We start from the raw sequence: 51733 nt of genomic DNA, 5'->3' as shown, positions 1-51733 counted from the left end.
AACAATCGACCCCGCAAAACGCTCGGCGGCATCACACCCGCTCAAGCCATGCAACGACTATTGTCAGAGCCAGAAAAGCCCATCGTTGCGACGACCGGTTGAATCCGCCAACCCTCTACGGGACCGTGCAGGACCGTTGCATTGACACGCGTGATTGACAATAGTGTCTGCCACACAGTAACGTGAGCGATATGACCGACCCCGTATCTCTCGACACCCACCTGCAGGAGGTACGCCGGGGAACAGTGGTGCTCGCCTGCCTGCAGATTCTTCACACACCGGGCTATGGCTACAAGCTCCTCGAGGAACTCGCCCAGCGCGGTTTCACAACCGATGCCAACACGCTCTATCCGCTGTTACGCCGGCTCGAAAAGCAGGGCTACCTCAACAGCGAATGGAATACCGAAGAGGCCAGGCCACGCAAGTTCTACCGCACCTCAAATTCAGGCACCCTTCTCGCCACGATCCTCACCGCCGAATGGCGATCGCTGACTTCTGCGATCGCGTCCCTCACCGCATCGGAGAACTGAGATGACCGCCACACTCACCCAGCGCTACATCACCGCGACGACCAAAAACCTCGGCACGGCATCAGACGCTGACGTTCGGGCCGAGCTCGAAGGCTCCATCGCCGACGCAATCGACGCTCGCGTCGAACAGGGCGTGAAACGAGTGGATGCTGAACGTGCGGTGTTGACAGAGCTCGGCGACCCCGCGCTCCTGGCCGCTGGCTACGCCGACCGGCCACTGCATCTGATCGGCCCACGGCACTACCTCACCTGGGCGAGGCTTCTCAAGATACTTCTCGCAACAGTTCCGCTCGTCACGTTCATTGGCGTCGCACTGATCGAATCCTTCTCGAACGATTCCATCGGCGAGATCATCGCCGCCGGGATCACCATGGGCCTCTCCGTCGCAGTGCACGTCACGTTCTGGCTAACCCTCCTCTTCGCCGTCCTCGAGCGCATCGGCACTACCTCCAGAGGTCATTGGAATGTGGATCGCCTGCCGGATTATCCACGTAGTCATGTCAACCGCGGAGACTCCGTTGCTTCGCTCATTGGCCTCACCATCTTGGCGGGAGCGATGTTCTGGGATGGCTTCGCAGGCTTCGCGCGGCTGGATGCCGAACCGGTCTCGATCCTCAACCCCGACCTGTGGCCCTGGGCGATCAGCGTCCTGTTCACTTTGATAGCAGCACGAGCGGCGCTGTCGGTCAGAATCCTTATCGTCGGCCGGTGGACCACCAGCATGGCGATTCTGAATACCACGTTGGCTATCCTGTTCATGAGTGTCATCGCCACGCTCCTGGGACGGGGCGAGCTGATCAATCAGGAATTGGTTCTGGGCGTCATCGATGCCGGCGCGAGTACGGACATTGTGCGAGTCATTGCTCTGATAGCCGGACTTGCGGCTGTCGGCTTCGCGAGCTGGAGTATCGCCATCGGTTGGCGTGGGACGGCCAACACGACCAACCGCTAACCAGCCACCGATCCGCCGGATCATCCGCTACTTTCAATGATGCGCCACGATCGAGCAGCGGAAACACGATGCCGGACGAGGGGCGACTACAGGCCGTATGAGGAACCCTCTACGGGATTCTTAATCGTGGCTTCTGGGGCACGATTGACTAGTTCTGCGTCGCGGGTTTTTTACGCGTCGACCTCAGTGAGGAGAACGCGCTGCTCTTGCTGGGTGAGGCCAGATCGGCGTTCCCGGTCGAGTCCACGGCCCCGTTCGTCCGCCAGCACGTCCTCGAGCGTGTCCTGCAGGGCTCGCTCGGTTCCGCCCGCTGCGACAAAGCGGCTGCGGCTGCGCTGAGCGAAGGCGAAGTCGCTGCGGGGAAGCCACAACGGAAGGGACCGCGGGCCAGCCCAGTAATTGACACTGTGCGCAGTTAGCCAGTCGTCCTCGGCCGCGATGAGTTCGCCCGTGTGGCCTGCGACCCGGGCGGCGGCCAGCAGAACCGTGGAGAGTTCATGTTCGCTCCCGACGGCGTTGTAGACGCCGGTCAGGCCGCGCTGTCCCGCACTGATGAGCCATCCGGCAAGGTCCCGAACGTCGATGAACTGCACGTACCGATCCTCGGCATTCGGTACGAGAACGGCTTCCTCGGGAGCCGCGGCGAGCCTGGATACCCAATAGCCGAACCGATCGCTTTTGTCGCCTGGCCCCACGATCAGGCCCGGTCTCGCAATAAGAAGACGATCACCCACCGCCTCCGCCGTGGCGCGCTCGGCGGCGACTTTCGCGTGCGCGTAATCATCGAGGTCGGACGGCTCAACGAGGACGGCGTCCTCGTCGGCACCCGGTTCAGCATTGCTCGCATACACGGAGACGGAGGAGACCAAGGTCCAATGCGCCGTGCTGCCGGCCAAAGCCCCGAGCGCTCCGGCGACGAGGTCCGCGTCATCGCTGAGCTCAATGATTTCGTCCCAAGCTTCACCAGAGACAAGGATCGTAGGATCCAGGTGATCGCCGGTCGGAGCGGACAAACGTCACGCCGGGTGGGACTGCTCCAGATTCACCGCGCGCAAGGCACGTCACGTCCTGGCCTTGAACCGCCAACTGCTCGGCTATCTCTCGACCAAGCCAGGCGGTTCCTCCGAGAATGAGTGTGCGAGTCATAGCGCCAGTCAATCGTACAACCGAGATGAATCGATGCCTGATTCGCTCTGAGCGAGGGACCTATTAACGAGGATCATCGCAGAGGTGGCAATCATACTGCGATCCCGCGGTCGCCCGTAAGAGCACCATAGAGAACGGTTAGTACATTTCAAAATTAGGTTGTCCCGCGCAGGTCACAAGAACCACGCTGCTGAAAAACACCATCTCTTGGCAATAGCGCGCTCATTGCGCTAGGGACCATCGACCCCTGGAATGCCGCTGTATGAATGAAGTCCGTTGAAGAAGAGGTTTACTATCGTGAAGTTGAATAGAACGGTACTGAAGCCTATGATCGCAAGCCACGCCGTCCGGGTACCACGCCAGCCCCGGGTTGCTCGGGCATGGATATATCCGGCGAACACGACCCAGACGATAAACGTCCACACTTCCTTCGTGTCCCAACCCCAGTAGCGGCCCCAAGCCTGCTCGGCCCAGATTGAGCCGGCCATGAGGGTAAAGGTCCAGAACATAAAGCCGATGATGATCACCCCGTAGGCACGGGATTCGAGCTTTTCAGCAGTAGGGAGCGTGTCGAGGAAGTGGGCACGTTCCCGCCTTCCCGTCGCGCGTCGCGCCTGGAGTACCTGCATGATCGAGAGGCCAGCGCCGACGGCGAAAAACGCGGTGCCGAGTGAAGCGACAAAGACGTGAATGACCAACCAAGCTGATTGCAAGGGCACCGCAAGTGGAACGACGTCCACATAAAAGTTGACCGTCGCTAACCCGAGCAGGATCGCGACGATACCGGTAATAAAGGCACCCAAGAATTGAAGGTCGCGCTTGAAGTTCAAGAGGAGAAACATCCCGGTCATGATGCCGGTGCCGACTAAGGCGAACTCGAACATGTTCGACCACGGCACGTAGCCGTTCGCGATACCACGAAGAACTGTACTGGTGACGTGCAACATCCATGCGATGACGGTGAGGGCGATTGCGACGCGGCCGAACCGCGTACCGCGTCGGTCCGGGAGAGTGGGGATGTCAATTCGCTCGCGTACGGCGGTGCCGGGGACGGTCCCGCTTGCGCCGGCAAAGACCGGCGGGACATCGCGCTCGGACGAAGTAAGGCTGTCGCGGTGCGCCGTCACATCCTGCGCGGCGAGGGCGCGAGCGGATCGGGCCGAAAGGTCGATAGTGAAGGCGACAAATGCGAGCACATAGACGGCGATTGCGGAATAGGTTGCGACGAGCGAAAGGGTCGCAAGCGGATCGGTCATCATGGCTATAACCATACGTCGCTCCATCGGCAGGCCCAGAATCCGGGCGGCAGAAACTGGGCTATCAAACTCGTCAGCCACGACCCGATCATATTCAGTCACCGAGCGCCCTGCCCGTAGGACATGATCCACCGAGCGATGTCGGCAGGCGAAATGAGTGACGCACATTGAGCAGAGTCAAGCGACGAAGTGCGCCATCGAGGAATAGCCGCACAGAACATCACGACCAACCAATCTGGTGGCGGACACGGCTGGGTTATGCGTCTCACCGCATCTAAGTTGAGCAATCTGGATATAAAATGTCTAGATTGCTAGGCTCAACATCATGCAACTCCCTAAGGGCGTCGAGTGGGCCGCACACTGCCTCGTCGTGTTGGAGCGATTGGGTGAAAGTCACCCCGTCCCAACTTCGACTTTGGCTGAGGTCTACGGCCTCTCTCCGACGTACTTGAATAAGCACCTTCAGGCTCTGTCACGGCACGGCTTGCTGATATCCACTCCCGGATCCACAGGAGGATTCTCACTCTCACGGCCCGCCGCTGAAATCACCCTCGCTGATGTCGTGGAGGCACTCGACGGAGATAGAACACTATTCCGCTGCACGGAAATCCGGTGCGACGGGCTGTTCCAAGACCGCTCCGCCGAAATCCGGGCGAGCGGAGCGTGTCGCATCGCTGCTGCCATGTGGCAGGCCGAGCAAGCCTGGCGAGAGAGTTTGGCAACCGTGTCAATCAATGATCTCGCCGGTGGCATTGACGCGCTCAGCGGCCAGAATCTAAACGAATTCGTTGGAAATAAGAACAGGAAAGCTGGTCAAGACATATGAAAATCGCAGTTTTAGGAGCTACCGGAACGGCCGGCACGCGCACGGTGAATCTGTTTGCGAAGAAGAAAATTTCCGTGGTGGCAGTATCGCGTTCAACCGGCGTCAATCTCATCACCGGTGAGGGACTGAGCGAAGCTCTGCGCGGGGTTGATGTGGTGATCGACGTCACCAATGCCTTCCCGCAGGACGAGACGATGGGACTGCATGAGGCGCTCACCTCAGCGACCCGGAACGTCGTGGAAAATTGCGTCGCACAAGGAGTGGGCCACCTAGTGTTCCTATCCATCGCCGGAGTAGAAGACACCATCTTTGACGATTTCGCCTACTACGCGGCAAAGCGTGCGCAAGAGGAAATCGTGAACGAGAGCCCCATTCGCTCAACCATCGTGAAGTCCACACAGTGGCATGAATTCGCGACAAATCCATCAGCAGTCACCTTCCTGGACGGTGAAGTCCTCGTCGAGGACTGGCTCATTCAGCCAGTTGCCGCAGACACCGTCGCCGAGGTTCTCGTAGAGACTGCCCTCAACCATCCGGGCTGCCTGGTCAAAACCATCACCGGGCCCGAGAAGGTCCGACTTCCTGAACTCACCTCCCGCATCCTCGCCCGGCGTGGGGACCCCCGGAAAGTCCGGGTAATGCCTCCCGTGATGGACGTACTCTCTGAGGGCGTACTGCTTGCTCCCGCCCACGCGACGGTAATAGGACCCGACATCCTCTCCTGGTTAGCGTCACTACCTGCGAAAGTGTGAGAGCGCCGGCTCCACGAAAACCTCTGACCACACCCGCTGGCCCGTTGACCTAAATCAACAGGGCGCCGGGCGCAGCTTCTCGCCCCGAGAAGAGCACGCAAACGCTGCAGGGGCAAGCCAGACTGATGATCGCCTAGGCGCGCCGTTCGTGTCGACGGGGCTTAAGGCGCTCTGGAGCGTCGCAAGCTTCAACGAAGTCGCAGGTGAATTCCCCTTCGTAGCCGAACAGGAATCCAAAGACACGGTTTCGCACGTCGAGTCTGACTCGGTAGACGCCAGCTGCGTCGTCGTAGGATTCGTGCAGTTCTGCCCGACCGCTGAACAGCATGGGAAACCGGAACGCGACGGGGCCCTCGTAGAAGCGTTGAGCGCCCGAGCGCAACCGGAGTGACCCGTCCGGTTGGACTGACAGGTCAAGGTCGACTGCCAGATGCTGGTGCGTACCCAAATAATCCAGGACTTTGCCGCCGCTGAGGACCATAGTCGCGTCGAACCGGCTGGGCCGGTCGCGAACCTGGTACTCACGCACGAACGTTACGGTTTCGCGCCCGTAGGGGTCGAGGTAGGGGTAGTTCCAGATCGTGAACGGTACGTTTGTGCCGAGATCGGGAATGAGGATATTGCGAATCTTCCCGAGGCGCAGAAATGGAATCGTCCACCATGGCCCTCGGCTGATCCGCAGCATCGTGCCGCGGCCGATGCACGCGTAGCCGGCGTCCAGACCGACTCCGAATCGTCGTTGCAACATCGGATGCAACCGGTCGAAGTCAGCGCCAAGGGCTTCGTGGAAGAGTGACGTCACGGTGCGTCCAGCGTGAACAGGGATGTGGGGGCCAGAGCCATGGCGTTGCCGCGTCTGGGTGTCCGCCGGCATCGGGCAGCCTGCGGCCGGCCCGGGCGCCAGAACGCGAGGACAGACCCGATCGTCCACCGCTCTGGCAGCGTTCCGGTTTCGGCCCAGATTCGTAGGCGGTCAAAGCTCCACGCGGTCATCCATCCGATAATGCGCCGCATGACCAGCCGGTCGATCAGCCGGCCCCACCCCGGCTCATAGTCAAAGCCGGTTATGAACGTCGTCCCCTGAGACGTGGGAATGTACCGCCAGTAGCCTCGTCCTGCTCGGAGCGGCGAAAGGCGGTCATCCGTCGTAAAACGCAGCGCCGACGTCAGTGTTCCGTCCGGCCGCTGCTTCTCTCCGAGCGAGGTACCCGTCCCCCTAATCGTATGAAAGAGCAGCCGGCGCTGGTAGATAAATCGGCTGCCACCAGTCGGAAGCGTCGCGATCGGGCTGATAGAGCTAAAACGCAGATCCCATCGTGGATGCTGATCGGGGTCCTGAGTTAGCTGCCACACACGGTCAACATCGGCTTTGATCTCGATCTCCACATAGATCGCCGTCTCGCCCATGAACCCAGCATGCCTCATCGACGAAAATTGCCCGAATCGCGAGCCGCGACAAAAAACGATCCTCATAGATCGTCCTCGAACGGTGAAACGTCGCCCAGTGAGCCAGCGAAAGCCGATATCCACGGCCTTCGACCCGTCCCGCAACAGGAACCTCTTACGGGACGCCCGCTCCGGTCTGCCCGCTCAGCTGCCGCTGCAGCGTAGCCGCGGTCGGTCTCGATATCAGCCAGCATCGTCTCAACACATCAACGCCCTAACCTTGGTTGATGCTTGTACACGAAATTGGCTCGGGAACGCCGTTAGTACTACTCCACGGATTCGGGGTCGATCATCGGATCTTGCTGCCCTTGGAGCCCACTCTCGAGCATGCTGGCGGATGGCGGCGCATCTACATCGATCTGCCGGGCGCGACCGGATCGCCGGACGACTTCGTAAGCAGTACCCAAGAAATTGCCGCGGCGGCGATGGCCGAGGTGCGGTCTCGCGTTGGCGCTGAGTCATTCGCAATCCTCGGAAACTCTTTTGGCGCAATGATTGCCCGCTACATCGCACACGAGCTTCGATCACAGGTTCTCGGACTGGCGACATTGGCGGGCGTCTTCGTCCCCCAATACGACGACCGGACGGTACCGGCCCGCGTCGTGCTCCACCAAGACCCCCGGGTGGTGCCAATCCTCGGTGACGCACTCGATGACTACCGCACGATGGCTGTGGTTGAGTCGCCGCATAGCGCCCAAGCGTTCTTGGAGTACGTGCTGCCCGGCGTCCGGGGTGCCCACCAATCTGCTCTCGAACGCGTTGCCGAGAGCTACGCACTTACTCAGCATCCTGAGGACGTCCATCCCACACCTTTTCTGCAACCATCGCTCCACGTCACGGGCCGACAAGATCAGGTTGTTGGATACCGCGATGCCTGGAGCCGGATTGAGCACTACCCGCGCGCGACATTCGTGACACTCGATGGCGCGGGCCACAATGTCCATCTCGAACAACCCGAGGTCTGTGCCGTGCTCGTGAATGACTGGTTAGGGCGAGTTCGACTGTCCGTTTAGGGGAACGCTCACTCGACAGTCACACGTACAGCGTCCGTCTGGGCCAAACTGTGGAGTTCTTCTGTGATGCGCGTCCGCAGTGGCGAATGCTGCTTTCCGAGAGCGGTCGCCGGGTTGCGCCAGCTCTCGAGGTCGTAAAGCCAAACCGGCCGCCAGACAAGTTCGGACGCCTCCCATTCGTAGCGTGGCCAGATGTGCGCATGCACGAACGCGTCCGCATTGCCGAGGATGTCGATATTCACGCGACGGAAAGCTGGATCGGTGGCCCGGCATGCGCGTTCAACCGCCGTGGCCAAGAGATCAACATCCGCGAGAAATTGCACCCGTTCCTGTCGCGGCATCTCAGCCAACGCCTTCGCGTTCGGGTCCTTTCCCAAAAGCACGCAGTAGCCGGGGAGAAACTGAACGTCTCCGATGACCGCGTATCCGCTTTGCAACTCGGCCAACACTGTCGGGTTCTCGCCGCGCGCGGCTGAACCGATTCGATCTTCACGCCAATCCATAGCAATTGACACTAGCCGACGGTGATGAGCACAGACTTGCACCAACCGCAGATCGCTGAAGCGGACGCCCGCAAGCCGGACGGTGACCGGGACACCCGAACCATCACGGAGCGCCGAAGACGTTCCGCATGATCTCCGGGAGCCCGATTCCCGTATGCCCCGCCCGAGAAAATGCCCGGTGAAGGGAGGCTAAACGGTACGCTCACCCGAGCTTCTAGCCGGCGGCAATCGAGCTTTTCGCCCGCCGGCTGCGTAGAAACGCCCGCGCACCGCGCCGTGCCGGGTCGGCGTATTTCGGCGTCGCCTACTACCCGAGCAGCGCCCGGTCGTCGAGCGAGGCGCCCTTGATCTTCGCGAACTCGGCTAGCAAGTCCGGCACGGTCATGGTGGCCTTGCGTTCGGAGTCGACGTCGAGAATGATCTGGCCCTCGTGCATCATGATGAGCCGGTTGCCGAGGCGTAGCGCCTGTTCCATGTTGTGCGTGACCATGAGGGTGGTCAGATGATGTTTCTCGACAATGCTCTGGGTGAGAGTCGTGACCAGTTCGGCCCGCTGCGGATCGAGGGCTGCTGTGTGCTCGTCGAGGAGCAGAATGCGCGGCTGGGTGAAGCTTGCCATGAGCAGCGACAGCGCCTGGCGCTGGCCGCCGGAGAGCAGTCCGACCCGAGCCTTGAGCCGGTTTTCTAGGCCGAGTTCGAGCGAGAGGAGTTCCTCGCGAAAGAATGCGCGGCGCTTGTGCGTGACGCCCCAGGACAGTCCGCGCCGCTGGCCGCGGCGCAGCGCGAGCGCGAGGTTCTGCTCGATGCTGAGGTCGGGCGCGGTGCCAGCCATCGGGTCCTGGAACACGCGGCCGACGTAGGCGGCGCGCGCGTAGTCCGGCATCCGCTTAACCGAACTGCCGTCGATCGACAGGTCGCCGGAATCGATCGGTAGCTTGCCGCTGATCATGTTGAGCAGGGTGGATTTGCCGGCGCCGTTGCTTCCGATGACGGTGACGAAATCGCCCGTGTTTAGCTGCAGCGACACGTCGTTGAGGGCGACGCGTTCGTTGACCGTTCCGGGAAAGAAGGTCTTGGTGATGTTCTCGATGAGCAGCATGAGACTCCTAGTTGGCTTTGACGGCGGCGTTGCTGCGCATCTGGCGCAGCGAGGGGACGCGCTTCAGGAACCCCCAGCGCGGCAGCAGCAGCGCGGCGACGACGAGCAGCGCCGAGATGAGCTTCATGTCGTTCGGGTTGAGGCCGGCACCGAGGGCGAAGAAGATCACCAGGCGGTAGATGACGGCGCCGCCGATGACGGCGAGCGAGGCGAGGAAGATGGTGCGACGCCCGAAGACGGCCTGGCCGACGATGACCGAGGCGAGCCCGACCAGAATGAGGCCGATGCCCATGCTCACGTCGGCGAAGCCCTGGTACTGCGCGATGAGCGCGCCGCACAGGGCGACGAGTCCGTTGGAGATGGCGAGGGTGAGAATCGTCGTGCGGTGCGTGTTGACGCCAAGGCTGCGGATCATCTGCTCGTTATTGCCGGTGGCCTGAATGGACAGGCCGAGGTCGGTGCTGAGAAACCAGTCGATGGCGAATTTGATGACGAGGGCGGCGACGGCAAAGATCAGGATGCTCCAGGCCCCGCCGAGCAGACCGGCGTCACGCAGCGGGGTCATCAGGGTGTCTTCGCGCAACAGGGGAAGGTTGGATTTGCCCATGATGCGCAGGTTGATCGACCACAGGGCGATCATCGTGAGGATGCCGGCGAGCAGGCCGTCGATGCGGCCCTTGGTGTAGAGCACTCCGGTGACCAGACCGGCCACCGCTCCCGACGCCGCCCCGGCGAGGGTGGCGAGGGGAGCCGGCACGCCGTTGATGATGAGTGACGCGGCTACCGCGGCCCCGGTGGTGAAACTTCCGTCGACCGTGAGGTCGGGAAAGTTGAGGATTCGAAACGTCAGGTAGACACCCAACGCCATGATTCCGTAGAGCAGGCCGAGTTCGAGAGCCGCATTCATCTGGTTATTCCTTTAGTAGGGGAGCGGCGGCTATTCGATGATTCGGTCGGCCTTGGCGATGACCTCCTCGGAGAGGGTCACTCCCATGCGCTTCGCGGCGGCCGGGTTGAGGATGAACTCAATTGTGTCGAGGGTCTCGACCGGCATGTCGGCGGGGTTTTCGCCGTCTTCAAGGATGCGAATCGCCATCTGGCCGGTCTGGTAGCCGAGGTCGGTGTAGTTGATGCCGTAGGTCGCGATGGCGCCACGCTCGACCTGGCCGTTTTCGGCACCGAACAGCGGAACCTGATTCGCCTCGGAGTACTGAATGACGGCCTCGAGGCCCTCGGTGACGCGGTTGTCGGTGGGGATGTAGATGGCGTCGACGTCTCCGAGCGACTCGGTGGCCTGGGCAACCTCACTCGAGTTGGTGACGGTGGCTTCCTTGATGGTCAGGCCGAGGTCGTCGGCCGCTTCCTTGGCCAGCTCAACCTGCACATCGGAGTTGACCTCGCCAGAGCTGTAGATGATGCCGACCGACTTGGCGTCGGGCAGAATTTCCTGGATCAGTTCGAGCTGCTCCTTGACCGGGTTAAGGTCACTGGTGCCGGTGATGTTGCTGCCCGGCTTCTCCCAGCTCTCCACGAGTCCGGCTTCCTCCGGCTCAGTGACGGCGGTGAACAGCACCGGGATATCAATGATCGACTGCGCGGCGGCCTGCGCTGTGGGGGTGGCGATGGCGAGCACGAGGTCGACCTTGTCGGCGGCGAACTTCGCAGCGATGGTGCTCGCAGTCGCCTGCTCGCCCTGAGCGTTCTGCTCGTCGAACTTGATGTCGGTGCCGTCGACATACCCGGCGTCCGCGAAAGCCTTCTTGAATCCCTCCCGGGCGTCATCGAGAGCCTGGTGTTGCACGATCTGGCTGATGCCGATCGTGATCATCTCGTCTGAAGCGGATGCTGCCGGCTCGCTGGCTGCGCATCCGCTCAGTGCGAGGGCGCCCGCGGCGACCAGGGCGAGGGCTGACAAAGACTTGGTGTGCTTCATGCTGGGAAATTCTCCTTTGAATTCTTCTGACAAACGGTTGGTGCGGTGCGCGTGGAAAACAATGTTCTCGTGCGGCCGAACGATAGGCGGGCTAGACGGTGGCGGGTGCGAGCGCGGCCGCGGCGGCGACCAGGAACCGATCGTTCTGCTCGGCTGTGCCGATTGTCACGCGCAGTCCCTCGCCGGGAAACGCTCTGGCCAGGATGCCCGCATGAACGAACATGGCGTTCACCCGATCGGTGCCTTCGCCGGTGCGCAGCCAGACGAAGTTTCCCTGCGAGTCGGTCACGGGCCATCCGCTGGCCCGAAGCGCCATCAGCACCCGGGTGCGTTCGGCGACGATCTCGTCGATGCGCACCGTGAGCTCGGCTTCGGCGTCGAGGGAGGCCAGGGCGGCGCGCTGGGCGATGGCGGTCACGCCGAATGGCAGGGCCACGCGGCGCAGGTTGGCGGCAACCTCGGTCGGCGCGATGGCGTAGCCGATGCGCAGACCGGCCAGACCATAAGCCTTGGAGAAGGTGTGCAGCACGGCCACGTTGGGGTAGCGGCGAAAGAAGTCGATGCCGACGGCGGAGGACGCGTCGCGGTTGAAGTGCACGTAAGCCTCATCGACGACGACCAGCACGTTCTCGGGCACCCGGGCCAAAAAAGCCTGCAGTTCATCCGCGGTGACGAAGGCGCCGGTGGGGTTATTGGGGTTGCAGACCAGGATGAGCCGGGTTTGCGCCGTGATGGCGTCGGCCATGCCGTCGAGGTCGTGCCGCTCATCCGCGGTGAGGGCGACCGCAACGGGCGTTGCTCCGGCGACCCGCACCAGAATCGGGTACGCCTCGAATGACCGCCAGGCGAAGATGACCTCGTCGCCGGCCCCGGCGCTCGCGTGGATGATTTGGGAAAGCACCTCGACCGAGCCGGCGCCGAAGGCCACGTTTTCGGCCGGTACGTCGAACCGCGCCGCGATTCGGTCGGTGACCTCGGTCACGGCCATGCTCGGGTACAGATGAATCTCCCCGAGAGCGGATGCGATGGCCTCGGTCACCGAGGCAAGAGGCGGGAATGGGTTCTCGTTCGACGACAGCTTGAATGCTCCCGAATCGCCCGCTGCGGCGCCCTGCTTGTAGGCGGGCAGCCTACTGATGGCTTCGCGTTGGTGCACCATAATCTCTTAACCTCACTCGTGAACCGTGTTCCAGATACGCTCGGCGAGTACAGCGTCGGCGATGACGGGATGCTTTTGAGCGTAGTGATCGCGGAGAAGTTTGACAATTCGACCAGTAGCTACGACACAAACTGCTCTATCTGATTGGTGCTGAGCCGACTTTGCCGAACAAATTGCTTAGTCCACAAATATTTGATGTCCTATTTTGGCGACCTGGCCCGGGGTACTAAACTTGAGCCAGTTAGGCTCAACTTTAGAGGAGACAGCGATGCAAGCCGGTCAGCGACCACCGCAGCAAGATGCCAAGACGGCCCTCGAACTGTATGGGGTGAACCTCACCGACATCGCCCGCAGCGGCAAGCTCGACCCGGTGATCGGGCGTGACGCCGAAATTCGCCGGATCAGTCAGGTGCTCACCCGGCGCACCAAGAACAACCCCGTGCTGATCGGGGAACCCGGCGTCGGCAAGACGGCCGTGGTCGAGGGGCTGGCCCAGCGGATCGTGGCCGGGGACGTCGCCGACTCACTCAAAGACAAGCAACTGGTCTCACTCGATCTGGCTGCCCTCGTGGCCGGCGCCAAGTATCGCGGCGAGTTCGAGGAACGGCTCAAGGCCGTACTCAAGCAGATCAACGACGCCGACGGGCAGATCATCACCTTTGTCGACGAACTGCACACCCTTATGGGTGCTGGTGGCGGTGAAGGCTCCGTGGCGGCCAGCAATATGCTCAAGCCCATGCTTGCCCGTGGTGAGCTGCGCCTGATCGGCGCCACGACCCTCAACGAGTATCGCGAATTCATCGAAAAGGATGCCGCGCTCGAGCGCCGCTTTCAGCCGGTGCTGGTCGACGAGCCGTCGGTCGAAGACACCGTCGCCATTCTGCGGGGGCTCAAGGAACGCTATGAAGCCCACCACAAGGTGACGATCGCCGATTCTGCCCTCGTGGCCGCGGCATCCCTCTCGAATCGCTACATCACCGCCCGCCAGCTGCCCGACAAGGCCATCGACCTCATCGACGAGGCCGCGAGCCGGCTGCGCATGGAGATCGACTCGTCGCCGGTGGAGATCGACGAACTGCGGCGGAGCGTCGATCGGCTCAAGCTCGAAGAGCTCGCTCTCAAAAAGGAGAAGGACGACGCCTCGAAGGCACGGCTGGTGAAGCTGCGCAGCGATCTGGTGGAGCGCCAGGCCACCCTGAAGGAGCTGCAGGCGCGCTGGGACGGCGAGCGGGCCTCGCTGAACCGGGTTGGCGAGCTGCGCGAACGGCTCGACGCCGCCCGCATTGAATCTGACCGGGCGCAGCGTGAGGGCGACCTCGAGAAGGCGTCACGGCTGCTCTACGGCGACATTCCGGTTATGGAGCGGGCGCTCGCCGACGCCGAAAAGGAGGAGTCCGTTGGCCCGCGCATGGTCAATGACCAGGTCACGAGCGAGGATATCGCCGCAGTGGTCGCCGCCTGGACCGGCATTCCGGTCGGTCGCCTGTTGCAGGGCGAGACCGACAAGCTGCTGAATCTCGAAAATGAGCTCGGCCACCGCCTGATCGGCCAGAAGCGTGCCGTGCGAGCGGTCGCCGACGCGGTGCGGCGTTCGCGCGCCGGCATTTCCGACCCCGACCGGCCGACCGGATCGTTTTTGTTTCTCGGCCCCACCGGTGTTGGCAAGACCGAGTTGGCCAAGGCGCTCGCCGAGTTTCTGTTCGACGATGAAAAAGCCATGGTGCGCATCGACATGAGCGAGTACGGCGAGAAGTTCTCGGTGTCGCGCCTGGTCGGAGCGCCTCCGGGCTATATCGGCTATGAGCAGGGCGGCCAGCTGACCGAGGCCGTGCGGCGTCGTCCATACTCGGTGATTTTGTTCGATGAGGTAGAGAAGGCACACCCCGAGGTGTTCGACGTGCTGCTGCAGGTGCTCGACGACGGCCGACTCACCGATGGCCAGGGACGCACGGTGGATTTTCGTAACACCATTTTGGTGCTCACCTCGAACCTCGGTTCGCAATTTCTGGTCGACCAGAGCCTCTCGGCGGAGCAGAAGGAAGAGGCCGTGCAGGCGCTCGTGCGTCAGTCCTTCAAGCCCGAGTTCGTCAACCGACTCGACGACATAGTGGTGTTCTCCTCGCTCACCACCGACGAGCTCGGCGAGATCGTTGAGCTCGACGTTGATCGACTGCAGAAGCGTCTGGCCGAGCGGCGGCTTGAGCTGGCTGTGACACCGGATGCCCGCCGCTGGCTGGCCGAGCGTGGTTACGACCCGATCTACGGCGCGCGTCCACTGCGGCGCCTAATGCAGCGTGAGATCGACGACCGCCTGGCCCGGGCGCTGCTCGCCGGCGACATTCGTGACGGTGACACGGTACTCGTGGCGCTCGCCGCCGATGGCGACGCGCTCACCGTGGCATCCGCTCCGTCGCTCGCAGCAAAAATGTGACCCGAAAGGGGGTGGGTTCACGCTAGTCGGGTTAGCCTTTACCAATGAAAGCAACCGTGATTTATGGCGAACGAGATATTCGCCTCGAAGAAGTTCCTGACCCTGTGCTGTCGACCGGTGGCGACGCCATCGTTCGGGTGGTCGCGGCCTGCGTCTGCGGGTCTGACCTGTGGCCCTACCGCGGTGTGACCGACACCAAGGAGCCACACCGCATTGGCCACGAGTTTGTGGGCATCGTCGAAGAAATTGGGCCGGACGTTTCCACCGTCAAGGTAGGTGACTTCGTTATTGCGCCGTTCTACGACTGCGACAATACCTGCGTCAACTGCCGCAATGGCGTGAGCTTTTCCTGCCTCCACGTTGTGCCGTGGGGCGCGAACGACGACATGGGCGGCTTCGCCGACGGCGCCCAGGGCGAGCGGGTGCGCGTTCCTCATGCTGATGGTTCGCTCGTAGCGACGCCCGAGGTTCCGGACGACGCCCTGATTCCGGGACTGTTGACCCTCTCCGACGTGATGGGCACCGGACACCACGCGGCGATTTCGGCTGGCGTCACTGCCGGAAGCACCGTCGTTGTCGTCGGCGACGGAGCCGTTGGGCTCTGCGCTATCCTCGCGAGCAAGCGCCTCGGCGCGAGCCGCATCGTGGCAATGTCCCGTCACGCCGACCGCCAGGCCGTGGCCCGCGAATTCGGCGCGACGGACATCATCGAACAACGTGGTGATGAGGGTGTTGCCGCAGTGCAGGCACTGTTTGACGGAATCGGCGCCGACTTTGTGCTCGAGTGCGTCGGCACCAAGGAATCAATGGATCAGGCCATCCGGTCAACCCGACCCGGTGGGATGGTCGGCTACGTCGGCGTGCCCAACGGCGGTGCCGAACTGCCCATTCGCTCGCTCTTTGGACGCAACGTCGGCGTGAACGGCGGTGTGGCATCCGTTCGCGGCTATATCGAGGAGCTGCTGCCCGAGGTTCTTTCGGGCCAGATCAACCCCGGCCGCGTCTTCGACCTGGAGCTGCCCCTAGCCGAGGTCGCCGAAGCCTACGCCGCGATGGATGAACGTCGAGCCATCAAGGTGTTGCTCCGCCCGTAACTATCTCGTGAGAGCCGAAAAAGTGCCGCTTTGGATGTCTCGAAGCGGCACTTTTTACGCTCTCGCGAGCAGGCGAGACCTAGTCGTTCGCGAGGAGCAGCTCTGCGAGGGGCTTGCGGGTGCGGGGGGCGATTTCGCGCTCGCGCAGCTCCGGGGTGAGGTCGCTCGGCTTGCCGAGCACGCCGATCGCCGTGACCGAGACGACGGCCTGATCGTCGGTGAGGTTGAATGCCGCGGCGATGGCGGCGGCGTCGAATCCGCCCATCTGGTGCGTGTGCAGGCCCTCGTGCTGGGCCTGGATGGTGAGGTGTGCGACGGCCTGGCCGAGGTCGTACCGGGCCCACGGGTTTTCGCGGGTCTCATCAATCGACAGCTTGGCGACGTTCGCGATGAGAACGGATGCCGTGTCGGCCCACGCCTGGTTGAACCCCTTGAGGGCATCGTTGATCTTGGCGAAACTCACCGAACCGCGGCGCGCCACGATAAACCGGGCGGGCTGCAAGTTGCTCGCCGACGGTGCCCAGCGCGCGGCTTCGAGCACGGTGGTGAGGGTGGCTTCGTCGATGAGCGCGTTCTTGTCGTACGCGCGGGGGCTCCAACGCTCGGCCAGAACGTCGATGAGCGGCGACTCCGTGTCGGCGCGACGGTTGGTTTCAGCAATGAGGGGCATCGGAGCATCCTTTGATCGAGGGAGGTACGGGCTACGCTAACCCCACCTCTGTAACACTTCGGAGTGCGTACTATTCCTTCTGAGGCTTCATTACGTGACATGACGAAAACCCGGAGGGAGCACCGTGACGAGACGGGCGAGCGCGCGTTCCGCCGAAGTGCTGGCAGTGGCAACCGCGTTGCTGGTGTCCCTGACCGGCTGCAGCGCCTTCTTTCCGACGGACGTGACGCCAACGGCATCCGTTTCAAGTCCGGAGCCGGTTGCCTGCAGTGAGCACGATGCGCAACTGACCTGGTATCCGCTGCAGGATGCGGAGCCGGCGGCGCTCGGCTACCGGGCACTGAACGTAGCCCCAGGCGGGGTGCAGACACCCGTTGATACTGACTTCGACTACGCACCCACTATGACCAGCGACGTTCTTCTGGCTACGGCGTACCACGAACCTCAGTGGCTCGACTTTCTAGTGGGCGAATTCGGCCGTACCGGCCAGGTGGGTGCGTACAGCGGTGACCTGGGTGATTTCTTTGATTCTGCGAAACCGTCCGATCCCCAGATCGGTGTGTACATCATGGGGTTTCAGACCGGTCAAGTCAATGTTCCCTTCGACCTCACCTGTGCCGGTGAGGAGGTTGGCGCCGGCCTGCTGACCACGAGTGCAAGCCCGTTGATCAGCACCATGGTGTTCTGTGGCGAGGAAACCAGTGCGCCCGCCATCGACAAGGACTATCTCGCGCAACTCCGCTCGTACTGCTCTGCGAGTTAGCTGCGCAGCTTATTTTCCCTGCAGGCGGTTGCGCACCTCGCGGCGCAGCACCTTGCCGAGCAGGCTGCGCGGCAGGTCGTCGACCTCCACGATGCGGCGCGGCACCTTGTAGGACGACAGCCGGGTGCGGCAGTACTCGCGCACCGCGGAAACGTCGAGTTCGACACCTGGCCGCAGCACTACGACCGCCACGACGTCTTCGCCGCCGTTCGGGCTCGGCAGCCCGACCGCGGCCGCGTCCGTGATGTCGGGATGCGAGAGCAGGGTCTCTTCGACCTCGGACGGCGACACATTGAAACCGCCGGTAATGATGAGTTCCTTCAGGCGGTCGACGATGGTGATGAAGCCGTCAGCGGAGACCCGCACGATGTCACCGGTGCGCAGCCAGCCGCCGGGCAGCAGCACCTCGGCGCTCTCGCTCGGGCGATCCCAATAGCCGGAGAAGACCTGGGGGCCGGCTACGAGCAGCTCGCCCTCCTCGTCGAAGCCGCGCTCGATCGTGGGGTTCTCCGGATCGACCACGCGAATATCGGTGCTCGGAAAGGGCACACCGACCGTTCCGGGGCGTCGGCTCGGGCCGATCGGGTTGCCGGCGACGATCGGTGACGCCTCGGTCATGCCGTAACCCTCGACCAGCAGTCCGCCGGTGGCCGTCTCCCAGCGTTCCACAATGGACACCGGCAGGTTCATCGCACCCGAAATAGCAAAGCGGATGCCCGCGAGGCTCACCTTTTTCTTCGCCGCGGCCGTGACTAAGCGATCGTAGATCGGTGGTACCGCTGGCAGAAAGGTGGGCGGTGCGTGCTTGGCCGCGTCGAGCACGAGCTTCTCGTCGAACTTCGGAAACAGCACGAGACGGGCGCCGATGCTCATCGCGAACGTGAGGCAGAGAGTGAGGCCGTAGGCGTGGAACATCGGCAGAACACCGTAAACGGTCTCATCGCCGGGGCGGAGACCTGCCACCCAGGCGGAACCCTGCGCGGCATTTGCGCGCAGGTTGTAATGGCTCAGGATGGCGCCCTTCGGAGCACCGGTCGTGCCGCTCGTGTACTGCAGCACGGCCGTATCCGTGAGCACAGGCCGCTGGTGTGACGGATGCAGTTTGCGAGCACCCACGATCGACTCCCAGCTGATCGCGCCCTTTCCGGGCCCGGCGGTGAGCGAAGCGCGGGCGTCCTGCGCCTTCTTGATCGGCAGTTTGAGGGCCAGCCGTTTCGAGAACGGCATGGCACGCGTGAGGTCGACGGTGACGACATCCGCTACGCCCATGTCTTTGGGAAACGTGCGCACCGACTCATAGACCTTGTCCCAGACGATCGCAACGCGCGCGCCGTGGTCTTCGAACTGATGGCGCAGTTCTCGGTCGGTGTAGAGCGGATTGTGCTCGACCACGATGGCACCGAGGCGCAGCACGGCGTAAAAGGCGACGACGTGCTGCGGACAGTTCGGCAACACGAGGGCAACGCGGTCGCCCGGGCTCACGCCAAGTTTGCGCAGGCCGTTCGCGGCGCGAGAGATCTGCTCACCGAGCTCGGCGTAGGTGGTGCTGGAGCCGAAGAAATCCAGTGCGACGGCCGGCGCAAACCGCTTCGCCGAGGTCTCCATCATGTCGGTGAGGGTTTCGGTGGTCTCGGCGATCGTGTCGGGAACACCGGGCGCGTACGAGGCCAGCCACGGCTGGTGCTTGAAGGTCACGACAACTCCCGGGTGATCGCGGCCACGAACGTGTCGATGTCGTCCTCGGTGGTGTCGAAGCCGCACATCCAGCGCACCTCGTTCTTGGTGGCGTCCCAGTCATAGAAGCGAAAGGATTCGCGCAGCCGGTCGGCGACGCCGGCGGGCAGAGTGGCGAAAATGGCGTTTGCCTGGGTGGCCTGGTTGAAGGCCAGCCCGGTAATGGTTCCCTGGGCGAGCCCGGTCTCGAGCGCACCGCGCAGCCGAGCGGCCATGGCGTTCGAGTGGGAGGCGTTGCGCAGCCACAGATCGCCGTCGAGCAGCGCGATGAGTTGCGCGGAGATGAAACGCATCTTGCTGGAGAGCTGCATGTTCGACTTGCGAAGAAATTTCAGACCGGTGGATGCCGCCGGGTTCAATACCACGATGCACTCACCGAGCATCATGCCGTTCTTGGTGCCGCCAAAGCTGAGCACGTCGACGCCGGCATCGCGTGTGAAGGCGCGCAGCGGCACCCCGAGGCTCGCCGCCGCGTTGGAGATGCGAGCACCGTCCATGTGCAGCGTCATGCCTTTGGAGTGGGCGTGATCGGCGATCGCGCGCACCTCGTCAACCGTGTACGCGGTGCCAAGCTCGGTGGTCTGGGTGATTGCCACGACGAGCGGCTGGGCGCGGTGCTCATCGCCCCAACCCCAGGCCTCCTGGTCGATGAGTTCCGGGGTGAGCTTGCCGTCGGAGGTGATCACCGGAAGCAGTTTGAACCCGCCGACGTGTTCGGGCGCGCCGCCCTCGTCGTTGTGGATGTGCGCGGTGGCCGCGCAGATCACGGCGCCCCAGCGTGGCAGCATCGACTGCAGCCCGGTGACGTTGGCGCCGGTGCCGTTGAACACCGGAAAAGCTTCGATGCCCGCGCCGAACTGTCGGGCGAAGACCTCCTGCAGCCGGGCCGTATAGACGTCTTCGCCGTAGGCGATCTGGTGAGCACCGTTGGCCTGGGCCATTGCTTCCAGGATTTCCGGATGGATTCCGGAGTAGTTGTCGGAGGCAAAACCGCGGGAGGACAGATCATGGAGTTGGGTCACTCGTCCATCCTCCCGCATTCGGCTGGCCGTCGCCCACGGTCTTACTTGTGCAGGGCCTCGCGCAGCGAGACGCGGGCGCCCATTCGCAGCAGGGCGTTGGAGTAGATGCGCGACCCGATCAGAATCACCACCATCGTCGACAGGGCCAGCACGATCAGTGAGAGCACGGGCTCCCACCATTCGGCGTCACCGAGGAAGATGCGCACCGGCATGCCAACCGGGGCCGAGAACGGCACGTACGACATGATTGCCAACACGAGCGGGTTGTCGTTAAAGAAGACCACCATGAAATAGGGGATCATGACGAGGAACAGCACCGGTGAGGTCGCCGAGCCCACGTCTTCCTGCCGGGAAACCATCGACGCCGTTGCCGCATAGAGCGCGGCCAGCAGCACGAATCCGAAGGCGAAGAACACGGCGAACCAGACGATGGCCGGGCCGACATCGGCCAGGAGCACCCGTTGCCCCGTCACCGCCAGGCCGATCGATACCAGCAGGCCGATAGACACGATCTGTCCGAACGCCATGAGGCTGTTGCCGAGCACCTTGCCGGCCAGCAGTGCCCGCACCGAGATGGTCGACATGAGAATCTCGACGATGCGGGTCTGCTTCTCTTCGACCACACTCTGGGCGATGGTGGCGCCGAAGGTGGTCGCCGACATGAGAAAGATGATGCCAAAGCCGATGGCAACGAGGTAGGCGAGAAAACCGTCTTGCGAGGCCGGCTCGAGAATTTTTACATCGGGGCTCACACTCAGCGTGCCGAGAACATCGATCGGCGCCGAATCCAGGGCGATCACCGTGATACCGAGCAGCGAATCGGCGCTGTCCGATGGCACAACGGCCGCGTCGACGGTGCCGTCGCGCACGAGTGCTTCGGCGTCTGTGACGGTGTCGGATTCGACGATATCGAAGGCTTCGGTTTGTTCGACGACGCTGATGGCCGTGCCTACCACGGCGACCTTGGTCAGGCTTTCATTCTGGCTGACCAGACTGCCGACGATGACCGACGCCACGGAGATGAGTAGCAGAATGCCGGTCGCGATGAGAAAGGACTTGCTGCGGAGGCGTGCCGTGATCTCGCGGTTGGAAACCAGCCAGACGCTCTGGGCGAAGGTGGGTGCGGTGTGCACCGGGCGTGTGGTGCTCACGCGATGACCTCCTTGAAGATGGTGGCGAGTGACGGTCTTTGCTGACTGAAAGTATGGACTGCGCCGAGCGTGATCGCGTGGTGCAGAACGGCCTGGCTGGCGGCATCCGTTTCGGCTTCAAAAACGGCGAAGTCGCCGTCGAAGTCGATCACGGTGATGCCCGGCTCTGACCGGATCCAGCCGGTGTCACCCGCCGTGCGAATCTCGAATCGGGGGCTGCTGTGCTGCTCGCGCAGGGCCTCGCGGGAGCCGTTCGCGCGAATTTCGCCGTCGGCGATGATGACGAGGTCGTCGCAGAGCCGTTCGACAATATCGAGCTGGTGCGAGGAAAACAGCACGGGCGTGCCCTGGGCGGCGTAGCCGGCGAGCACGCTCATCACGACCTCCACCGCCAGGGGGTCGAGGCCAGAGAATGGCTCATCGAGCACGAGAAACTCGGGGTCGTGTACGAGCGCGGCGGCGATCTGGGCGCGTTGCTGGTTGCCGAGTGAGAGCGACTCGACGGTGTCGCCGGCGCGCGCGCCGAGACCGAGACGCTCGAGCAGATCATCGGTGTTGCGGCGAGCGGATGCCGGTGACAGCCCGTGCAGGCGGGCCAGGTAGACCAGCTGCTCGGCGACTTTCATCTTGGGGTAAAGGCCGCGTTCCTCTGGCATGTAGCCGAACCTGCGGCGGTCGTTCGCGGTTACTGGCGTGCCGTCGATGAGAACGGTGCCCGTATCGGGCGAGAGCACACCGAGAATGATGCGCATCGTCGTGGTCTTACCGGCGCCGTTCGCGCCGACGAAGCCGGTCATGCGGCCGTCCCCGACAGTGAAACTCACGTCGGTGAGTACCTCTCTCGTGCCATAGCTCTTGGTGACTCCCCTGATGTCGAGCATGCGCGCCCTTTCGTTGTGCGTGCCTTCACGGTAGCGCGGGACAGCGGGCTGCCACATCCGCCTGGCGGGTGAACCGGTCTCCGCCTGGCGGAGGAGCTACGCTTTGAGCGCGCCGCCGGGCACGATGACGCCGTGCTCGTAGGCGTAGACGACGGCTTGAATGCGGTCGCGCAGGCCTAGCTTCATCAGCACCTTGGACACGTGCGATTTCACCGTGGCCTCACCGAGAAAGAGCTGCGTGGCAATTTCAGCGTTGGCCAGCCCCTGGGCGAGCAGCGCAAACACCTCGGACTCACGTTCGGTCAGCTCGTGCAGTGCTTTGGGCGGGTTAGCGGCCAAAACGGATGCCCCGCCCGGGTTCACGCACCGCTCAATTACACGCCGGGTGACGTCGGGAGCCAGCAGGGCGTCACCACGGGCCAGCACCTGCACGGCCTCGATCAGCGCCTCGGGTGTGGAGTTCTTCAGGATGAACCCGCTGGCACCGTGCTGCAGCGCGGCAAAGAGGTAGTCCTCGCGGTCGAAGGTCGTGAGCATGAGTACGCCGGCGTGGATCGACGGGTCGTCGACGATGGACCGGGTGGCGGTGAGTCCGTCGACGCCGGGCATCTGCACGTCCATGCAGATGACGTCGGGGTGGAGGGTGCGGGCCAGGTCGAGGGCTGCGGCGCCGTCGGCGGCCTCACCGACGACGTGGATGCCAGGCTCGGAGTGCAGAATGATGCGGAACCCGGCGCGCACCAGCGCCTGGTCGTCGACGAGGAGCACGCGGATTCCGGTCGGGTCGCTCATACCGTCTCTCGTTTCATGAGGGGAAACCGAGCACGCACGAGGTAACCGCCGCGTGGCCGACCACCGAGGTGCAGTTCGCCGCCGACAGCAGAGACCCGTTCGCGCATGCCGCGCTGGCCGAGCCCGGTCGTGTGGCCGGTGGCCTCCCGGGAACCGCCGCCCGGCGGGACCGCAGCGAATTGCCGTCGGGGGCCGACTCCGTCGTCGGTTATCTCGAGCTCGACGGCATCCGTTTCGTAGCGCAGCCGCAACTCGGTGCTGACGCCGGGGCCGGCGTGTTTGCGGGTGTTGGTCAGGGCTTCCTGGGCGATGCGATAGATGCTCAGGCCGATGGTCGCAGGAATCGCCCGTTCGTCGCCGACGATCGACAGGCGCACGGGAATGCCGGCGATGCGGCTTTCGTCGGCGAGCTCATCGAGTTGGGCGATGCCGCGGGTGCTGCTGCTCTGGCTGGTCGGTTCAGCGCCCTGGGCGTCGTCACCGCGCAGTGCGCCGAGCATGGTGTGCAGCTCGTCAACGGCGCTGCGTGCGCTTTGTTCGATGATGGTCAGCGCGTCGGCGGCCTGCCGCGGATCGCTGGAGAGGATGCGGCGGGCAGCGCCGGCCTGCACGCCCATGACCGACACGTGGTGGGCGACGACGTCGTGCAACTCGCGGGCGATGCGCACGCGTTCCAGTGTGATCGCCTGGGCGGCATTGCGTTCCCGCTCGGCGGCGAGCTCGGCTGTACTGTTCTCCAGTGCGGCGTTATTGCGGGCGGAGTTCCACGCGGATTCCCCAAAATACCAGGCCGCACCGAAGTAGACCAGGTTGATGAAGACCTGCAACACCCCGAATGCCGCGTAGGGCGAGAAGAAGCCGTCGCGCGAGAGCTCGGGCATCATGGTCATCTGGTTGGCCTGCACCATGATCTGCGCGAACAGCCAGATGAACATGCCGGCAACGATCGCGACCCGCACCCACTTGGCGGCAACGCGGTGGCGGCTCCAGGCTCCGACCGAATAAATGGCAATGTAGAGGCAGATATTGGAGAAAAGCATGTCGCTCGCCTCGAGCATTGTGCCAGCGGTGAAGACCACGGATGCCGTTATGGCCACAATTTCGGGCCACCGACGACGTAGCGCGAGCGGCAGGCTGATGAGCGCTACCCAGAGCGCCACTTGCCAGACTGGCGCTTCGGTGAAGACGCCGGCGCTGCGAGTGAGTGAGACGCTTAGGGCGGTAGCGCCGGCCAGAACCAGCGCAACCCACAGGTCTTTTCGCAGGCTCGGCCCGACGGGGCTGGGCCGCTGCCACTCGTAGCTGAGGTGGGAGTCGGTGGAGCTCATGACTACACGCTAGCGGGGTCCTCCGACACCAGCACAACCCGACTGCCGTTGGCGGATGCCGCCGTCTCGTCCCACAGCCCCGTCACGCGGGTAGCCAGCTCGGTTTCGAGCCCGTCGAGCGACCGCACGACGAAAATCACCGCCGCGGCACTGTCCCCGGCTTTCGCAAAACCCGCTCCGACCGCGCGCACCCACGTTTCGGCCGCGGACTTCGCCGCCGCATAATTCGCGCCGCCAGCAGCTGGCCGGTCCACGGACACGCTCGACACAATCGCGAGGCGTCCGGCCGATGACGCAAGCAGGTCGGCGTTGAAGGCCCGGGTGGTGTTGCGCAGGGTGGCGACGACGTGAGAGTGCAGAAAGTCCCAGTCCTCGTCGGTCTGGCCGGCGAGCCCGCCTCCGCCGCGCCATCCGCCTACCAGATGAATCAAGCCATCGATGGGGCCGGTCGCTGAGGCCAGCGCGGTCACCGCGTCGAAGTCAGTGAGATCACACTCGTAGAGCGCCGCCTTCGGTGCTGCGGCGAGCACCGACTGGAGGCGTTTGAGGTTGGAGCCGACGGCGACGACTCGCGCGCCGGCACCCGCTAGTGAAGCGGCTACGGCCAGACCGGCCGTGCTGGTCGCACCGGCGATCAGCACGGTGCGACCAGCAACGGCCGGACTGGCATTCACTAGTCGACCGCGCTGCCGGTGATACCGGCCGTGGACTCGATGACCGTGCGCATCTTCTTCTCGAGCGCCTCGAAGAACATCGACAGCGGGAATTCGTCGTCGAGAACCTGATCGGTGTAGCCCTTCGGCGCTCCGGCGAGCACCTCGAGCGGCAGCCCGCGGGCCCAGGTGGACGCCGGGTTCGGGGTGAGGGTCTTCGAGATCATCTCGTAGGCCGCGAGCCAGTGTGCCTTCTTCGGTCGGTCGATCGACGCCCAGTACAGCTCGTCGATCTGCGCTCCGAGAGCGATGACCACCTCGGGCACGGCGTCCCAGTCAAAGCTGAGGCGGGTGTCGGTCCAGTGCAGCACGCCATGCTGGTGCATCCAGGCGAACAATAGCTGACCGCCGAGGCCGTCATAGTTGCGCACCCGGTTGCCGGTGATCGCGAACCGAAAGATGCGGTCGAAGATGACCGCGTACTGCACCAGTTTCGCGTGCCGACGCGCCTCGGGGCTCGCCAGCTCACTGCCTTCAATCGTGACCGATTCGCGAAAAGCGGTCAGGTCGCAGCGCAACTCCTCGAGCGAATAGAGAAAGAACGGCATGCGCTGCTTGATCATGAACGGGTCGAACGGCAGGTCTCCGCGCATGTGCGTGCGGTCGTGGATGAGGTCCCACATCACGAAGGTCTCTTCGGTCAGGTGCTGGTCGCCCAGTAGCGCGGCGGCCTCGGTGGGCAGCTCGAGCCGGGTGATGTCGGCCGCCGCGCGCACGACTCGGCGAAAACGGGCGGCTTCGCGGTCGGCGAAGATCGCCCCCCAGGTGAACGTGGGAATCTCGCGCATCGCGACCGTCTCGGGGAATAGCACGGCCGAGTTGGTGTCGTAACCCGGGGTGAAATCGAGAAAACGAATCGGTACGAACAGCTTGTTCGTGTAGCCGGCTTCGAGTTCGCCGATGAATTCCGGCCAGATGACCTCGATCAGAACGGCTTCGACCAAGCGATTGGCGCTGCCGTTTTGCGTGTACATCGGAAACACCACGAGGTGGCGCAGTCCGTTCACGCGGTGCTGCTGCGGCTGGAAGGCCATCAGGGAGTCGTAGAAGTCGGGCACGCCGAATCCGTCCGACGCCCAGCGGTCGAAGTCCACGACCAGAGCCGTCAGATACGCGGCGTCGTGTGCGAACTGCGGCGCGAGGTCGTTGAGGGCCGCGGTGATGCGCGAAACGGAAGCCTCAGCATCCGCGTGCCGTTCGGCGTCCGTAATCGACCCGTCCTGCGACTGCACAGCCTGCAGTGAGGTCGCCGCTGCCTTGAGGCTGAGCCAGGAGGGGTGCTGCGCGAGGCCGTCTTCGAGAACCTCGGGCTCTCCGACCAGAGCGTTAGCTACGTGTGTTTTTTCAACAGATATCGACATGGGAACCTCCGATTCGAATGAGTGCCGCGGTCGCGGCGGGCGTGCCACTACAGAGTATCGGGCGATGCACGGCGTTTTCTTGCGATTTCTCGCAACGAATCCTCGCTCAAGGGGCGTAATGGCGCTTGAATTCGCCGTGACGTGTCGAGCGGCGAGCTGAGGAGACGACAGCATGCGATTGCGACCAGTAATCAGCGCAACGGGTCAGTTCCCGAGCGCGCACACGAACACTACGCCAGCCTAAGGTTTCCACAAGGCCGCCACGGCATTCTTCATCGTGAACTCATCTCGACGCACCACTCCGGAGTGATTATGACGACACGTAGGGAAGTACTGCAGTTGGGCGCAGTGGGCGCCGCCGGCGCGATGAGCGCCCTTGGCATGGCCAGGATGTCGGACCCGGTCCCCACCCCGAGTCTGTTGGCGCCCGCGAACATGCCGGTCCCGTACCGGGGCGTGTTCCGCCGCCCGCCCGAGCTGGTGCCGTACGCCACGGGCTTCGATGATGGCGACCCGGCTCGGCCATTCGCCAAATTCGCCCTCACCGAGAAGCTGGCGCAGGCCCGGATCCTTCCGGGGCTCTCCACCACCCTGGCGGGGTACAACGGTGTTTTCCCCGGCCCGACCATTCGGGTGCGACAGGGCACCCGAACCGAGGTACGCATCCGCAACGCCTTGCCGGCAACAGGGCTCCTGCACCCGTCGGCGTTCAACACCGTCACCCATATGCACGGCTCGGCGTCGCTGCCCCAGTACGACGGGTACGCCAACGACTTCACGGCTCCGGGCAAAGTCAAGAACTACCAGTACCCCAATTGGCAGTCGGCGCGCACGCTCTGGTACCACGACCACAACCACCTGGTCACGAGCCAGAATGTGTACTCAGGGCTCGCGGGTTTTTACCCAATGTCGGACCAGTACGAGCAGGCGCAGCTGCCTCAGGGCGAGTTCGACGTGCCGCTGATGATCTCGGACGCAATGTTCAACGCCGATGGCTCCCTGGGATTTAACGACAACGGCCACGCGGGTCTGTGGGGTGACGTGATCATGGTCAACGGGGTGCCGTGGCCGACGATGAAGGTCAAGCCGCGCATCTACCGCTTTCGAGTTCTCGTGGCCTCGATCACACGCTCCTATCGACCCATGCTGTCCACCGGTGACCCGTTCTACGTCGTCGGCACCGACGGCGGCATGACGCCCAAGGTGGAGGCGGTGCAGTCCTGGCGACAGGGCACGGCGGAGCGCTACGAGATCCTGATCGACTTTCGCAAGTACAAGGTTGGCCAGATGATCGAGATGCGCAACCTGAGCAACAAGAACAACGTCAACTTCGCCAACACGAACAAGATTATGCGGTTTCAGGTCGTGGCCGACTCGGGTTCCACGGTCGGGTCGATCTCCGCCATCCCCACAACGCTCGACGACGGTGGCTCGGCAAACCCGCAGCGTGGTGGCCTCGACGTGATGAAGCTGACCCCGGAGATGGCGGTAGCGAAGCGGATACTTCGAGTGCAGCGCCAGGGCGGAGAGTGGACCATCAACGGGGAGACGTGGGAGGACGTGGCGGCATCCGGGTTCTCCCGGTGCTTCGCCAGCCCCCAGCCGTACTCCGTTGAGCAGTGGACCATCACGAACGAGTCCGGAGGCTGGTTCCACCCCGTGCACATTCACCTGATCGACGCCAAAATCATCGCCCGAAACACCAATGGTGGCAAGCCATTCCCGTGGGAGGGTGGGCCAAAAGACGTCTTCTATGCGGGAGAGAACGAATCCATCACCGTGCTGATGCAGTTCAACACCGGTGCCCACGCCGGCGGACGGTACATGGTGCACTGCCACAACCTGGTGCATGAAGACCACGACATGATGGTGCAGTTCTCGGTCGGGGACTGGCGAAACAACGACCCGGTCAGCTCGGACTATCCGGTCGTGGACACCACTCCCATGACTTCGTATCCGCCGGTGTACCGGCCCGGGTTTGCGGCGGGAACCTAAGATGAACAATGTCACCAAGATCGTTACGGCGGTACTCATCGCGTTCGCACTGAGCGGATGCACCGCCGTGGCGTCACCCCCTACAACCGCTCCCGTTTCGGCCGGATTGACCGGCGACGCTGAGACGGGTACCGATGCGGGCAACGACCGACCTACTGTGACCTACGACGGGCTGATGGTTCGACGCCGGGTGGTGATCGCAATCCACTCGACTCCCGACGCCGATCTCGCCGCGCTTCGCACGGTGCTCGATGATGCGGCAAACCAAAGCCAGATACACCTGTCCGACATCTCTCCCGACGTCCTCGACCCCGCCTCGCTCGAGCACCTCGTGCCGGAGCTGATCGTGGCCTTGCCGATGGGGGGTACCGTTGCCGAAGCCGGGGAACTGGCCAACCGTGCGTACTTCCAGGACCCAGTGGTTTCCGGGGTGGACCACTACCACGTCGCCGAGGTTCTGGTACACGATCTCCGGTTCGCGGTTCGGGCGACCAGTCCTGCTGCACTGGAGGAGTCCATCGCCAGGGAAGGCATCCTGTCGGACGCGCTCGGCAACTACTCCACCACCCTCCGCACCGGTGAGCTCGACGTGACCTACACCGGCCCGCTACTCAGCGATGATCTTATAAAATCGGTTCAAAACGGCATCGCGCGCGCGGCGCACACCAAGCTGGAAGCAGTCACCGTTTCCCCCCGCTCGACCGCCGGGGTCGGTGTGGATATGGCAATCGAGCCAGCGCCAGCGCCGGCAGCCACCGAAGCTGCTTCGGACCATAACCACGACGCCGCGCCCGACGACAGCGACGGACGCATCGGATCGGGTAACGGCAGTGACGACGTCACCGACGCTCCCGATGACAGCGACGGACGAGGGGAAAGCAGTAACTCCGGCCCCAGCGTCGATGACACGGTCGACGACAGCGGCAGTTCGGGCCACGGGTCCGATTCGGGCCACGACACCGACGAGAACAGCGGCCACGGCAGCCAGGACGACTCCGATAATGGCGGCTCCGGCGACGGCAAGGGAAGCAACGACGGCTAGCGTCGAGAGGTGAGTACGACGCCGCCGGTGACGTGCACCGCAATCTTTTCCAGCGGCGAGGGCGCGGGGCCATCAAGCACCTCTCCGGTTGCCCCGTTGAAGCGTGACTGGTGGCACGGGCAATCGAATTCGCTGCCCCCGGGTTTGACGACACAACCCTGGTGCGTGCAGATGGCACTAAAGGCAATGACACTACCTTCGGTCGGCTGTGAAACCAGAATCGGTTTCCCCTCCAGGGTGGCCGAAATGGAGCCGCCGACCGGGATATCGGCAAGCTTGGCGACCTCTTGAGGCGCGCCCGCGGACGCCGCCGTCTGGCCACCAGCCTCCACTCCGGCAGACGATTCGGTCGAGCAACCGGCAAGCACAGCAGCGGTGCCCGCGCTCCCGATCAATATAACGGCGCGGCGGGAGAGATCGGTGGCCGGTGTCATGGTCGTCCTCGAATTCGGCGTAGTGAGTTGATGGATAATGCTCGTCATAGCAGCAAGATGGATCATATGGCCGGTAGCGGCAGCATTGTGCATGGACGCCAAAATACGGCTTGGTCCTGCCCCTGGTAGAGGAGCTGGACCAAACCGTATAGTTCTCTCAATCGGCCTGGTGGATCTGGTCGGTGGCCTAGTGGACGCGGATCGTGGCCCTATTCGCCGATCAGCCGCAGACCGTTATACCAGCAGACAGCGCGCAGCCAGTTGTCGTCGAGCCTGGGCTCGCGGTCACGCAGTCGTTCGAGCGACTCGAGCTGGTGCGCATACGGGTACGGAATGTTGGGAAAGTCGCTGCCGAGCACCACCCGGTCGGGCAGGTCGGCCAGCCGTGGCAGCAGCGCAGGGTCGAACGGCGCGAGCTGCTCGAAGAAACTGGTGAAGGCCATGGTGGTGTCGAGGTGCACCCACGGATAGCGTTCGGCGAGATCGAGAAACTCGCCGTACTCCGGGGCACCGAGATGGGCGACGACGGCTGTCAACAGCGGATGCCGCGCCAACACCCCCGCAAGCTTGTCCGGCCCGGTGATACCCGGCCGCGATACCGGCCCGCTGCCGACATGGATCACGACCGGAATTCCGGCGTCTGCGAGCAACCCCCAGACCGGGTCGAGTACCGGTTCCCGCAGGTCGAACGCCCCGATCTGCGCATGGATCTTGAACACACGCGCACCTCGGTCGAGGGCGGACTGAACCTGATCGAGCACGCCCTCTTCCGGGTAGAACGTGGCGCTCGGCACGCAATCGGCGTTTTCGGCGGCCAGTCCGAGTGAGAAGTCAGTCAGGGAAGCCGCCATGCCCGGGCGATGCGCATAGGACAGCGCGGTGAAACGGCGCACGCCCAGCCGGCGTATCGTCGCCAGTCGCGACTGTTGATCGTCTCGGTACTGGATCGGCCACGCCTGGCCGATCAGCGGTTCGATCTCGTCGAAGTGGGCCCAGACGCGCCGCAGCATCCGCTCTGGGAGAAAATGGGTGTGCAAGTCGACCAGTCCGGGTAGGCCAAGGCCGCGCCACCAAGCTGGGACATCGTTGTCGGTGAGCATCATTTCATCCAGTCTGTCAGATTGCCTGACCGGAGTGACTAGGTGACCAGCAGCACGACCGCGGCCGTCAGCGCGACGATCACGAGAATCGTGCGCAGTACCGGAGCGGGCAGGCGCCGTCCGATTCTGGCGCCGAGCCAGCCGCCGAGCGCCGAGCCCACGCCGATCAGGACAGCAATCATCCAGTCGACCGTGCCGCTGGAAATGAAGATCACCGCCGACACGACGTTGGCGACACCGGCCAGAACGTTCTTGGCCCCGTTGGCGCGGTGCATGTCGGTCGACCAGAGAATCCCGAGGAGGGCGAGTAATACCACGCCCTGGGCGGCACCGAAATAGCCGCCGTACACGCCTGTCGCGAGCACGCCAAGGATCAGACCAATGGCCACAGGGCGGGTGTCTGCATGGGCTACGTCAGATTTGCGCCGCACGAATCGCGCGATGCGCGGCTGTATTGCGGAGAGCACACCCGCAAGGAGCAGCAGGTACGGAACAACAACGGAGAATGCGGATGCCGGCAGAACCAGCAGCAGGATGCCGCCGACGATGCCGCCAATGGCAGAGAAGACGGCCATGAGCCCCACGGCGCGCCACTGGCCCTGGAGTTCTCGTCGGTAGCCGTAGGCGCCAGTGACGGAGGCCGGTACCAGGCCGACTGTGTTCGACACATTCGCCGTGATCGGCGGGATTCCGAGGGCGAGCAGGGTTGGAAAAGTGATCAGCGTGCCCGCGCCGGCCACCACGTTGATGATTCCGGCCACGATCCCCGCCACGAAGATAATCGTGCCGTTGAGGAGGCCTATCTCAATTTCCATGGTGTTGTCCTTTTCGTAGACGATCTGTCTCTATACCGTATACAGTATCCAAACAACGGACGAACTTTTTCACTACTTCCACTGGAGACATGATGCTTCGAAGAACGTTGAACATAGGTTGCATGGCCGCGGCATCGTTAATGTTGGTCTCGTGTGCCTCCACACCGTCGGCCTCGCCCAGCGCCGACGAGGTCGTGGCCGGCGGAATTGCCGTTGTCGCGCTGTCGGACGAACCGGACACGTTGGACCCCACGGTCGCCAACACGTTTGTGGCCAGGGTCGTGTTCACCGCGTTCTGCGAGAAGCTCTACGATTCCAACGACAGCCTCGAACTGGTGCCGCAACTCGCTGCGTCCCTGCCCGTCACCAGCGCTGACGGCCTGACGGTTGATATCGCACTGCGGGAAGGCATCCTCTTCAACGACGGAACACCGTTCAATGCGGACGCCGTGAAGATCACCCTCGACCGTAACCTCACACTCGATACCTCCTCACGCAAAAAGGAACTGGCTGCGCTGCAGAGCGTCGAAGTCGTTGACGATAACAACATTCGCCTGACCCTGTCGCGCCCATTCAGCCCCCTGGGTGCCCAACTCGCCGACCGTGCGGGGGCGATAATGTCGCCAACGGCACTTGAGACGCTCGGCCTCGACTTCGGAACCGACCCGGTGTGCGTTGGCCCGTTCGATTTCACGGACCGGGTTCCCGGCAGTGAGATCAACTTCACCAAGTCTGATTACTACTACGACAAGGATCTGGTCAAGCTCGATGGCGTGACCTACAAGTTCATCACCGATCCGAACATTCGGGCGGCGAACCTGCGCTCATCCGATATCAACGTTGCTGAGCGCCTCAACGCGAGCGATGTCGACCAGCTGGGTGCCGACGGGGTCGACGTTCTCGACGTCAGCGCCATTGGCTATCAGGGTCTGACCATTAACATCGATCCGACGATGTCGTCCAGCCCCCTGGCCAGCTCGGTCGAGCTGCGCAAGGCCTTCGAACTCAGCATTGACCGCGATGCCCTGAACACGGTGGTATTCGCGGGTCAGACCACTCCGGACTGCGTGCCGTTGCCGAAACAAATGGCGTTCCGACCCGATGATATCCAGTGCGTGGACTTCGATCCCGACGCCGCCCGTGCGTTGGTAGAGGCCTCGGGCGAGACGCTCCCGATTCCGGTCGAACTGTTGATCCCCGCGCGACCGACCGACCAGAAAACGGCTGAAGTCATCCAGCAAATGGCGAACGATGTTGGCTTCGACGTCACGATCAAGCCGGTCGAATTCGTCTCGGCGCTTGATCTGGGCCGTGCTGGCGAGTTCGACATGTTCCTGATCGGGTGGTCGGGCCGCATGGACCCGGATGGCGACCTGAACGACCTGCTCACGACCGGCGGCACCAATAACTACTCGCGAATGGCTGATTCCGAGGTGGATTCCCTGATTTCCGAGGCGGCGTCCGTCACCGAAACGGATGCTCGCCGGGACCTCTACGCCCAGGCCCTCGATCGGATCGATGAGATCAAGCCGCTCATCTACCTGTATCACGACACCTGGTTCCTCGGTCTGGCCGGCATCACCGGGGTGGAGTACTCCGCCGACGCGATCCCGCGCTTCAAGACCGCCGAACTGACCAAGTAGCCCGAAAACCGATACGGAACGGCTGGACCAGTGGCTCGTTTTATGCTCCAACGGGTGATCACCTCGATCGTCACCCTGTTTCTCGCCAGCATCGTCGTCTTCGTCGGGGTGCGCCTACTTCCGGGCGACCCCGCCCTGGTGCTGGCGGGCGAGACCGCTGATCCAGCCGTTGTCGCGGCCATTCGGGAACAGTTCGGTCTCAATCAGCCGATCTGGATCCAATACTTCAACTACGTCGGGCAGGCGCTGCAAGGAAACTTCGGTGTGTCCACCAGAGACCGCATTCCCGTGGCCGAGATTTTGCTGCAGCGGCTGCCCATCACCCTCGAACTGGCCGGGCTGGCCATCCTGGTCGGTGTACTGATCGGTTTGACGGCGGGCATCGTGTCGGCCGTGAAGCGCGGAAGTTTTGCGGACTACGCCGCCAACGTGTTCGGACTCATCGGTCTGTCCGTGCCGCACTTTTGGCTCGGGATGCTGGCCATTCTATTTTTTGCCATCAACTTACAGGCTCTTCCGGCCTCCGGTTACGTGGCATTCACGGAAGACCCGGGCGAGAACCTGAGACGGATGATCCTCCCGGCTCTGGTACTCGGCACGGGACTATCGGCGGTCTTGATGAGGCAAACCCGAGCGGCTCTGCTGGGACAGCTATCGGCCGACTACGTGCGAACAGCACGGTCGAAGGGCGTTAGCCGTAATCGCGAAGTCAAGCACGCTCTGCGAAACAGTCTGACCACCGTCGTCACGGTGCTCGGTCTCCAACTCGGTGCGCTGATCGGCGGAGCCATTATTACGGAGCAGATCTTCGTCATTCCGGGCTTTGGCAAGCTCATCATTGACGCCGTGTCGGCGCGCAACTATCCCGTCCTGCAGGGTGCCGTGCTCGTAGCCGTCACCGGGTACGTCCTGGTCAACCTGGCGGTCGATATCGCCTATGCCTACCTGAATCCACGTATGCGCCTGGCTGGAGGAGCCCGATGAGCCAGAAAATGATCACGGCCAAACCGAAAGCCGCAAGCAGCACGCCTCGACCGCGGTGGCAGCGCGTTGCGCGCCGTTTCGCCCGGCGCCCGATGGCCGTGACCGGACTGATCCTCGTCGTCGGTTTCGTGCTGTTCGCCATTCTCGGACCGATCCTGTTGACCGATCCGAACCAGCAGGACTTTACCGCTATCCTTCAGACCCCCTCGTTTGCGCACCTGCTGGGCACCGATGATCTGGGACGGGATGTGTTTGCTCGGATTGCCAACGGCGCCCGGGTTTCGCTCATGGCCGGAGTCATGTCCACGGCCTTGGCACTTATCATCGGCATCACCATTGGCCTGATCACCGGCTTCTACCGGGGATGGGTTGATGTCGTCGTCATGCGAATCGTTGACGTGATGCTGGCCTTCCCCTTCCTGATCTTCGCGGTCGGACTTGCGGCGATTCTGGGCGCGTCCCTCACGAACGTCATCATCGCGCTGGCGGTGTCACAGGTTCCGGAAGTGATTCGCATTGCTCGTGGCGAGGCGATGGCGATTCGAGAGCAGGAGTTCGTCAGTGGCGCTGTCGCCGACGGTGCTCGGGACGGGACGATCATGTTCCGGTACATCGCCCCCAACGCCATGAGCGCGTTCATCGTGCAGGCGACAGTCGCCATTCCGGCGGCCATCATCGGCGAGTCCACGCTGAGCTTTCTCGGCCTTGGTGTTCAGCCCCCCATGTCGTCCTGGGGGATCATGCTCACCAGCGCGCAGCAATACCTCGCCCAGGCGCCGTATCTGGCGCTGTTCCCCGGAATTGCCATCGCCCTCACTGCGCTCGGTTTTAATCTGCTCGGCGATGGACTTCGCGACGTACTCGACCCCAAGGAGACCCGATGAGCGTGTTGGAGGTCGAACACCTTCGGGTTGAATTCGGCACAGAGAATGGACCGGTCATCGCCGTCAAAGACGTGTCGTTCAGGCTGGAGAAGGGGGAGATCCTCTCTCTCGTGGGTGAATCCGGCTGCGGAAAATCCACTGTGGCCATGTCCATTCCCCGACTCTTGGGAGACTCGCACGTCACCCTTGGCGGATCGGTGCGCTTGAACGGCGTCGACCTGTCAGCATTTTCCGAAAAGCGGATGCAGGCGGTGCGCGGCAAGGAAATCTCGGTCGTGTTTCAGGAGCCGATGACCTCGTTGAATCCCGCCTACACGGTGGGAAGCCAGATTTCGGAGGTGCTTCTCCGGCACGAGGGCCTGTCCCGCCGAGCGGCCCTGGCGCGTGCCGTTGAATTACTTGAACTGGTCGGCATTCCTGATGCCCAGCGTCGCACGGCCGCTTTTCCCCACGAACTCTCCGGCGGCATGCGTCAGCGCGTCATGATCGCTATCGCGGTGGCGTGCAACCCTGTCGTTCTGATCGCCGATGAACCCACCACCGCCCTCGATGTGACCATTCAGGCCGGTGTGCTCGACATCTTCCGGCGGCTGCGGGACAACCTGGGCACGTCGATCGTGCTGATCACGCACGACCTGGGAGTTGTCGCCGACATCGCAGACCGGGTCGCGATCATGTACGCCGGTCGAATCGTGGAGATGGCGTCAACGGCCGCGATCTTCGCGGCTCCCACCCACCCGTATACGCGTGGGCTGCTCGGTGCGCTGCCATCGCGGGCGGTTATGCAGACGGATGGCCGTCGGCGCCTCACCGACATTCCCGGCCTGGTGCCCTCACCGTCGACCGACCCGGACGAATGCCAATTCGCCCCGCGCTGTGCCAGTGCCAGTGGCGCGTGCACCGCCGCCCGACCCGCAGCGGACCTCGTCGCCGTCGGGCACAGTGTGTCTTGTTACCACCCCGCAGTAGGAGCGATGCTATGAGCGAGCAACCAGTCCTGGAAGTTTCCAACCTGGTGAAGCACTTCCAATCCGGTTCGCGTTTGGGCGGCGGGCGCACGGTGGTTCGGGCCGTCGACGGCGTCGATCTGACCATCGGACGCGGCGAAATTCTTGGTCTGGTCGGCGAATCCGGCAGCGGAAAATCCACCGTGGGAAGCTGTATTGCCCGACTCACGCAGCCCAGCAGCGGAACCATCCGCCTGCTGGGCCGCGATATCTCCACCCTGAGCCGACGGGAGATGCGCCCGCTCCGTTCCGAAGTGCACGTGGTCTTCCAAGACCCGTACTCGTCGCTCAATCCGCGCATGACGGTCGGCCAGATCGTCACCGAGCCGTTGCGGCAGCATCGCCGCGGCACTCGAGCCGAGCGCAACCGGATCGTCTCCGACATGCTTGAACGCACGGGGCTCAGCCTGGAGTTGGTTGGCCGTTTTCCGCATGAGCTGTCCGGTGGCCAGCGCCAGCGTGTTGCACTGGCCCGCGCGCTGGTGCTCGGCCCATCACTCGTGATCGCGGACGAACCGGTTTCGGCGCTCGACGTATCGGTGCAGGCATCCATTCTCAATGTCATTCTTGATTTGCAGATCGATCTCGGGTTCTCCTGCCTCTTCATTACCCATGACCTGTCGGTCGTTGAATTCATCAGCGATCGCATCGCCGTGATGTACCTGGGAAAAATCGTAGAAACGGCGACGCGCGCCGAGCTGTTTCGCGACCCACAGCATCCGTACACGCAGGCGCTGCTCTCTGCGGCCCCAACGGCGGACCCCTCCAGCGCTCGCGGTCGTGAACGGATCATTCTCAGCGGCGACCTGCCAAGTCCAACCGAAGAAATAAGTGGATGCCCGTTCCATGCCCGTTGCCCGGTTGCGATTGATCGCTGCACGAACGAAGTTCCGCTACTTCTGGGCGTGACCGGCCCTGATCACCAGAGCGCATGCCACCTCGTCACCGCAGAAAACGGTGCGCCGCTCATTAACCAAGGAGACAAGAATCTTGTTCACAACGCGTCCTGAACTCATCGGAAACGTCGGCATGGTGGCATCAACCCACTGGATCGCCTCCGCCACCGGAATGAGCGTGCTCGAGCGCGGCGGCAATGCCGCCGATGCCGCGGTAGCCACCGGCTTCGTGCTGCAAATTGTTGAGCCGCACCTCAACGGCCCCGGTGGCGAGGTTCCGATTTTGGTCTGGTCAGAAACCGATCAGGAAGTATCCACCATTTGTGGTCAGGGCGTGTCGCCGGCTGCGGCAACCATCGAGGCCGTGACCGCGTTGGGTCTGGACGTCATGCCGGGGACGGGCCTGTTGCCCGCGGTCGTGCCGGGTGCCTTTGGCGCGTGGACGCTGCTCCTGGAACTGCACGGAACGATGACGCTGCGTCAGGTGCTCGAACCGGCCATCCACTATGCCGAGGAGGGGCATCCGCTGCTCAAGCGCGTATCCGATGCAATTGGAACGATGCAGGAGCTGTTCACGGACGAGTGGCCCAGCTCAGCTGCGACCTGGATGCCGGGCGGACAGGTGCCCGCAGCGGGGAGCTGTTTCCGAAATCCCGTGCTGGCAGCGACCCTGCGACGGGTAATTTCGGAGTCCGAAGCTGCCGGCGGGTCGAGAGAAGCGCAAATCCGAGCAGCCAGGGACTGTTGGTACCGCGGCTTTGTCGCCGAAGCCATCGGTGACTTTTGCGCGGACAATGAGGTGATGGACACCTCAGGGGAACGTCATCGTGGGCTCTTGACGGCCACGGACCTGGCACTGTGGGAGCCGACGGTTGAACAGCCGCTCACCTACGATTATCACAACTACACCGTCTGCAAGACGGGCCCCTGGGGGCAGGGACCCGTTTTTCTGCAGCAACTTGCGCTGCTCGAAGGCTTCGATCTGAGCGCGATGGGACCCGGTTCCGCTGACTGGGTGCACACCATCCTCGAGAGTTGCAAACTCGCGTTTGCCGATCGTGAGGCCTGGTACGGCGACCCCAACTTCACCGATGTGCCCATGGCGGCACTGCTCAGCCCGGAATACAACGCCCAGCGTCGCTTGCTGATCACCGACACGGCGTCCGTGGAGCTGCGCCCCGGTAACCCCGGTGGAGCCCAGGCGCGGCTGCCGCGCTACCCGGCATCCCCAGCTGGATATGAGAATTTGATCGGATCCGGCGAGCCGACAATCGCTAAGTCGGGAGAAACCCGGGGGGACACGTGCCACGTCGACGTTGTCGATGCCAATGGGATGATGATCTCGGCCACGCCCAGTGGTGGCTGGATGCAATCCTCGCCGACAATCCCCGCGCTGGGCTTCTGCCTCAGCACTCGCGCACAAATGTTCTGGCTGCAGGAAGGATTGCCGAACTCACTGCGCCCCAGCGCTCGCCCACGAACCACGTTGACGCCGTCCTTCGCCCTGCGCGACGGCAAACCGTGGCTCGCGTTCGGAACCCCGGGTGGCGACGCGCAGGATCAGTGGTCGTTGAACTACTTCCTGAACCTCGTGCACGGGAATATGAATCTGCAGGAGGGCATCGACGCCCCCGGTTTTCACTCCACCCACATGCCCAACTCCTTCTTCCCGCGGGACGCACATCCAGCCGAGGTGTACCTGGAGAGCCGGTTCGATTCAGCCGTGCTTGACGAGTTGCGGCGTCGCGGTCACCTCGTCGTGGTCGGTGAGCCGTGGTCCGAAGGGCGCGTGAGCGCTGTGGCGCGCGATGACGGCTGGCTCAAGGCTGCGGCCAACCCCCGGGGTAACCAGGGTTACGCCGTCGGGCGATAGTTGCACGGGGCACCGAGCGAGGCGCCCAGAGAACTGCGGCATAATCAACAATGCTTATGCTCGCCAGACGGCGGCAGATGACGATCCGCGATGTAGGAATGGCCGAAGAGGAGTAGCTGAAGTGTGGGACGTCTTAGAGTCGAAAGGGGATGATTTGAGCACGCTGGGCTTGCTCAAAGCCGCGCAAACCCTCGGCGAACGGGTTTACGAGGTGTTGGAAGAATCCATTGTCGACGGTGTCATCGCACCGGGTTCCCACCTGCGCGAAGACGAAGTCGCCAAGCAACTGGGGGTGAGCCGGAACCCGGTGCGTGAGGCCATTCAGCGACTCGTGCACGACGGATTCGTCGAACATCGGGCAGGAAAAAAAGGCGCCTTCGTGCACGCTCCCAGTGACAAGGAAGTGCAGGAGGTTTTCCACGCCCGCTCCCTTCTTGAAAGCGACTGCGCTCGGTTGGCCGCCGAGAATATTTCAGACGTCGATTTAGCCCGACTCCAGGAACTGCTGGGACATGGTGACGCGGCCATCGCGGCCAAGGACGCCAAACACCTCCTGGAGCTCAACGACCGTTTTCACAATATTGTCGTGGAGGCTGCCGACAACTCGGTGATTGCGCGGATGCTTGGGGTGCTGCAACGACGAATTCGATGGTATTTCTACCGGGTTGTCGTGACGCGGGCCGCCGGCTCGTGGGACCAACACCGCCAGATCTATGAGGCGCTGCGCGAGCACGACGGCGACCGGGCAGCGGTGTGCATGATGGCTCACGTCATGCAGACTGCCGCCACGATTCGAGATCACCACGACACGGTGGATGGCGCTGGTCTCTCGGACTGGCCGGCGCACCCTTGACCTTGACCTTGACCTAGGCCAAGGCTGGCATGACCTCGCGCTCGAACAATTCAATTCCCGACCGGTCGTAGGCGGCCTCGGGAAAGTAGTGGATCGCGTAACCGAGGCCACGCTTCTTCATCGCGGTCAGGCGTTCAACGATCTGTTCCGGGGTGCCAACGCCCTGTGCCTCACCGCTGCGGTACTCGGCCATAAACTCGGTGGCTCCTTCAGCCCCGAGATACGGCGCCACCCGGGCCTCGATCGCGTCGAGCCTCTCGGCAACCTCGGCCTCGGTCGCGCCGATCACGGTGTTGTAGTTCGCCGAGCGCACGATGCGGCCAAAGTCGGTGCCCTGCGCCGAGCAGTGCTCGGCCAACAGCGAGCTCTTGTGCGAGAAGCCCTCGGGTGAGCCATCGAAGTTGGTGTAGTCGGCGTACTGCGCGGCGATGCGCAGGGTGACTTTTTCACCGCCGCCGGCGATCCAGATGGGAATCCCACCCGTTTGCAGCGGGAGCGGCTGAAAGATGGCGCCATCCACTTGATAGTGCACGCCGTCGAGGGTGGCTGTACCCGTGGTCCAGGCCTGTTTCATGATCTGCACGCCCTCGTCGAGGCGGGCGAGGCGCTCGCCCGGGCGGGGAAAGCCGTAGCCATAGGCGCGCCACTCGTGCTCGTACCAACCGGCGCCGATGCCCATCTCGACGCGTCCACCCGAGATGATGTCGGCGGTCGTGGCGACCTTGGCAAGGTAGCCGGGGTTGCGGTAGCTCATACAGGTGCACATCTGCCCGAGGCGCACCCGTTTCGTCGTCGCGGCGAACGCGGAGATGAGAGACCAGGCCTCGTGGGTGGCCTGCTCGCTCGGCACCGGAACGGTGTGAAAGTGGTCGTAGACCCAGATCGATTCCCACGCACCGGCATCAGCGTGAGCGGCCAGGCCACTCATCGTCGCCCACTGCGCAGCCGGTTCGATTCCGACCAGATCGTGTCGCCAGCCCTGAGGTACAAAGAGTCCAAATCGCATGGTTTCAGCCTAGAGGCCCGTCGGTGCGGAGCTAAACGATACGATTTAGCCATCGGGGTATGCGCCGCGAGCAGACGACAGACAACGGACGGCGGTGGCAGTGCACGCGCTCGACTTCGCCGGCATCATAAGCGAGATTCTCACACTCGTCGGCCTCATTATTGGAGCGGTCCTTTATATCGTCGGCCTGTCCGTACGCGGCATTAGCGGCCGCTGGACTCGCACGACCGCCGTGATCGCCGCGTCGGACGCGGCCGCGTCGGGGCCCGCCACGGTCATCCGCTGGTTTGATAACGACGGCGATGTGCACGAGTGCCCAGCCGACACCCACGAGACGCAGAATCTGGTGCCGGGCGATGACGTGCGCGTCTGGTTTCGCAATCGCCGGCCCGAGAAGTGCCGCACGCACGACCCCGACCTCGACGGCAAGGGACTGCGCCTGATCGGCCTGGTGCTACTCGGCATTGGCGTTCTCGCCGGTGTGGCCGGCATTGTGCTGATGTTCCTCTGACACCTCCCGAACAAGGTGGGTGTTACCCCGGACTGCTAGGGTGTGCCCAACGGGAGGCAAACCATGTACGGGGACATGTCGACCGTGAAAAACGACGCGTCGTATCTGCGCGACCGCGCCGGAGATATGCGCACGCGTGCGGTGCAGCTCAAGGCGCAGGCCGAGAGCATGAACTGGAATTCGCCTGCCGCCCAAGCCTTCCGCACGCAAATCACGCTGACGGCCGACGACATCGACCGCACTGCCGCCAGCCTCGACGCAGCAGCGGATGCTCTGGGCGCGCACGCACGCAGCGTGGACGATGTGAAGGCGCTCATCGTTCAGGCGCAGGCCTGGGCGGCCGAGCGCCTCGACGAGGCGCGGTCGATAGCCTCGAACGCGATCAAGGTGATTCAGGACGTAGCCGAGGGTGCTGTGACATCGTTCATGACCGTCGTGAATTCTGCCGTCGACGTCGTCACGAAAACCGTGCAGGTGTCGGTCTACAAGCTGGCGAATATCGACATTGCTGAGAGCGTGGTGACCCACGCGCAATCGGTGATGCGCACCATTCCCAGCCCGCCGGTGAACGGATCGAAAGACTGGCTCGACGTCGAGCACCTGTTGAAGACGGTGCTGCGCCCATGATGCTTCTGACCGTGGAGGGTGAACGTGGCTGACAGTCCGGGGCCCGGCCCGGGCGACAGTCGGCTGAACGAGGCGGTGACCGAAGGCCTGGCGGATCAGCTCGGGAGTGCGGTGCGTGGCCGGTCGGGCATCAGCGATGCCTTCACCCGCTCGAACGATCGCACCACGGCTGTGGCAGTGACCGCGCTGACCCGCGGGGCTGCCGCGGGTGGGTCGATCGTCGCGACCTTTGCCGATATCGAGCTTGTGACGTCGACCCTGGCGCAACACATCGCGACGACTCAGGCCGATGCCCTGCGGATACTGCCAATGGCGTCCAGCGGTGACCTGCTCCAGTCGCTGATTCTCAGCCCGGTCACTGGTGCCGCCGCGGAGGGTGCGGTGCTCACGAGCATGGCAGCGCTGACCCTGCTGGTGGCACGGTCCACCGGTCTGGGGCTCATCGCGGTGACCGTCGTGAGCACCTATGCGCTGGCGGATGCCGCGCTCCAGGCCCGCGCCGCAGCGATCGGGTTCGTGCTCGACGCAACGGTTGCCGGAGTGACGAACACCGTGGATTTCACGGTGGCCACCGGCCGGGCCGTCATCGACGGTGTCGTCACGAAGGTGGTCGCCGATACCGCCGTTCTGGTGGCCGGGGTGCAGACCGTGGCCGCGGTCACCCTCATCGTCGAGACGGCCAAGCTTGTTATTGCGGGCATTGTGGTGGCTGGGGCTGCCGGGCTGACCGAGGAAGTGCAGTCGGCCTGGTCCGAGACGGTTGGCGAGCTGACCGCTGACCCGTGGCTCTTCCTGACCGACCGCGAAAAATTTGCCGAAACCATAGGCGATAATTTCTCCAGCGAAGATATCTGGTCGAATTCGATCGGCACATTTGAGGGGCTGCTCGGTGCGCTTGGTCCCGGCTATGACGCCATTCTCGGTGGGCTGATCGAGTCGGCGAGTATCTTCGGGTGGGATGACGGCGCCACGCTGCAGACGGAGTCGTCAATTCAAGACAAACCCGATCGTGAGAAGGAATTCGTCGAGCGGATCGGGGAGGCCGACCTGAAGGACCGGATCGCGTACGATGCTGAGGGCGTCGCGCTTCTCAACGATATCCAGCCCTCGGATATGACGGGTCTGCTCCTGTCAATGGGACAAATCGATCTGCTCGGCGGCACGGACGAGGCGGTGATCCGGGTGATGACGCAGCCTGGCACACCGCCAACATTTACCCTTGTCATCCCGAGCACCCAGAAATGGTCCCCCTGGGACAGCCGGAACCCGAACGACGCCATCGGCATCCTGATGGTAATGCAGAATTCCAGTGCGCTCGAACGAATGGCAGGCCGGGCCCTTGAATCGGCGATGAATAGCTACGCAGTGCACAACTCGGTCGGCTTGTCGAGGGCAGAGGTTTTCAGCGCTCCGGTCATGGTGGCCGGATTCAGCCAAGGCGGCATAACCGCCGCCTCTTTTGCCGAGAGTAATAGTGGCACCTACAACATCGTGCAGGTCGTGACGGCAGGTTCGCCGATCGGTAATTTCGATATCCCCGACAATATAGGTGTTATCGCCTACGAGTCCGACCCGGTATCCGCTCTCGATGGCCAGTCAAACCCTGAGTCATGGGAAACCATTACTGCAGACAACGGCGGTGGAGGCGGTATCGCCTCGCACGACATCTTTCGATACGCGCACTTGGCCGATTCGACGGCCGGCACACGACAGAACGATGACAAAATTGACCAGTTCCTCGGAGTGCGCGAGGACAGGATCATTTCCGACTATTTCGCAATCAAGGAATCGCCATGAGACTCGCTCGAACCCGACGAGGGCTTCGCTGGACTGCGCTTCTGTGCGCGGTAGCCTTGTGCGCGGTGTCGTTGAGCGGGTGCGTCGGATTGCGCGGGGGGCAGTCGGTGGACGCTGCGGCGGAGCGCATCGAGCAACTGCCGGGCGTCGTGTCGGCGCACGTTGAGCAGCGTTCGACACTGTCTGGTTTCGCGCGCAACTGGACCACGGTCGTTGAGGTAACCCTTGACTCAGGCTATCGCATCGATGATGCGGACGCCGCGCTGGACTGGGTGTTGAATGCTGCATGGTCGATTAGCGAGCACGAGCCGACGAGCGGTCTCTGGGTCGGTTTTCTGGACTCAGCCGGCAACGCTGTCGATTGGGATTGGGCGGCCGCGAGCGACGCCCGCGGATATGACACGAAGTGGGTCCGGTCGCTCATGCCGCCGGGCGGTGTTCTCAGATTTGCTGGCTCTGATATTGGTGACAGCCTCGGTTCGTGGCCGGGTGACGTGCCTGAACTTGCCGATGGCGTGATTGTCGCCGATTGATGGAAATACTTAGCCGATGAACAAACGACCAGACTTTCAGGCGGAGCTGACCGTCGACGAGTTTCGGGTGGTGCAGGAGGCTGTGCCAGACCTGATGCTGCCGGTGTCGCTCGGTGTGGGCACCCTCGAAGAGAGTGGGCCAGACGTCGACATTCGTCGGAGCGCGGCGCTGGAAGCGTTGGCTGGCCGACAACTTCTCCGCAGCATGCCTGGCGGGGCGGGAGACCCGCATCCGCTCCTTCTCCTTGCGTTGGGTCTGCCGTCGATGGCGGTGCACGCGATGTGGGTACAGTCGTGGACTCCGACGGAGAGTTCGCAGACATTGGTGTCGATCTCCGACCAGTTGATGAGCGCGGTTACGGTCACCGTGGCTCGGGCGACGGACAGCCCGCAGACATTCGCTCACGAGTGTGTCGACGGTCGGGTCACGATCAGTCTGGGCTCCCTGGCTCTGCTGGTCGACCACCTGGATGGCCTGCTGGCCGAGACGCCGCTCGAGCCGGTGGGAGTGCGTACCGTCACGGTGCTGATCGGACTGGTGGAATCGCGCACGCTGATTGCGGCGATTCGGGCGGGCGATCACCTGGTCGTCGAGCAGCTGGCGGCGCAGTTCGGTGCGGCGGACGCTGTTCCCGTGCTGCGGTCGCTCGCTGCCACGATGGAGTCGGGCTTGCGGCTGCGCGTGTTCAGAAAGCCGGGCACGCCGTTGTATTCGGCGGAGTGGTTTCAGGGGACGACGGGTGAATGGGTGTCGATGCGGGTGCTCGCGAATTCGCCGGGGGAGGTGACGGCGCAAACACTCATTGATGCGGGGCAGGTGCAGGTCAGTCGCCGACACCGCAGTGCCCTGCTCGCTGACATTCTTTCGGTGGTCACGACCCTGGCCCTGGAGGGCGAACGTGTGCGATAGGTCCGTGCCTGAATGTGCCGATGGTGTGATTGTGGCCGACTGACCCCGCCACTACTCGGGCAAGGCCACCTGGAGCTTCGTGGCCCGGCCGGCCTCGACGAGGTAGCCGCGCCCTTCGGGAAAATCTGCCCGGTTGCCGCGCGGAAAGGCCACGCGAAAGAGGGCGATGCCGTCGCCCTCATCGGGCTGGAGCACAATGCCGACCCGGGCGGTCTTGAGCTCCGAGTGAATCTGCCAGGCAGAGGGCCCGGTCGCCAGATCCGTCTCGACCACGATCAGCACGTTGGCTTTTCGCGCCGCCTTGATGAGTGATGCGACGAGGGGCTCAGCGGTCGATCCCTCGAAATCGCCCGCGGTTTCGACGACGATTAAGCCGGGCTCGCCGCCGGTCGGCCAGGTTCCGGTGCCTTTCCGCAGGACGGTACCGAGGTCGCGAGCCAGCGTCTCGGCTTCGGTGACCCCGAGGGCGCGTGTGCCCCAGGGAATGAATTCGGCGAGCTCGCCATTCGATCGCGGGCTGATCAGCACCGTGTTGACGCCCGGCAGTGCGCCGACAAAACTCCGCACGAGGGTTTTGATCGTGGTGGTCTTGCCGCTCCGAAACGGGCCGGTCACCACGATGAGACCTTCCGGGGCGATGCCGATCGGCCGCAGGTCGGCATCCGCTACCCCGATCACCGCCCGGTTTGCGCGCGCCCGGCTGAGGGCCGACAGCAGGATGCGCTCCGCCAGGCGATCGATCGGAGGTGCCGCGACGACGTCGGCGTCGCGTAGTCGATCGCCGAGTCGCTGCGCTGCCGCCGACTGCTCGCCGAGGCTTGACGAACCGCCGAGCACCGCAATCTGCACCTCATTGCCGTCGATGACAGCGCGGCCGGCCGGCGCGTCTTCAAGAATGTCGGCCGGAACGCCGAGAATGCCGTAGTCGCTCGACGAAGCCAGGCGCAGCACGATGTTCTGCTGAATGTTGGCGTTGAGCGCAGTGGGAATCACGCCGGAGCGATCCGCGCTCAGAATAAGGTGGATGCCCACCTGCCGTCCCACACTCATCAGCTGGGCGAGCGCGGCGAACGTCGTGTCGCCGTTTCGAAACTCGTAGCTGCTGCGAAAGTTGGCCATGCCGTCGATGACGACGAAAATGCGCGGTTCCGCGCTGTCGCCGCTCACCTTTCGGTAATCGGACAGGGTGGAAGCAGGCAGCGCGGAATAGCGGGCCGCCCGTTCGGTCGCGGTGGCAACGAGTTGCCGCATCAGGCGTTCGACCCGTTCGCTGTCCTCGCCGGCGATGATTCCGCCCACGGTGGGGAGGGCGGCGAGCATCCCCAGGGCGCCTCCGGCACAGTCGATCGCGAAGATGTGCACGGGATACCGCTCGGCTTCGCGTGACGCCGACAGCAGCAGCGTTCGCAGCGTGGTGCTCTTACCGGAGCCGCTCGTGCCGAGAACGGCCAGGTTTCCCTGGCTGTCCGGGTCGAACAGAAAAGAACTTTGCCGCTGTTGGCTCGGCTCATCCTGCATTCCGAGTACGATCGACGGCCCGTCAGCGGATGCGATCTGCGCGAGATCCAGCACCGGCTCCAGCGGCGAGAGCCAGGGTTTGCGCGGCGTCGCCAGACCGAGCGTTGCCCCGGCCGTGCGGATGGAATTCAACATGTTTTCAATGTCGCGTGGTGCTTCCCGGCGAGCGGGCGGGGCAGCGAGGTCGATCGACCAGATCTGACCGACCTCGAACGGAAAGTCGGCAATATCGATGTCGGGCAGCTTGGCCGTACCCTTGCTGCGACCACCGAGGTAGGCGGTCTGAAAATGAATCAGCTTGCCCGGGCCGAGCTTTGCCGCGCCACGGCCCGGTGTCGAAGGATCGAACCCTGCCGCGTCCTTGCCGCCGATCACATCCTGGCTGTCCGACTCGTCGGCGACGCGCAGGGCGATCCTCAGATTGGTATTGGCACGGAGGTTGTCCTTGATGACACCGGCCGGCCGCTGGGTGGCCATGATCAGGTGAAGACCGAGGGAGCGCCCCCGCTGGGCGACGTCGACGATCCCGTCGACGAACTCGGGTACCTCCCCGACCAATGCGGCGAACTCGTCGATGACGATGATCAGCGATGGCGGGGCATCCGCATCGCCGCGTTTCTCCAGGCTGATGAGATCCTTGGCACCCTTCTCGTTGAGCAGGGTCTCCCGGTAATGTAATTCTGCCCGCAGCGAGGTAAGAGCTCGGCGCACGAGGTGCGTATTCAGATCTGTTACGAGGCCCACGGTGTGTGGCAGCTGGGTGCATTCCGCGAACGCGGCGCCGCCCTTGTAATCGATGAGTAGAAAGGTCACGCGATCCGGGCTGTGTTCGCTCGCCATGCTCATGATCCAGGTCTGCAGAAACTCGCTCTTGCCCGACCCGGTCGTGCCGCCAACGAGGGCGTGCGGCCCGTGCTCGCGAAGGTCCAGCCGCAGTACGCCGGTGGCGCCCTGGCCTACGATGCCGCTGAGCGTGCCGGCTTCGGTTGGCGGGTGCTCGCGCCACCGAGCTGTAAGGCTGTCGCTGCGTTCCCACAGCGCGGCGACGGCCTCGGGCGATGAGATGACGTTTTCGGTGCGCAGCTCCTGGTACGGCACAGACGTGGGCAAGTCACTCTCATCGAGCACCCTGGCGCCGCTGTCGGTGACCGACGAGATCAGTCGGGCCGCAACCGCGGCATCCTGGCCTGAAATCGCCTCGAGCGGGCTGACATCGACTCGCGTACCGGTGCGCACGAATCCGACCACCCCGGTGCCGTCGGGCTGAACCTCGACGTAGGTGCGGCACGCGGCCGGAAGATCGGCGACCACGGCCGCGTGCCAGAGCAGGTGCACGCCCACGTCGGGGCCGTCCTCGGCCAATGCGACAAGCCGGCCGCGGTCTACCTGGCTGTCACTCGTGACGATAACCATGACGGCCGGGGTGACCGGCAACGCCTGCACCGCCTGCCCGTGCAGTTCATCGATATCTGCGTCTTCGCGCAGATGAGAGCGGATGTCCGCCCCGCCCTGGCGGGCCGCCCGGCGTTCAGCCACGAGTTCTTCAAGCTGGGCGAGCAGGTGGCCGCTCGCGGCCGGTTCAGCCGCGAGATGGCTCGTCGTGAGGGGGCTATAGACCGAGCCGATGTGCGGCATCCACTTGAGCCACTGCCATTCGTACTGGTTGTCCGGGTTGGCGAAGCAGGCCAGAACCAGGTCGGCCGGCGAGTGCAGGCCACACAACTGCACAATGATCGACCGCAGCACGCCTTCAGACCAGAGTTCACTGCCGGAGACTCCGATGCTTCCGGCCCGGTCGAAGGTCTCCAGCACCGGCACCCACGGCACCGTCAGGTTGGCGTCCTTGATTTCGTCGAGCTCGGTCCAAAAGCTTTCGTCCGAATCGTTGCGGCTGGGCACGTCCACCGTGATCCGACTCGATTGGGCGCCGAGACCGAGCCGCACTTCCAAAAATGTCTGGTGTTCGGGGCGACGCGTCCACAGCACGGCGTTCCGCGCCACCATCGCCTCCTGGATCTGCACCGTACTGGGCGATTCCGCGTTGCGAATGGAGACTTCCCGCTCACGCTGGGTGGCGAGTTTGGCTTTCAGCGTCACGATGGCCGCGTCAAACTGCTCCGTCTGATCCTTCTTCTTGCGGCGGTTGGTGACCTTAGTGTCGACCCAGGTACCGATCATGATCAGGGGGGACAGCGCGATGAAAACGATGCCGAGCGGTGACCGGGTGACCGCGAACAGTACGCATCCCATGACGAGCGGTGCGATGACGGCGAGAATGGGAAATTTCTGCGGTTCCAGGCGCTGAGGAGGTACCGGCGCGGCCAGCTTCTGGGCCACAAAATGTACGTCAACGCGCGGTGATCGTGCAAACTCGACCACGGCTTCCGGCCGGACCAACGGCGACACACCCGCGGAGCTCGACTCCCGGGCGATGGAGAGAACGGTGTCGCCCACCGAGATGACGTTGGCCGCGGTCACCGGGCCCGACACGGCCCGGCGGTCGTCGATATACACACCGTTGCCCGAATTGAGGTCGGTGACGGTGATGGTCGCTCCGATGTCGATCGTGGCGTGAGTGCGCGAGACGGTCTCGTCGATCAACTGGATTCGGCAGCCGCGGCCACGACCTACCACGTTGCTGCCGGCCACGAGGGCAAACTGCTGGCCGGCCTGCGGACCGCGCAGGATCGACGCAGTGGCGGCGCGCTGATACAGAAAGACATCGCTCGGATCTGCCTGGCTGGGCTGGATTGTTTCCACCGAGCAGCCCGAGCTCAGGCCGGCATCGCTGACCGTAGCCAGCGGGTCGAGCACGTGCAGCACCGGGTTGTTGGGATACCGCACGCGCAGGGTGAGGGGCGCGCTATTGCGGCGCGCTGCGTCGTCGTGGGGGGAGGTTCCGGGCTGGCCGAGCACCAGGTTGCGGGCGACTTCGCCGATCGTCGCCATCACATCGGCGGTGACGAGCACGTCGATGTCGCCCTCCGGCAGTCCGCCAACGGTCAGCTTCAGTTTCACTGCATCCCCCACTTTGAGCCGTCAGTCGGCCTACAGCGAGGTTATCGGAGATCGACTGGTGCCAGCCATGAACGATTCTCCTGCCAGCCGGACCGTAGTCCCGCACGAGAGCGCGCAGGCGGCATGATGGGGGTATGAGTCGAACCGTCGCCGGAGCCCGCGTGCTGATTACCGGAGCCGCCATGGGAATGGGCCGCTTGTATGCCGAACGCTGCGTCGCCGAGGGGGCGAAAACCGTCATCCTTTGGGACCGCGACGGTGCCGCGCTCGCCGCGGCCACCGCCATCCTGACTGAACGTTCCCACGGACGCACGCAGGTCGCCCCGTACGTCGTCGATATCGCCGACCTCGGCGCCATCGCGCAGACCGCGCAGCGGGTGCGTACGGAGATCGGCGACCCCGACGTCGTCATCAACAACGCCGGCATCGTGCGTGGCAAGTACTTCTGGGAACACGACAACGGTGCAGACACCCGCCCGACCATGCAGATCAACGCGCTCGCGCCCATGTATATCGCCCGCGAGTTTCTGCCGGCGATGATTGCGAGCGGATACCGCGAGTCACGCATCGTAAACATCGCGTCGGCCGCCGGCACCCTCAGCACCCCGCGGATGAGCGTCTATGCGGCCTCGAAAGCGGCAATGATCGGCTGGAGCGATTCGCTGCGGCTCGAACTGGTGCAGCAGGGGCACGGCTACGTCAAGGTGACAACGGTGTGCCCGAGCTACATCGACACCGGCATGTTCACGGGGGCCCGCGGGCCGCTGCTCACCCCGTTGATGACGCCGGAATACGTGGTTGATCGGGTCTGGCGAGCGATGCTCGCCGGCAAGCCGCAACTGCTGTTGCCGTGGACGGTGAACCTCTCGAAGGTGCTTCGCGGCGTGCTGCCGTTGGCTGCCTGGGACGCTGTGGCCGGTCGCGTTTTCGGTGTCTACCGGTCAATGGATCGCTGGGTCGGTCGCGGGTAGCTGCCCAATAGGAGGACAGGCTCCAGGCGGACCAGTACTGGTGGCGAATTCTGCGTGTTGATCCCTTTTTTTGGCGCAAACCGGTCTCGAAACACGAAAAATAGTCCGAATGTAACTTCGCACAGAAATCTGAAAATCGCTGAGATTCCCTCGACTTCAAGCCATGGTTTTGATAGAATCAGGGTATGAGCCAGAACGGCGACACCCCCCGACCGGGCTTCGTCGATTTCGACTTCGACCGCGTTAGTGAGGGAGAGTTCGCCGAGTGGTCGTTCTCGGCTGAAGAGCGCGCATTCTTCGACGCGTTCCGGCTGCAGTGCCTGTCCGAGTGGCAGGCCGAAGACGAAGCCGAAGCCGAAGCGGCGGCACAAGCCGCCGCTTCACTCGCGCTGAAGTTCCGGCAGGACGTGCAGCTCGCCGACGGTCCGACCATCCCGGCCGACCTCGACCTCGCCGAGGTGTTCGCCGCCGTCCCGCCAGAGCACCTGTTCGACGAGAACCTCCGCGAGGAGTTTCTTTTCGCCGAGTACATCGCTCACCAGCTCCGCGACGATCCGTGCACCGCTGACCCGTTCACCGCCGACTCGTGCGCCGCCGGCCCGTTCGGCCCTGTCCCGTTCGGCCCGGCTGCCGCTGACTCAGCCGATTTCGACCCGGCTGCCGCTGACCTAGCTGCGCGGGACTTGCTCACTGACGTGAACCCGTTCCAGCGCAGGCAGGTGCAGTTCGTCGACCGGGTGCTCTATTTCGAGAGGGTCATT

47 protein-coding genes are annotated in these 51733 nt (G+C 63.6%); 24 read left to right on the top strand and 23 right to left on the bottom strand.

All coding sequences use genetic code 11. The annotated features are described in order from the left end of the window. Positions 1-191: 191 nt before the first annotated feature. Together E3T39_RS12770 and E3T39_RS12765 are read left to right on the top strand one after the other, a co-directional pair. Entirely contained in the window at positions 192-530 is a 339-nt protein-coding gene (locus tag E3T39_RS12770) for a PadR family transcriptional regulator (RefSeq protein ID WP_134515918.1), read from the top strand. A gap of 1 nt (position 531) precedes the next feature. Continuing rightward, positions 532-1482 (top strand): permease prefix domain 1-containing protein, encoded by a 951-nt coding sequence (locus E3T39_RS12765; protein WP_134515916.1) that lies wholly within the window; start codon positions 532-534, stop codon positions 1480-1482. 170 nt (positions 1483-1652) lie between these two features. On the opposite strand, the gene E3T39_RS12760 is transcribed toward E3T39_RS12765, so the two are convergent. Both E3T39_RS12760 and ccsB read right to left on the bottom strand, forming a co-directional pair. Next, positions 1653-2495: an NAD-dependent epimerase/dehydratase family protein gene (locus E3T39_RS12760; RefSeq protein ID WP_338145281.1), complete on the bottom strand. Its 843-nt coding sequence runs from the start codon at positions 2493-2495 to the stop codon at positions 1653-1655. Between the two features lie 363 nt (positions 2496-2858). Next, positions 2859-3884, bottom strand: coding sequence for a c-type cytochrome biogenesis protein CcsB (ccsB, locus tag E3T39_RS12755; protein WP_174845130.1), 1026 nt, complete (start codon positions 3882-3884; stop codon positions 2859-2861). 325 nt (positions 3885-4209) lie between these two features. On the opposite strand from ccsB, the gene E3T39_RS12750 reads away from it, so the two are divergent. After that, positions 4210-4710 carry an RrF2 family transcriptional regulator gene (locus tag E3T39_RS12750; protein WP_134515914.1) on the top strand — a complete coding sequence of 167 codons (501 nt, stop codon included), beginning with the start codon at positions 4210-4212 and terminating at the stop codon, positions 4708-4710. After that, positions 4707-5462, top strand: a complete 756-nt coding sequence (locus E3T39_RS12745; RefSeq protein ID WP_134515912.1) for an SDR family oxidoreductase — start codon at positions 4707-4709, stop codon at positions 5460-5462. Before E3T39_RS12750 ends, E3T39_RS12745 begins: the two co-directional genes overlap by 4 nt. 133 nt (positions 5463-5595) lie before the next feature. Here the strand turns inward: E3T39_RS12745 and E3T39_RS12740 are convergent, their stop codons facing one another. Then, positions 5596-6264 (bottom strand): DUF4166 domain-containing protein, encoded by a 669-nt coding sequence (locus tag E3T39_RS12740; protein WP_134515910.1) that lies wholly within the window; start codon positions 6262-6264, stop codon positions 5596-5598. Further along, a complete protein-coding gene (locus tag E3T39_RS12735) occupies positions 6261-6869 on the bottom strand; it encodes an SRPBCC family protein (protein WP_134515908.1) in 609 nt (202 codons plus the stop codon). Before E3T39_RS12735 ends, E3T39_RS12740 begins: the two co-directional genes overlap by 4 nt. A gap of 266 nt (positions 6870-7135) precedes the next feature. Between E3T39_RS12735 and E3T39_RS12730 the strand changes: the two genes are divergently transcribed. Beyond that, complete coding sequence (locus tag E3T39_RS12730) at positions 7136-7921, top strand: alpha/beta fold hydrolase (protein ID WP_134515906.1); 786 nt, start codon at positions 7136-7138, stop codon at positions 7919-7921. A gap of 8 nt (positions 7922-7929) precedes the next feature. Here E3T39_RS12730 and E3T39_RS12725 read toward each other — a convergent pair whose 3' ends face one another. The 5 genes from E3T39_RS12725 to hisC all read right to left on the bottom strand — a co-directional run bounded on the left by E3T39_RS12725 (position 7930) and on the right by hisC (position 12615). Further along, positions 7930-8436, bottom strand: coding sequence for an HIT family protein (locus E3T39_RS12725; RefSeq protein WP_241979699.1), 507 nt, complete (start codon positions 8434-8436; stop codon positions 7930-7932). A gap of 295 nt (positions 8437-8731) precedes the next feature. Next, complete coding sequence (locus E3T39_RS12720) at positions 8732-9523, bottom strand: ABC transporter ATP-binding protein (protein WP_134515904.1); 792 nt, start codon at positions 9521-9523, stop codon at positions 8732-8734. A 7-nt stretch (positions 9524-9530) separates the two neighbouring features. Then, positions 9531-10430, bottom strand: a complete 900-nt coding sequence (locus E3T39_RS12715) for an ABC transporter permease (protein ID WP_134515902.1) — start codon at positions 10428-10430, stop codon at positions 9531-9533. 30 nt (positions 10431-10460) lie between these two features. Continuing rightward, positions 10461-11456, bottom strand: coding sequence for an ABC transporter substrate-binding protein (locus tag E3T39_RS12710; RefSeq protein WP_134515900.1), 996 nt, complete (start codon positions 11454-11456; stop codon positions 10461-10463). A 91-nt stretch (positions 11457-11547) separates the two neighbouring features. After that, positions 11548-12615, bottom strand: a complete 1068-nt coding sequence (gene hisC, locus E3T39_RS12705) for a histidinol-phosphate transaminase (RefSeq protein WP_198416132.1) — start codon at positions 12613-12615, stop codon at positions 11548-11550. A 268-nt stretch (positions 12616-12883) separates the two neighbouring features. Here hisC and E3T39_RS12700 point away from each other — a divergent pair, with 268 nt between their 5' ends. Together E3T39_RS12700 and E3T39_RS12695 are read left to right on the top strand one after the other, a co-directional pair. Beyond that, positions 12884-15046: an ATP-dependent Clp protease ATP-binding subunit gene (locus E3T39_RS12700; RefSeq protein WP_134515896.1), complete on the top strand. Its 2163-nt coding sequence runs from the start codon at positions 12884-12886 to the stop codon at positions 15044-15046. Between the two features lie 44 nt (positions 15047-15090). Continuing rightward, positions 15091-16140 carry a zinc-dependent alcohol dehydrogenase family protein gene (locus tag E3T39_RS12695; protein ID WP_134515894.1) on the top strand — a complete coding sequence of 350 codons (1050 nt, stop codon included), beginning with the start codon at positions 15091-15093 and terminating at the stop codon, positions 16138-16140. Between the two features lie 79 nt (positions 16141-16219). Here the strand turns inward: E3T39_RS12695 and E3T39_RS12690 are convergent, their stop codons facing one another. After that, positions 16220-16810: a nitroreductase family protein gene (locus E3T39_RS12690; RefSeq protein WP_134515892.1), complete on the bottom strand. Its 591-nt coding sequence runs from the start codon at positions 16808-16810 to the stop codon at positions 16220-16222. 124 nt (positions 16811-16934) lie between these two features. Between E3T39_RS12690 and E3T39_RS12685 the strand changes: the two genes are divergently transcribed. Further along, positions 16935-17573, top strand: coding sequence for a hypothetical protein (locus tag E3T39_RS12685; RefSeq protein WP_134515890.1), 639 nt, complete (start codon positions 16935-16937; stop codon positions 17571-17573). Positions 17574-17582: 9 nt separating this feature from the next. On the opposite strand, the gene E3T39_RS12680 is transcribed toward E3T39_RS12685, so the two are convergent. The 8 genes from E3T39_RS12680 to E3T39_RS12645 form a co-directional block, all read right to left on the bottom strand. Next, a complete protein-coding gene (locus E3T39_RS12680; RefSeq protein WP_134515888.1) occupies positions 17583-19268 on the bottom strand; it encodes a long-chain-fatty-acid--CoA ligase in 1686 nt (561 codons plus the stop codon). Beyond that, complete coding sequence (locus E3T39_RS12675) at positions 19265-20347, bottom strand: threonine aldolase family protein (RefSeq protein WP_134515886.1); 1083 nt, start codon at positions 20345-20347, stop codon at positions 19265-19267. Before E3T39_RS12675 ends, E3T39_RS12680 begins: the two co-directional genes overlap by 4 nt. Before the next feature lie 23 nt (positions 20348-20370). Next, a complete protein-coding gene (locus E3T39_RS12670; protein ID WP_174845127.1) occupies positions 20371-21480 on the bottom strand; it encodes an ABC transporter permease in 1110 nt (369 codons plus the stop codon). After that, on the bottom strand, positions 21477-22361 hold the full coding sequence (locus E3T39_RS12665; RefSeq protein ID WP_134515884.1) for an ABC transporter ATP-binding protein: 885 nt from the start codon (positions 22359-22361) through the stop codon (positions 21477-21479). Before E3T39_RS12665 ends, E3T39_RS12670 begins: the two co-directional genes overlap by 4 nt. Before the next feature lie 96 nt (positions 22362-22457). Next, positions 22458-23153: a response regulator gene (locus E3T39_RS12660; RefSeq protein WP_134515882.1), complete on the bottom strand. Its 696-nt coding sequence runs from the start codon at positions 23151-23153 to the stop codon at positions 22458-22460. Further along, positions 23150-24481: a sensor histidine kinase gene (locus E3T39_RS12655; protein ID WP_134515880.1), complete on the bottom strand. Its 1332-nt coding sequence runs from the start codon at positions 24479-24481 to the stop codon at positions 23150-23152. The genes E3T39_RS12660 and E3T39_RS12655 overlap by 4 nt, the downstream gene beginning before the upstream one ends. Positions 24482-24483: 2 nt before the next feature. Continuing rightward, a complete protein-coding gene (locus E3T39_RS12650) occupies positions 24484-25155 on the bottom strand; it encodes an SDR family NAD(P)-dependent oxidoreductase (RefSeq protein WP_241979698.1) in 672 nt (223 codons plus the stop codon). Further along, the gene (locus E3T39_RS12645) at positions 25155-26555 is read right to left on the bottom strand and encodes a DUF6421 family protein (protein ID WP_134515879.1); all 1401 of its coding nucleotides are present in this window, start codon (positions 26553-26555) and stop codon (positions 25155-25157) included. Before E3T39_RS12645 ends, E3T39_RS12650 begins: the two co-directional genes overlap by 1 nt. Positions 26556-26867: 312 nt before the next feature. Between E3T39_RS12645 and E3T39_RS12640 the strand changes: the two genes are divergently transcribed. Together E3T39_RS12640 and E3T39_RS12635 are read left to right on the top strand one after the other, a co-directional pair. Continuing rightward, entirely contained in the window at positions 26868-28550 is a 1683-nt protein-coding gene (locus tag E3T39_RS12640; RefSeq protein WP_134515877.1) for a multicopper oxidase family protein, read from the top strand. 1 nt (position 28551) lies between these two features. Further along, entirely contained in the window at positions 28552-29592 is a 1041-nt protein-coding gene (locus E3T39_RS12635; protein WP_134515875.1) for a hypothetical protein, read from the top strand. Here E3T39_RS12635 and E3T39_RS12630 read toward each other — a convergent pair. The 3 genes from E3T39_RS12630 to E3T39_RS12620 all read right to left on the bottom strand — a co-directional run bounded on the left by E3T39_RS12630 (position 29589) and on the right by E3T39_RS12620 (position 31941). Then, positions 29589-30026, bottom strand: coding sequence for a QcrA and Rieske domain-containing protein (locus E3T39_RS12630; protein ID WP_134515873.1), 438 nt, complete (start codon positions 30024-30026; stop codon positions 29589-29591). The genes E3T39_RS12635 and E3T39_RS12630 overlap by 4 nt on opposite strands. A 209-nt stretch (positions 30027-30235) precedes the next feature. Further along, complete coding sequence (locus E3T39_RS12625) at positions 30236-31129, bottom strand: amidohydrolase family protein (RefSeq protein ID WP_134515871.1); 894 nt, start codon at positions 31127-31129, stop codon at positions 30236-30238. A gap of 35 nt (positions 31130-31164) precedes the next feature. Continuing rightward, entirely contained in the window at positions 31165-31941 is a 777-nt protein-coding gene (locus E3T39_RS12620; protein WP_134515869.1) for a sulfite exporter TauE/SafE family protein, read from the bottom strand. Positions 31942-32081: 140 nt separating this feature from the next. Here E3T39_RS12620 and E3T39_RS12615 point away from each other — a divergent pair, with 140 nt between their 5' ends. The 7 genes from E3T39_RS12615 to E3T39_RS12585 all read left to right on the top strand — a co-directional run bounded on the left by E3T39_RS12615 (position 32082) and on the right by E3T39_RS12585 (position 40081). After that, positions 32082-33584, top strand: a complete 1503-nt coding sequence (locus E3T39_RS12615; protein WP_166784128.1) for an ABC transporter substrate-binding protein — start codon at positions 32082-32084, stop codon at positions 33582-33584. 42 nt (positions 33585-33626) lie between these two features. Further along, positions 33627-34568, top strand: a complete 942-nt coding sequence (locus E3T39_RS12610) for an ABC transporter permease (RefSeq protein WP_241979697.1) — start codon at positions 33627-33629, stop codon at positions 34566-34568. Then, complete coding sequence (locus E3T39_RS12605) at positions 34565-35452, top strand: ABC transporter permease (protein WP_198416131.1); 888 nt, start codon at positions 34565-34567, stop codon at positions 35450-35452. The genes E3T39_RS12610 and E3T39_RS12605 overlap by 4 nt, the downstream gene beginning before the upstream one ends. Then, complete coding sequence (locus E3T39_RS12600; RefSeq protein WP_134515864.1) at positions 35449-36435, top strand: ABC transporter ATP-binding protein; 987 nt, start codon at positions 35449-35451, stop codon at positions 36433-36435. Before E3T39_RS12605 ends, E3T39_RS12600 begins: the two co-directional genes overlap by 4 nt. Beyond that, complete coding sequence (locus E3T39_RS12595; protein ID WP_134515862.1) at positions 36432-37469, top strand: ABC transporter ATP-binding protein; 1038 nt, start codon at positions 36432-36434, stop codon at positions 37467-37469. The genes E3T39_RS12600 and E3T39_RS12595 overlap by 4 nt, the downstream gene beginning before the upstream one ends. Beyond that, a complete protein-coding gene (locus E3T39_RS12590; protein WP_338145280.1) occupies positions 37450-39228 on the top strand; it encodes a gamma-glutamyltransferase family protein in 1779 nt (592 codons plus the stop codon). The genes E3T39_RS12595 and E3T39_RS12590 overlap by 20 nt, the downstream gene beginning before the upstream one ends. Positions 39229-39382: 154 nt before the next feature. After that, entirely contained in the window at positions 39383-40081 is a 699-nt protein-coding gene (locus E3T39_RS12585) for a GntR family transcriptional regulator (RefSeq protein WP_166784127.1), read from the top strand. Between the two features lie 13 nt (positions 40082-40094). Here the strand turns inward: E3T39_RS12585 and E3T39_RS12580 are convergent, their stop codons facing one another. Beyond that, on the bottom strand, positions 40095-41087 hold the full coding sequence (locus E3T39_RS12580; RefSeq protein ID WP_134515859.1) for an LLM class F420-dependent oxidoreductase: 993 nt from the start codon (positions 41085-41087) through the stop codon (positions 40095-40097). A 94-nt stretch (positions 41088-41181) separates the two neighbouring features. On the opposite strand from E3T39_RS12580, the gene E3T39_RS12575 reads away from it, so the two are divergent. The 5 genes from E3T39_RS12575 (at position 41182) to E3T39_RS12555 (ending at position 45465) form a co-directional block, all read left to right on the top strand. Next, entirely contained in the window at positions 41182-41598 is a 417-nt protein-coding gene (locus E3T39_RS12575) for a DUF3592 domain-containing protein (RefSeq protein WP_241979696.1), read from the top strand. 75 nt (positions 41599-41673) lie between these two features. Beyond that, positions 41674-42225: a hypothetical protein gene (locus E3T39_RS12570; protein WP_134515857.1), complete on the top strand. Its 552-nt coding sequence runs from the start codon at positions 41674-41676 to the stop codon at positions 42223-42225. Positions 42226-42249: 24 nt separating this feature from the next. After that, the gene (locus E3T39_RS12565; protein ID WP_134515855.1) at positions 42250-44022 is read left to right on the top strand and encodes a hypothetical protein; all 1773 of its coding nucleotides are present in this window, start codon (positions 42250-42252) and stop codon (positions 44020-44022) included. After that, positions 44019-44555, top strand: coding sequence for a hypothetical protein (locus E3T39_RS12560; RefSeq protein ID WP_134515853.1), 537 nt, complete (start codon positions 44019-44021; stop codon positions 44553-44555). The genes E3T39_RS12565 and E3T39_RS12560 overlap by 4 nt, the downstream gene beginning before the upstream one ends. A gap of 16 nt (positions 44556-44571) precedes the next feature. Continuing rightward, positions 44572-45465: a hypothetical protein gene (locus E3T39_RS12555; RefSeq protein WP_134515851.1), complete on the top strand. Its 894-nt coding sequence runs from the start codon at positions 44572-44574 to the stop codon at positions 45463-45465. A 51-nt stretch (positions 45466-45516) separates the two neighbouring features. Here E3T39_RS12555 and E3T39_RS12550 read toward each other — a convergent pair whose 3' ends face one another. Beyond that, complete coding sequence (locus tag E3T39_RS12550) at positions 45517-50001, bottom strand: FtsK/SpoIIIE domain-containing protein (RefSeq protein ID WP_134515849.1); 4485 nt, start codon at positions 49999-50001, stop codon at positions 45517-45519. A 134-nt stretch (positions 50002-50135) separates the two neighbouring features. On the opposite strand from E3T39_RS12550, the gene E3T39_RS12545 reads away from it, so the two are divergent. Beyond that, positions 50136-50972 (top strand): SDR family NAD(P)-dependent oxidoreductase, encoded by an 837-nt coding sequence (locus E3T39_RS12545; protein WP_134515847.1) that lies wholly within the window; start codon positions 50136-50138, stop codon positions 50970-50972. A gap of 185 nt (positions 50973-51157) precedes the next feature. After that, positions 51158-51733: hypothetical protein (locus E3T39_RS12540; protein ID WP_134515845.1), on the top strand; the 576-nt coding region annotated here is incomplete at its 3' end.

Source organism: Cryobacterium suzukii (genome assembly GCF_004403185.1).
GTDB classification, from domain to species: domain Bacteria; phylum Actinomycetota; class Actinomycetes; order Actinomycetales; family Microbacteriaceae; genus Cryobacterium; species Cryobacterium suzukii.
Note: the sequence above shows the minus strand (reverse complement) of the source record. Positions and strands in the feature narration are given on the sequence as shown.

Coding starts and splice junctions, on each gene's coding strand:
- hisC (WP_198416132.1), bottom strand. CDS start 12,615: ATGGTGCACCAACGCGAAGCCATCAGTAGGCTGCCCGCCTACAAGCAG.
- E3T39_RS12715 (WP_134515902.1), bottom strand. CDS start 10,430: ATGAATGCGGCTCTCGAACTCGGCCTGCTCTACGGAATCATGGCGTTG.
- E3T39_RS12660 (WP_134515882.1), bottom strand. CDS start 23,153: ATGAGCGACCCGACCGGAATCCGCGTGCTCCTCGTCGACGACCAGGCG.
- E3T39_RS12710 (WP_134515900.1), bottom strand. CDS start 11,456: ATGAAGCACACCAAGTCTTTGTCAGCCCTCGCCCTGGTCGCCGCGGGC.
- E3T39_RS12730 (WP_134515906.1), top strand. CDS start 7,136: ATGCTTGTACACGAAATTGGCTCGGGAACGCCGTTAGTACTACTCCAC.
- E3T39_RS12580 (WP_134515859.1), bottom strand. CDS start 41,087: ATGCGATTTGGACTCTTTGTACCTCAGGGCTGGCGACACGATCTGGTC.
- E3T39_RS12595 (WP_134515862.1), top strand. CDS start 36,432: ATGAGCGAGCAACCAGTCCTGGAAGTTTCCAACCTGGTGAAGCACTTC.
- E3T39_RS12765 (WP_134515916.1), top strand. CDS start 532: ATGACCGCCACACTCACCCAGCGCTACATCACCGCGACGACCAAAAAC.
- E3T39_RS12610 (WP_241979697.1), top strand. CDS start 33,627: ATGCTCCAACGGGTGATCACCTCGATCGTCACCCTGTTTCTCGCCAGC.
- E3T39_RS12640 (WP_134515877.1), top strand. CDS start 26,868: ATGACGACACGTAGGGAAGTACTGCAGTTGGGCGCAGTGGGCGCCGCC.
- E3T39_RS12555 (WP_134515851.1), top strand. CDS start 44,572: ATGAACAAACGACCAGACTTTCAGGCGGAGCTGACCGTCGACGAGTTT.
- E3T39_RS12570 (WP_134515857.1), top strand. CDS start 41,674: ATGTCGACCGTGAAAAACGACGCGTCGTATCTGCGCGACCGCGCCGGA.
- E3T39_RS12605 (WP_198416131.1), top strand. CDS start 34,565: ATGAGCCAGAAAATGATCACGGCCAAACCGAAAGCCGCAAGCAGCACG.
- E3T39_RS12745 (WP_134515912.1), top strand. CDS start 4,707: ATGAAAATCGCAGTTTTAGGAGCTACCGGAACGGCCGGCACGCGCACG.
- E3T39_RS12545 (WP_134515847.1), top strand. CDS start 50,136: ATGAGTCGAACCGTCGCCGGAGCCCGCGTGCTGATTACCGGAGCCGCC.
- E3T39_RS12695 (WP_134515894.1), top strand. CDS start 15,091: ATGAAAGCAACCGTGATTTATGGCGAACGAGATATTCGCCTCGAAGAA.
- E3T39_RS12735 (WP_134515908.1), bottom strand. CDS start 6,869: ATGGGCGAGACGGCGATCTATGTGGAGATCGAGATCAAAGCCGATGTT.
- E3T39_RS12615 (WP_166784128.1), top strand. CDS start 32,082: ATGTTGGTCTCGTGTGCCTCCACACCGTCGGCCTCGCCCAGCGCCGAC.
- E3T39_RS12665 (WP_134515884.1), bottom strand. CDS start 22,361: ATGCTCGACATCAGGGGAGTCACCAAGAGCTATGGCACGAGAGAGGTA.
- E3T39_RS12645 (WP_134515879.1), bottom strand. CDS start 26,555: ATGTCGATATCTGTTGAAAAAACACACGTAGCTAACGCTCTGGTCGGA.
- E3T39_RS12700 (WP_134515896.1), top strand. CDS start 12,884: ATGCAAGCCGGTCAGCGACCACCGCAGCAAGATGCCAAGACGGCCCTC.
- E3T39_RS12625 (WP_134515871.1), bottom strand. CDS start 31,129: ATGATGCTCACCGACAACGATGTCCCAGCTTGGTGGCGCGGCCTTGGC.
- E3T39_RS12720 (WP_134515904.1), bottom strand. CDS start 9,523: ATGCTGCTCATCGAGAACATCACCAAGACCTTCTTTCCCGGAACGGTC.
- E3T39_RS12770 (WP_134515918.1), top strand. CDS start 192: ATGACCGACCCCGTATCTCTCGACACCCACCTGCAGGAGGTACGCCGG.
- E3T39_RS12635 (WP_134515875.1), top strand. CDS start 28,552: ATGAACAATGTCACCAAGATCGTTACGGCGGTACTCATCGCGTTCGCA.
- E3T39_RS12600 (WP_134515864.1), top strand. CDS start 35,449: ATGAGCGTGTTGGAGGTCGAACACCTTCGGGTTGAATTCGGCACAGAG.
- ccsB (WP_174845130.1), bottom strand. CDS start 3,884: ATGACCGATCCGCTTGCGACCCTTTCGCTCGTCGCAACCTATTCCGCA.
- E3T39_RS12675 (WP_134515886.1), bottom strand. CDS start 20,347: ATGCGGGAGGATGGACGAGTGACCCAACTCCATGATCTGTCCTCCCGC.
- E3T39_RS12655 (WP_134515880.1), bottom strand. CDS start 24,481: ATGAGCTCCACCGACTCCCACCTCAGCTACGAGTGGCAGCGGCCCAGC.
- E3T39_RS12630 (WP_134515873.1), bottom strand. CDS start 30,026: ATGACACCGGCCACCGATCTCTCCCGCCGCGCCGTTATATTGATCGGG.
- E3T39_RS12690 (WP_134515892.1), bottom strand. CDS start 16,810: ATGCCCCTCATTGCTGAAACCAACCGTCGCGCCGACACGGAGTCGCCG.
- E3T39_RS12750 (WP_134515914.1), top strand. CDS start 4,210: ATGCAACTCCCTAAGGGCGTCGAGTGGGCCGCACACTGCCTCGTCGTG.
- E3T39_RS12560 (WP_134515853.1), top strand. CDS start 44,019: ATGAGACTCGCTCGAACCCGACGAGGGCTTCGCTGGACTGCGCTTCTG.
- E3T39_RS12620 (WP_134515869.1), bottom strand. CDS start 31,941: ATGGAAATTGAGATAGGCCTCCTCAACGGCACGATTATCTTCGTGGCG.